Raw genomic sequence first — 57,173 nt, forward strand, 5'->3', positions numbered from 1 at the left:
CCCGGCGGCGCGGCCGCGCGCGGTGCTCGCGTCGGCGGCGGGTCCGGTGCCGCGCCGGGTCGCCGCCCTCCTGGACCGCCGCCCGGCCGCCGACGCGCTCCGCTCGCGCGGCGCCCGGCTGATAGCGGTCGCGCTCCTCGCCTGCCTCTGCGCGTCGGCGGTCTCGGCCGTGGAGGCCGCGGCCGATCTGCACGGCGGAATCGAGACGGCCCAGGGCGAGGGCTGACCGCCCGAGGGACTCTCCCCCCAAGCTCTTGATGAGCAGGGGGGACCCCAACGGCCCAGCAACGCTGAGGCCAAGCGCCGTCCGTCCCCGAGAGTGGAACCCGTACGTCCGTCACGGCGTACGCGTCGCGTAGACGTACGTACGGGCACTGCGGGAGGCAGCCATGACTTGCATCAACCGACGGGACCTCGGACTCCTGGTCCTGCGGGTGGGCACCGGCGCGGTCCTCGCGGCGCACGGCACACAGAAGCTCTTCGGCTGGTTCGGCGGCTCCGGGCTCGAAGCCACCGCCGCCGGCATGGAGCACATGGGCTTCAAGCCGGGCAAGCAGAGCGCGCTGGCCGCCGGGCTCGGCGAGGCGGGCGGCGGCGCGCTCCTCGCCCTCGGCCTCGCCACCCCGGTGGCCGGTGCGGCCGCGGCGGGCGCGATGGCGGGCGCGGTCTCCGTGCACGCCCCCGCAGGGTTCTTCAACCAGGGCGGCGGCTTCGAGTACCCGGCGTTCCTGGGCTTCACGGCCGCCGCGATCGGCGTCGCCGGGGCGGGCCGCTACTCCCTCGACCACGCCACCTGCCATGTCCTGGACCGGCCGTGGACCGTAGCCCTGGCGTTCCTCGGCAGCGCGGCGGCCGCGGCCGCCGTGGTCGGCCGTCGGACACAGGGCTAGGACGGCGGGGACGACGAGGCCGAGCCGCCGGAGCCGGAGCCGTTCGACTGAGCCGGACGCCGCTGCCTCAAGGAGGCCCGGGGGCATCCAACCGCGGCGGCTGTTGAGATGTGCGACGCAGGCCACAGGCCATGGCGGCGGACCGAAGTCGTACCCTGTCAGACGACGGCGCGTACCCCGACCGGGGGCGCGACCCTTTTGTCTGGCTGGGAGTGACGCCGTGCTGCGCACCATGTTCAAGTCCAAGATCCACCGTGCCACCGTGACGCAGGCGGACCTCCATTACGTGGGGTCCGTGACGGTCGACGCCGAGCTGATGGAAGCCGCCGATCTACTGCCCGGCGAGCTCGTCCACATCGTCGACATCGACAACGGCGCGCGCCTGGAGACGTACGTCATCGAGGGCGAGCGCGGCTCCGGTGTGATCGGCATCAACGGCGCCGCGGCGCACCTCGTCCACCCCGGCGACCTCGTGATCCTCATCAGCTACGCGCAGGTCGACGACGCCGAGGCGCGCACCCTGCGCCCGAGCATCGTGCACGTGGACGCGGACAACCGGATCGTCGAGCTCGGCGAGGACGCCTCGGCGCCGGTACCGGGCACCGACCAGCGCCGCAGCCCGCACGCCGTACCCGCCGCCCCCGCACCGCTTCCCGCCACCGTCCCGCAGCACTGACCCGGGAGACCCCCATGGCCGACGCGCCCGCCCCCGACATCCGAGACGACCGCCCCCAGGGCGGTGAACTCACGCTGCTGCACACCGCGATGGTGCACGTACCGGTCTTCGACGGGCTGCGGGACGAGGACCATCCGGGCCTCGAACTGCGGCACTTGGTCTACCCCGAACTGCTCGGCCGGGCCCAGGGAGCCGGCCCGTCCGGCGCGGCCGAGGCCACGAAGACGGTCCTCGGCGAGGCGGTGGCCGAGGGTGCGACCGCCGTGCTCTGCACCTGCTCGACGATCGGCGCGATCGCGGAGGCGGCCGGGGCCGAACTCGGCGTCCCCGTCCTGCGCGTGGACCGCCCGATGGCGGTCGCGGCGGTCGCGTACGGCCCCCGCGTCGTCGTCATCGCCGCCCTGGAGTCCACGGTGGCCTCCACCACGACCCTGCTCCACGAGGAGGCGGCCAGGGCGGGCCGCGAGGTCTCCCCGCGTATCGTCCTGCTGGACCGCGCCTGGAAACTCTTCGAGTCGGGCGACCCGGTGGGCTACCACTGGGCGGTCGCCGAGGCCATCGAGGCGGTGGAGGACGTGGACGCCATCGTCCTGGCCCAGGCGTCGATGACCCCCGCGACGGAGCTGGTCCCGTCGAAGATCCCGGTCCTGACCAGCCCGCGTATGGGGCTGGCGGCGGCGGCACGGCTGGTGTGACGGGACTCCCGGGGGCTTGCGCCCCCGGGAAGGCGCCTCACCCCGTCGAGACCTCCGACCGGTCCCCGCCCCACAGCGTGTGGAACGAGCCCTCGCGGTCCACACGCCGATAGGTGTGCGCCCCGAAGAAGTCGCGCTGACCCTGCGTCAGCGCGGCCGGAAGCCGCGGGGCGCGCAGTGCGTCGTAGTACGCCAGCGCCGCCGAGAAGCCCGGCACCGGCACCCCGTGCCGCGCCGCCGCCACGACGACCGCGCGCCAGTCGTCCTGCGCCGCCCCGATCTCCTCGCCGAACCGCTTGTCGGCCAGCAGGCTCACCAGCTCGGGCTGGGCGTCGTACGCCGCCCGGATGCGGTCCAGGAACGCCGCCCGGATGATGCACCCGGCGCGCCAGATCGAGGCGACCGCGCCCAGGTCGACACCCCAGTCGTACTGCTCGCTGCCCGCCCGGATCTGGTGGAAGCCCTGCGTGTACGACACGATCTTGGAGGCGTACAGCGCCTGTTCCACCTGCGCCGCGAACGCCTGCGCCTCCGCCTCGCCCAGCGACGGCGCCGACGGCCCGGCCAGCGAGCGCGACACCTCGCGCAGGTCCTCGTGGCCGGAAAGCGACCGCGCGAACACCGCCTCGGCGATCCCGGAGACCGGCACCCCGAGGTCGAGCGCGATCTGCACGGTCCACCGCCCCGTGCCCTTCTGCTCCGCCCGGTCCTCCACCACGTCGACGAACGGCTTGCCGCTCGCCGCGTCCACATGCGCGAGCACCTCCGCCGTGATCTCGATCAGATACGAGTCGAGGCGCCCGGTGTTCCAGCCCCGGAACGTTTCGGCGATCTTCGCGGGGGAGTACCCGGCGACCGTGCGCAGCAGGTGGTACGCCTCCGCGATCAGCTGCATGTCGGCGTACTCGATGCCGTTGTGCACCATCTTCACGAAGTGGCCCGCCCCGTCCGGACCGACGTGCGTGACACACGGCGTCCCGTCCGGCGCCTTCGCCGCGATCTTCTCCAGGAGCGGCCCCAGCGACTCGTACGACTCGGTCGAGCCGCCCGGCATGATGCTCGGGCCGTGCAGCGCGCCCTCCTCACCACCGGACACGCCCGCGCCCACGAAGTGGATCCCGCGCTCGCGCAGCTCGCGCTCGCGCCGGCGGGTGTCCTCGAAGTGCGCGTTGCCGCCGTCGATGATGACGTCGCCCTCGTCGAGCAGCGGCGCGAACTCCGCGATCACCGCGTCCGTCGGCTCACCCGCCTTGACCATGATCACCAGTCGGCGCGGCCGTTCAAGCGCGGCCACGAACTCCTCGGCGGATTCGGCCGGTACGAAGGTGCCCTCGTCGCCGAACTCCTCTACCAGCGCCCGGGTCTTGGCCGCCGTACGGTTGTGCACCGCGACCGTGAGGCCGTTGCGTGCGAAGTTACGGGCGAGGTTGCGCCCCATGACGGCGAGTCCGGTGACGCCGATCTGGGCTGTTCCACTCATGGCACTGCTCCTCGGTACTCGGGTGCGCTGCTCGATCAACACTACGGAAGAGTCCAAGTCGCGCGACCCGGGCGGCATTCCCGTCGGACGGGCCGCACAGGCCGGTAGCAGGGGCGCGCGTGGGACCCCGCCCGCACTCCCGTACGCACTCTTGTCACAGCGCGTTCGCAGCCCGTACTTTGGCGGCTCCTGAAGCGTTCGAGGGGGAACCCATGTCCGTACGCGGGCGGCACCGCCGTTATCAGCCGAGCCGTATCAACCGGGCCTCGCTGACAGTGACGGCGGGCGGGGCGGGCATGGCCCTGCCACTGATCGGCGCGGGCACCGCGCACGCCGCCTCGCTGGACGTCTGGGACAAGGTCGCGGCCTGCGAGTCCACCGACAACTGGACGATCAACACCGGCAACGGCTATTACGGCGGGCTGCAGTTCAGCCAGTCGACATGGGTGGCGTACGGCGGACGGCAGTACGCCCCGCGCGCCGATCTCGCGGCCAGGAGCGAGCAGATAGCCGTGGCCCAGAAGGTGCTCAAGGACCAGGGGCCCGGTGCCTGGCCGGTCTGTTCGGGGGAGGCCGGTCTCACCCGGGCCTCCGCCGCGTCCGCGCACCCGGCGGTGGCCCACGTCCAGGCCCACCACCCGCAGACGACGAAGAAGGCTCCCGCTCCGCACATCACCCCGCACACCGCCGCGCAGGCGAGCCCGACCAAGGTGCCCGGCAAGCGCGACTCCTACACCGTCGTCGCGGGCGACTCCCTCTCCCGTATCGCGCACACCGAGCACGTCAAGGGCGGCTGGCACCAGCTGTACACCGACAACCGCGAGGTCATCGGCGGCGATCCCAATCTGATACTGCCCGGCCAGCGGCTCGCGTTACCGGGTGCGGCGACCCCGCCGAAGACCCATCCGCAGCCACCGCACAAGCCGTCGCCAGCGAAGCAGCAACCGAAGTCGCCGCCGAAGCAGCAGCCCGCCCCGCACAAGGAGACGGTCTCGCACAGGACCGCCACCTTCACCGCACCCGTCGACGCCGACCCCAGCACCCCGTACCACAAGGCCGGCGCCTCCTGGGCGAGCGGCTATCACACGGGTGTCGACTTCCCCGTCCCGACCGGGACCGCGGTGCACGCGGTCGCCGTCGGCAAGGTGGTCGAGGCGGGCTGGGGCGGCAGTTACGGCTATCAGGTGGTCATCCGGCACACCGACGGCCGGTACAGCCAGTACGCGCATCTCTCGGCCGTGAACGTACGGGCCGGGCAGCAGATCAACACCGGTCAGCGGATCGGGCGTTCGGGCTCCACCGGCAACGCCACGGGGCCGCATCTGCACTTCGAGATCCGCACCGGACCCGCGTACGGCTCGGACATCGATCCGCTGGCCTACCTCAGGGCGGGCGGCGTCAGCCTCTGATCGCCGGTGTTCTTGCCGTCGCCGCTCTCGGTGCTCTGGCAGGGCGCCGGGATGCCCGGCAGGGTCTTTCGCTCGGTCGTGGTCGTCTGCCGCTCGGTCCGTGAGCGGCGTGCGGGTGTGCTCAACCGCTCGGTGGTGAGCAGGATCAGACCGCCCGCCGCCACGACGCCGCTGGCGAGGGCTATGGCGAGGCCTGCGGTGCCGTACCGGAACTCCTCGCCGAACAGGGTGAGTCCGACGGTCGCCGCGACCACCGGGTTGACCACCGTGACGGTCGCCAGCGGCGCGGCGAGCCCGGCCCCTCGGTAGGAGGCCTGGGAGATCAGCAGACCGGCCGCCGCGAGCACGGCTATGGCCAGCAGGCTCGGCACCTCGCTGAGCTTCAGCCCGTCGTTCCAGTCCTCGGCCACCACTTTGGTGAAGACGGACGCCATGCCGAACGAGACACCGGCCGCCGAGGCCAGGAGCACACTGCGCAGCACCGGCTTGTGCACCGCCCGCGAGCCGAGGAAGAGCGCCCCCATACCGGCGAAGGTCGCGGCCGCGAGGATCAGGCGCTGGCCGCCGTTCACCGAGTCGGCGTCCGCGTCGGTGGTCAGCGCGAGCAGCCCCGCGAGACCGGCGGTCGCCATGATCGCGCCGCGCCAGGCCGCTGCCCCCGCCCTGCGCCGTACGAACACGGCGGCCATCGGGAGCGCGAACACTATGGTCAGCGCGCCCAGCGGCTGGACGAGGGTGAGCGGTCCGCAGGCGAGCGCCACTACGTGCAGCAGCGCGCCCAGGCCGTTGAGTGCCACGGAGCCCCACCAGGCGCCCTGGCGGAGATATGTGCTGTCGGGGGTGGCCGCGGCCACGCGCTCCTGCACGATCGCCGCGGCCGCGTAGGCGACGGCGGAGATCAGGGACAGCAGCACGGACAGGGCTAGGGCACTCATGCATCCACGATCTCTCGTGAATCGCCTCACGTCGTCGTCCTTGAGCACGCATTGACACGTACTGCCATAGGAGTACGCGTCTACTCCAGAAGTCGCCCATACATCGGGCATTTAGGACAACTGCTGGTCGGCGGGGGTGTGATGAGATCTTCTCGGCCACTCCGACGACGTGGGGTGTCGCATAGTAGTCGCACGGATGTTCGGTCGAAAATCTGGAAGAATTGCCGGGATCCCGGCGCGGACACGACACGTTCCACGGTCGTGTGCGGCGGCGGACGTCAAAAGGGGACGAGTGGTGGATCTGACGGCGGTGGCGTCGGTGGGCGGGTTCTTCGTGCTGCGCACCGGATCACCCGGCGGCGGGCACCTCCCGCTTTCGCGTTTGTACGCGGGGGAGAGCGCCCCACTGACGGCCCGGATCGACACCGTCGAGGCCCGCCTGAACGCCCCCGAGCGCCGCACCGCCGCCTCCATCGCCCACCTCGGCCTCGTCGCCCGGCTCTGGTCGATCGCGCTCGGGCCCGCCGTGCTCCACGGCGAGGTGCCCGATCTCACACCGGACGCGCTCTCCTGGGACGGCGGGCAAAGTGCGCCCGACGACCTGCTGCTCGACGGCGTGCACGCGCTGCCCGGCACGGCCGAGCGGATCCGCGAGAGCGTCCAGTGCGGCCACCTGGTGCCGCTCGCCGACGCCTTCCGCCGCGACACCCCGCTCTCGTACGGACTGCTGTGGGGCAACGCGGGATCCGCGCTCGCCGGAGCCGTGCGCGAACTCCACGGCTGGGCGCGGCGGAACGGCCGCCCCGACGCGGCATGCCGTGCCCTGGAGCTCGGCGCCGAGCTCTTCGCCCACCCCGACCTCGCGGGCACCGGCACCCTGATGCCCGGCCCCGCCTTCCGTCGCCGCAGCTGCTGCCTCTACTACCGCGTCCCGGGCGGCGGCCTCTGCGGCGATTGCGTCTTCGACCGCCCGCCGGGCCACGGCTGACCAGGGCCGCGAAGGCTCTTGATCATGGGCGCGGTTTGGTGTGCGGCGCCCCCGCTCCGTACGATTCCCCTTTTGGGAACTTCCGCGCGGGCGCGACCGCACACATGACCGAGGAACGGCGACGGCGATGACGGTGACAGAGGACATCCAGGACCAGGAGTACGGTCCCGGCATCGGCCGGGAGCCCGGCGAGTCCGACGTGGAGTTCGGCCCCGGCATCGACCCGGAGCGGCTCGCCGTCTGCCTGAGCGTGCTCGACGAGCTCGACACCATCGAGGTCGACCACCCCGACGCGATCGCCGTGCGCCGCGCCACCGCCGCGATCTACCGGACCGTGAAGCAGCGCCGTCGCCAGGAGCGCCGCGCCGCCAAGACCGCGCACGACCGGGCCGTCACCCATGCCACCGCCACCGGCTCCGCCGAGCGCATCGACGACGAGACCGAGGGCATCCTGCCGTCCTCCGCGACCCCGACCGGAGAGATCGCGGGGATACTCCAGCGCCCGCGCTCCTGCTACATCTGCAAGACGCGGTACGTGGAAGTCGACTACTTCTACCACCAGCTCTGCCAGAAGTGCGCCGCCGAGAACCGGTTCCGCCGCGACGCCCGCACCGACCTCAGCGGCAAGCGCGCGCTGCTCACCGGCGGCCGGGCGAAGATCGGCATGTACATCGCGCTGCGGCTGCTGCGCGACGGCGCCCACACCACCATCACCACCCGCTTCCCCAAGGACGCCATCCGCCGCTTCAAGGCGATGGAGGACTCGGCAGAGTGGATGCACCGCCTCGAAGTCGTCGGCATCGACCTGCGCGACCCGGCGCAGGCGGTCGCCCTGGCCGAGCAGACCGCGGAGCAGGGCCCGCTGGACATCCTGATCAACAACGCCACGCAGACCGTGCGCCGGCTGCCCTCCGCGTACGCCGCCCTGGTCGACGGCGAGAGTGCCCCGCTGCCCGCCGGTGAGCTCCCCGCCCACCACGTCATCGGTGCCTTCAACTCCGGGTCGGTCAGTGATCTTGGCGGGCCGGCCGCGCTGCCGCTGGGCACCTCCGGCCTCGACGCCCAGCGGGTCGCCGACCTCGCCCTGGTCGCGGGCAACGCCAGCATCGCCAAGCACCGCGACGGCAGCGCCCTGGACGCGGGCGGCCTGCTGCCGGACGTCGTCGACAGCAACACCTGGGTGCAGTCGATCGACCAGATCTCCCCGGTCGAGCTCCTCGAGACCCAGCTCTGCAACTACACCGCGCCGTTCATCCTGATCAGCCGGCTCCGCCCGGTGATGGCCGAGGCCGCCCGCAAGGCGCCCAACGGCCGTGCGTACGTGGTGAACGTCTCCGCGATGGAGGGTGTCTTCAGCCGCGGCTACAAGGGCGCCGGACACCCCAACACCAACGCCGCGAAGGCCGCCATGAACATGGTGACCCGCACCAGCGGCCAGGAGATGTTCGACACCGACAAGATCCTGATGACCTCGGTCGACACCGGCTGGATCACCGACGAGCGCCCGCACCACGACAAGCTGCGGCTCGCCGAGGAGGGCTTCCACGCCCCGCTCGACCTGGTCGACGGCGCGGCCCGGGTCTACGACCCGATCGTGCGCGGCGAGGCGGGCGAGGACCTGCACAGCGTCTTCATGAAGGACTACGCGCCCGGTAAGTGGTAGGCCCGGCAGGCGGTTCGGCCTCGTCGTAGCGGCCCGGTGCAGCGCTCAGTGCGCGTGCCGGGCCGCCACCAGTTCCAGGACCGGCCGCCAGTCGTCCAGTACACCCACGTCCAGGCCGACGACCTTACCGGCGTCGTCGGCCTGCCGCAGGCTGAGCGCCGCCTCGGCGTCGGGGTCGAGCGCGAACGCGTCCGCCTCCGCGGGCGACATCACCCCGCCCTGCGCCCGCAGGGTCAGCGCGCTCTGCGGCGACAGCGTCCGGTCGGGCTCGACGGTCGCGAGATAGCGCTTGGCCGGGACATGCAGCTGGACCAGCCGGGCCACCCGCGCCCCGAGTAGCGGGCGCACCGCGTCCGCCGCGCGGTCGGCGTGGCCCGCGTCGTCACCCGGACGGAGCAGATGCCCCAGATCGTGTACGAGCCCGGCGAGCTGGAGCTCCTTGTCACTCGGATGGGCGCGGCGCAGCAGATGCGCGGTCTGCAGCGCGTGGTCGTGCAGGTCGACCGGATCGCCGCTGCGATCGGGCGTGTCCCAGGCGTCCCGGCAGGCGTACAGCAGGTCCATCAGTTCCGCGACGGACCGAGGCCGGCTCGGCTGGTCCATGTGAACTCCTCCCGGGTGGCGGACGTCGCGGGACAGCAGATCATGGCCGGATGAACACCGTGTTGAACATGCGGCGAAGGAAAGTTGACGCAAAGGAAGTGGCCCCATCGAGCGGGACCCCGCTCATTTGGTTACTCTGACCCCGACGGAAGCCATCAAAGGATCGACCAGTCCTCGATGCCCGTTCCGGGACCGGCCCGCAAACTGGGCCGAGCTTCCGACAGAGTGCCGGCGCCACCGCGTCAGAACTGCCCCTGCCCCCTGCCCTTTTCGGGCGGTCGGCGCCCGGGAAGAGACCGGAGTCGCCGGCACGCCCAGGGTTACGCGACACAGAGGAGTGCGCGGTGACACCAGAGATGACTGAACGCGAACAGCGGACGCCGGAACGCGGCGGCGACCGGACCGGCCGGCCCGAAAAGCTCCGCAACCTTGAGGTCTGGGCCCGCTCGGCCCCGATCCGGCTGGCCGGCTACGAGGACGACCTCGCCGAGCCGCACATCCTGCCGGGCATCGACTGAGTGAACCGGGTGAGCTGAGCGCACCGTTCCCTGCCCCGATGTGCCCCCTGCTCCGGCAGGGGGCACCTCCATGTCCGCTGGCTTCCATACCGCGCGATGCGTACGAAAGGCCGCCGTCCGCTTGCGGACCCGCCCGAACTCCGGCAGACAATATAGGGATAACTCGGGGCGAACAGGTGGGAGATCTACGTGCGCTCGACCCCACGCCGGTTCAGCCTGGCCGCGACCGTCATGTCCATCGCCGTCCTCGTCGCCGCGTGCGGCTCGGGCAGCAGCGGGAACAGCGCCTCCGACCAGAAGGAGCTGTTCCTCCAGCCGGTCGCCGCGGCCGGCCCCGACCCCTTCACGGAGTCGACGGCCAAGTCCGCCAAGCCGCTGACCCCTTCGCAGCCACCGCCGAGCGCCCCCAGCCCGTCGGCGCCCGTGCAGGCGATCCACTCCGTCCCCGGCTCCACACCCGGCCTGTACGGCGGTACGCAGTCGGTGGCCAGCTGCGACGTGGAGCAGCAGATCCGGTTCCTGGACGCAGACAAGGCGAAGGCGCGGGCGTTCTCCGAGACCGCCGGGATCAACCAGAACGACCTGCCCTCGTTCCTGCGCGGTCTCACCCCGGTGGTGCTGCGGGCCGACACCCGGGTCACCAACCACGGCTTCAAGGACGGCCATGCCACCGCCTTCCAGTCCGTCCTCCAGGCCGGTACCGCGGTCATGGTCGACGACCACGGCATCCCACGGGTGCGGTGCGCCTGCGGCAACCCGCTGAACCCGCCGGTCGCGACCCAGGGGGCCGCGTCCCGGGGCCAGTCCTGGCCGGGCTACCAGCCGCAGCGGACCGTGGTCATCAACCGCACCACCACGGTGATCAACAGCCTGATCATCGTGAACATCATCAACAACACCTGGATCGAGCGCAGGAGGGGCGACAACGGCGCGCGCGACCGCGACCGGCCCGACATCCAGATCGACCCGACCGCGCCGGTCGTCCCGGAGTCGCCGAGCCCGGTGACCCCGGTGAGCCCGGAGCAGTCCAGCCCCGGCACCTCGCCGAGCGAGTCCTCGGCGTCCCCGAACTCGCCGAGCGCGTCCACCGGCACCAACTGCCCGCCCGGGACCCCGACCACCACCGTGACGCAGTCGCCCCCCGGGGTCGCCCCTGGTGGCACCCCGCCGAACGCGGCGGCGACGCCCGGCGGCACCACGCCCAACGTGGCAGCGACCCCCAACGCGGCGACGACACCCTCGGGCTGCCCCACGGCCACCGTCACGGTCAGTCCCAAGCTGACGACGCAGCCGCCCTCGCCGCGTACGCCCAGCACGCTGCCGCCGACACAGCCGCTCGTGCCGACCCCGTCCACCGAGCTGCCCACGCTGCCCTCGGAGCCGCCGCCGGTCTTCCCCCAGGAGCCTTCTTCGGGCTCCGGCAGCACGGAGATGCCGACCGGCACCTCCGACTTCGACACCGAGCCACCACTGGACGCCCGACAGCTGACCTGACCGGATGCCCCCGATCGGCCCAAAGATCGGAATGACGATGGACGACTGGCCCGCCGACCCAGGTCTCAGCCTCGCCCTCAACCACATGGGCGCCTTCGACTGGGACCTGGTGAGCGGCCAGCTGCACATGGACCCGTCGGCGCTCGCCGTGTTCGACATGCGGCCCGAGGAGTACGACGGCCGCCCCGAGACGCTGGGCAGCCGGGTGACCCCGAGCGAGGCCACCCGGCTCGACGCGATGGTCTCGCTGGCCCTCAAGAGCGGCAGCCGCCACTACGGCGCCTACTTCCGCGTACGGCTGCGCGACGGCAGCGCGCGCTGGACGCACACCCAGGGCTGTGTGCAGCGCGACGACGACGGCCGTCCGCAGCGCATCATCGGCGTCGTCCGCGACGCCACCCAGGAGCTCGCCGACTCCAGTGCCCGCCCCGACCGCGACGACGAGGACCGCCGCCGGACCGGTGTGGTCGACAGCACCACGGCCGCCCTCGCCCACGCCCGTACCGTCCAGGACGTCATCGACGTGCTCAACGGCTCGCACGGCCTGGAACACCTCGGCGCCACCAGCCTGGTGATGGGCCTGCTGGAGTCGGGCCGCATCCATCTGGTCGCCGAGGGCCCCGCCGACAGTTTCGTGCCGGGGACGCGCTGGACCCGCGTCGACGAGCAGTACCCGATGAGCGAGGTCGTGCGCACCCTCGCGCCCCGCTTCATCCAGACCCCGGACGACTTCGCCCGCTCCTACCCCCGGCTGTGGCCGCACATCAGCGGCCTCGGCATCACCGCGGCCGCCTATCTGCCGCTGATCGCCCAGGCCCGGCCCATCGGCGCGCTCGGCTTGCTCTACAGCGACAAGACCGGCTTCACGGCGGACGAGCGCAACCTCCTTGTGGCCCTTGGCAGTTCCATCGCGCAGAGCCTGCAACGGGCCGTGCTCTACGAGCAGGAGCACGACCTCGCCGAGGGCCTGCAACAGGCGATGCTGCCGCGCCGCATCCCCGATGTGCCCGGCGCGCGCATCGCGGTGCGCTATCGCTCGGCGCGGCTGGGCCGGGACATCGGCGGCGACTGGTACGACGTCATCCCGCTGCCCGGCGGCCGCGTCGGCGCGGTCATCGGCGACGTCCAGGGCCATGACACGCACGCCGCCGCCGTGATGGGACAGCTGCGCATCGTGCTGCGCGCGTACGCCGCCGAGGGGCACACCCCGGCCACCGTGATGGCCCGCGCCTCGGTGTTCCTGCACGAGCTGGACACCGACCGCTTCGCGACCTGTACGTACGCCGAGGCCGACCTGTCGACCGGAGTCGTCCAGCTCGTACGGGCCGGACATGTCGACCCACTCCTGCGCCACCCCGACGGCAGCTGCCGCAGGCTCCCGGTGGAGGGCGGCCTCCCGCTGGGCCTCTCCGCCGAGTTCGGGCGCCTTGAGTACCCGGTCTCCACCATCGAGCTGGACCCCGGCCAGACCCTGCTGCTGTTCACGGACGGCCTGGTGGAGCAGCCCGGCGCCGACCTCGACGACGGGATGCAGTTGCTCGCCTCGCTGGTCCGCACCGGTCCCGCCGACCTCCAGGAGCTCGCCGACCGGATGTGCGACGTGGTCGACGACCGCGCGGGCGACGACGACGTGGCGCTGCTGCTCCTGCGCCGGCGCGCCCTGGAGGCCCCGCAGGCCGGCGGCCGCCTCCAGCAGCACGTGGCGCAGAACGACCCGGAGGCGCTGCGCTCGTCGCGCCATATGATCCGGGCGGCGGTACGGGCGTGGGGCGCCCGGGAGCGCGCCGACGAGATCGAGCTGGCCGCCGACGAGCTGATCACCAACGCGCTGATGCACACCGACGGCGGCGCGATCGTCACCGTACGGGTCCTTGCCGGGCCCCAACGGCGGCTGCGGGTCGAGGTCGAGGACCGCTCCAGCGCCCTGCCGCGCCGCCGTGACGCGGGCGACTCCGGGGTCTCGGGGCGCGGCCTGATGCTGGTGGACCGGCTCGCGGATGTGTGGGGTGTGGAGTCGCGGGGGAGCGGCAAGTGCGTGTGGTGCGAGTTCATCGTGCCGGAGCGCGCCGCGAGTTGACGGCTACCTGATGGTAACCATACGTAATCCGACAGTACTTGACCGTAACCGAACGTTCGCGCTTGACTGCTGAACTCGTACGGTCGGCAGCGTCGCCGCCCTCCCGTTCGCGACTGATACGAGGCCCCTTTGAGCAGCGAGCTTCTGGCCCCTCTCGACCTGGCGTTCTGGCATCTCGAATCGGCCGAGCACCCCATGCATCTGGGCGCGCTCGCCGTGTTCGAGTCCCGCCCGGGCTGTGACGGCGAGCGGATCCTCGCCCTGCTGGCCGAGCGGGCCGCCGCGATCCGGCGGCTGCGGATGCGGGTGCGTGGCGTCTGGCTCCCGGTCGGCGGGGCCGCCTGGGTCACGCACAAGGAGTTCGACGTGCATCGGCATGTACGCAGGGTCGAGCTGCCCGCGGGCGACTTCGCCGCCGAGGCCGCCCGGGCCGCCGGGGAGCTGATGGAGCGGCCCCTCGAACGCGGCCTGCCGCCCTGGCGGATGTACGTCCTGACCGGCCCGGACGACGGGCGCCCGGGCGCGCCCTTCGCGGTCCTGGTCAAGCTGCACCACGCGCTCGCCGACGGCATGCGGGCCGTCGCCATCGTGGCGGGCATCCTCGACCAGCTGGCGGCAGCACCCAAGCGGCGGGGCCGTCCCGCGCCCGCGAGGTCCTGGCTGCCGGGGCCGCGCGCGGTCGCCGGGTTCGCCCGCGACCGGGTCGGCGAGGCCACCCGGGCCGTCGGCATAGGCGCCAGCGTGGTGCGGGCCAGCCGGATCGAGTTCGGCAGCTCCGCGCTCGCCGCCGACTCCAGCGGCACCCGGCGTCTGGCCACCGCCGTGCTCGACGGGGACGAGGTGCAGCGGGTGCGCCGGGCCGTCGGCGGCACCGCCAACGACGTTTTGCTCGCGGTGGTGGCGGGCGGGCTGCGGCGCTGGCTGCTCGAACGCGGCTCCCCGCTGCCCGGCGCCGAACCCCGCGCCCTGGTCCCGGTCTCGCGCCGACGCCCCGGTGCCGCGCCCGGCTCCGGCAACAAGCTCTCCGCGTACCTCCTCGGCCTCCCGGTCGCCGAGCCCGATCCCGCCACGCGGCTCGCCGTCGTCCGTACCGCGATGGAGCGGAACAAGGCCGCCGGGCCCGGGCGCGGCGCCGGGGCGGTCGCCGTGCTCGCCGACCGACTGCCGCCGCTGGCCCACCGGTTCGGCGCGCCGCTCGCCGGGGGCGCGGCCCGCCTCCTCTTCGATCTGCTGGTCACCAGCGTGCCGCTGCCCCGCACCCGGCTCTCGCTCGGCGGCTGCGAGCTGCGCGAGATCTATCCGATGGCCCCGCTGGCCCGCGGGCAGTCGCTGGCAGTCGCCCTGTCGACGTACGGGGGCCGGGTCCATGTGGGCCTGGTGGCGGACGGGAAGGCGCTGCCCGACCTCGACCGGCTGGCCGAGGCGCTGCACGAGGAGCTGGCGGCGCTGGTGGAGGAGGTCGCCGGGGTGTCGCAGGTCGCGCGCTGACCGGGAACCCCAGCCCTGCCCCGGCTAATCTGGGGTGTATGCCGGAATTGCCCGAAGTGGAAGCGCTGCGTGACTTCCTCGCCGTCCACCTCGTCGGCGAACGGATCGAGCGCGCGCGGCCCGTCGCGATCAGCGTCCTCAAGACGTACGACCCACCGGTCGACGCACTCGACGGGCGGACGGTGACCGGCGTCGGGCGGCACGGCAAGTTCCTCGACATCGACGCCGACGGGCTCCACATGGCCGTCCACCTGGCCCGCGCGGGCTGGCTGCGCTGGCACGACACGCTGCCCGCCGACCCGCCGCGCCCCGGCAAAGGGCCGCTCGCGCTGCGGGTCGCGCTGGCGGGCGGGGCCGGGTTCGACCTGACCGAGGCGGGCACCCGCAAGAGCCTCGCGGTGTATCTGGTCCACGACCCGCAGGAGGTGCCCGGCATCGCCCGGCTCGGCCCCGACCCGCTCGCCCCCGGCTTCGGCCGCGACGACCTCGCCGGGCTCCTCGCGGGGGAGCGCCGCCAGCTCAAGGGCGCGCTGCGCGACCAGTCGCTGATCGCCGGGATCGGCAACGCCTACAGCGACGAGATCCTGCACGCCGCCAAGATGTCGCCGTTCAAGCCCGTCGCGCATCTCACGGACGACGAGATCACCACGCTGTACGAGGCGCTGCGCACCACCCTCGCCGACGCGGTGGAGCGCTCGCACGGGCTCGCCGCCGGGCGACTCAAGGCGGAGAAGAAGAGCGGACTGCGGGTGCACGGGCGCACCGGCGAGCCCTGCCCGGTCTGCGGCGACACCGTCCGCGAGGTCTCGTTCGCCGACTCCTCGCTCCAGTACTGCGCCACCTGTCAGACCGACGGCAAGATCCTCGCCGACCGCCGGATGTCCAAGCTCCTCAAGTAGCTTTGCGCATACGGGAGTTCGGGCGCTATCCCGACCGGCTGAGCGTCGCCAGGCGTGTGCCGTCGCTCGTCCGTACCTCGAAGCGCGTGATGTCGCCCGGCGCCAGCGCCGCCGCGCCCCGCATCCGTACGGTCGCCGCGTCCCGTACCGCCCAGGTCGCCACCGTGTCCTCCTCGCCGCCGCGCCCCACCGCCACCAGCTTGCACACCACCGGGCCCCGCACCCCGCCCACATCGAGCCCGACGTCGGTGCCGAAGCCCGCCGGGGCCGTCGCGAGCGTCGTCGTGACACCGGGTGCCGACGCGGTCGTCGCCCAGTGCGGCGAGGCCGGATCGGACAGGAGGCTCATCGTCGCGAAGGGCGCGCCCGCCACCAGCGCCGCCGCGGCCACCAGGAGACCGGCCCGCGTCCGGCGCTGCCTGCGACGCCGCACCTCCACCGCGCCGAGCGCCGAGTGCAGCAGCGCGGGCGAGGGCGTGGCGACCGGGTCGATCCCGGGCGGCGTCCAGCGCACGTACGCGGCGAGCAGCGCCTCCACGCTTCCCAGCTCCTCCAGCAGCCGTGCGCAGCGCGCGCACTGCGCCAGGTGCTCCTCGAAGCGGAAGGTGTCGGCGATACCGAGTACACCGAGCGCGTACGCCCCGACGTCCCGGTGGAGTTCCAGCGGCCTCATGCCGTCTGGTACGCAGACGGGGCCCCAATCACTCAAGTCACACGGGACGGGACGCAGAGGCGCGGGCGCACCTACAATCCGACCGCATGCTGCGCGTACTGGCGGTCGACGACGAGGCCCCCGCCCTCGAAGAGCTTCTGTACCTGCTGCGCGCGGATCCGAGGATCCGCAGCGCCGAGGGCGCCACCGGGGCCACCGACGCGCTGCGGCTGATCGGTGCGGCCCTGGAATCCGGGCCGCACGACGAGCAGGGCGTCGACGTCGTCTTCCTCGACATCCACATGGCGGGGCTCACCGGACTCGACATCGCCCGGCTGCTCGCCGGGTTCGCCCGGCCGCCGCTGATCGTCTTCGTCACGGCCCACGAGGGCTTCGCCGTCCAGGCGTTCGACCTGAAGGCCGTCGACTACGTCCTCAAGCCCGTCCGCAGGGAACGCCTGGCCGAGGCGGTGCGGCGGGTCGCCGAACTGTCGGGCGAGCGCACGCCCGCGGAGCAGTCGGTCGTCCCCGTCGAGCTCGGCGGCGTCACCCGCTTCCTGGCCGTCGCCGACATCGCGTACGCCGAGGCGCAGGGCGACTACGCGCGGCTGCACACCGCGACGGGCAGCCATCTGGTGCGCGTGCCGCTCTCCACCCTTGAGGACCGCTGGCGCTCGCACGGATTCGTGCGCATCCACCGCAGCCATCTGGTGGCGCTGGCCCGGATCGACGAACTGCGTCTGGACGCGGGCAGCATGACCGTCCGCATCGGCGGGGCCGAGCTCCCCGTCAGCCGCCGCCATGCGCGTACCCTCCGCGACCAGCTGTTGCGTCGCAGCGAGCGCTGATGCCCGTCAGATCTGACGAGTCATCAGAAAAGGTGGATCGCCAAGTGTCCCAGCGGAAGCCCGAGTTCCCAGGCCGGGGTCCATACCCGCGGCTCGTCCTCGGCCTCCGCGAGCGGATCGACTCCGCCCGGCACCACCGCGTCCAGGTCCGCGGCGAGCAGCTCGGTCTCCTCCAGCCAGCGCCACGCGTCCAGCGCCAGCGCCAGATCGGGGCCCGACTCGGTCGCCGCGCGCTCTCGAAGACGCTCGCGGACCCAGCTGTGCCACGGCCGGCCGGCCGCGGTCAGCGAACTCCACTCGTCGAGCCGCGCCACCACGCGTGCGCCGCCGACCGCGCCGTCCGACAGGAAGATCGTCAACGCGAGCGCGTTGCGTCCGGCCCTGAATTCGAGCGTCGTCGGCGGCATGAGATCGCCGGTGCGCAGTAATTCGTCGGCGATGTACTCCGCGTACATCCATGCCATCGGTACCAGCAGTTCGCCACCGCTGGTCCCGTTCGTACCCTCCGGACGCATTCCGTCTCGCCTCTTTCATCGACTGTCCAGGCGCTCCAGGGAGCTCCAGGGAGCTCCAGGGAGCATTGAACCGGGGGCGCGTGCCCGCCGTGGCCAGAAGGGCAGGATCCGTCACCCCACACGAGGTGCCCATGCATGTGCGGCAGCTGCTCGGCGCGTACGTCCTCGGCGCCCTGACCCCGGACGAGGACCGCCGGGTCGCCGGGCATCTGCGCAGCTGCGCGGGCTGTCGCGCGGCCTACCTGGAGGTCGCGGAGACACCCTCGATGCTGGCCCTGCTCCTTGAGGAGGACCTGGCCGAGGATCCGCCGGACGAGTAGCCCGGCAGGACCCGCGCCAGGGCCCGAAGAGCATAGTACGAACGGGACTTGACGGTTCCGGCGGGCACCCCCAGCACCTCGGCGGCCTCGGCGACGCTGAGCCCCCGGAAGTAGATCTGCGCGAGCACCGCCCGGTGCTCGGGGCTGAGCGTGCGCACCGCGTCCCGGACGTCCAGCGCCGCCGCCGACCGCTCGGCGTGGTCGTCCTGCGCCTGCTCCGGCGCGTCCAGGACCGTGTCGGGCACCTCGACCGGCCGCGCCTGCCGGACCCGGCGGGCGTCTATCGCCAGGCGCCGGGCGACGGTGAACAGCCACGGCCGCATCGAGGCGTACGGGCCGTCGAACGCCTCCGGGTGCTGCCAGGCCCGCACCAGCGTCTCCTGGAGCAGATCCTCGGCGCGCTGGCGGTCGCCGTAGGTGAGGCCGAGCAGGAAGTGCATCAGGGCGGGTCCGTGGTCGCGCTGGAGCGCCGCCAGGTCGGGCTCGCGCGCGTACCGCCGCACCTCGGCCGCGCAGGTGCCGGCCGCTTCCGAGAAACCCCTGCTCACCGTGTTCGCCCCTTCCCGAGAAGTCCGCGGGCCGCAGCCCGTATCCGAGCGCAATCGGGCGGCCGGCGACAGCGGTCGGACCACGACGTGCGACGAACGGTCGAATGGCGCGGCGAATGGTGCGGCGAACGGTGAGGAAAAGGGAACAAATCTGCATGATATGGATATCTGACAATCCATCAGATATTTCCCGCAGGCATTCAGACCCATGGAGTCCGCGCCATGACGCAGAGAACAACACGGCGGACGGCGGCCCTCGCGGCCCTCGTCCTCGCCGTGACCGCCGGGTGCGCCGGGGAGCACCGGGCCGTCACGCGCCTGCCGCACCACCAGGACTCCGAGCGGCCCGACACGCCGACGCCGGCCGGCGGCGCCGCGTCCGCCGCGCCGCGTCCGTTCACGCTGGTCGCCACCGGTGACGTACTGCCGCACACCTCGACCATGCAGCGCGCCGCCGCCGACGCGGGCGGCGACGGATACGACTTCCGGCCGATGCTCGCCGGGGTCAAGCCGATCGTCTCGCGCGCGGACCTGGCGATCTGTCACATGGAGACGGTGTACGGGCCGGACGGCGGGCCCTTCACCGGGTACCCGGCGTTCACCTCGCCGCCGCAGATCGCCGCCGCGCTCAAGGACACCGGGTACGACTCCTGCTCGACCGCGTCCAACCACAGCCTCGACGACGGGGCCGAGGGGATCGCGCGGACCCTGCGCGCCTTCGACAAGGCCGGGCTCAAGCACACCGGTTCGGGCCGCACGGCCAGGGAGTCCGCGACCCCCGCCCTGCTGGAGGCGGGCGGCGCCAAGGTCGCCCAGCTGGCGTACACGTTCGACACCAACGGCTATCCGATGCCCGAGGGCCAGCCGTGGGCCGTCCACGTCATCGACGAGCAGAAGATCATCGCGGATGCGCGGGCGGCGCGGAAGGCGGGCGCGGACATCGTGGTCGTCAGCGTCCACTGGGGCACCGAGTGGCAGACCGAGCCCGACGAGCAGCAGCTGCGGCTCGGCCGCGCGCTCACCGCGTCCAAGACCGGCGACCGGCCGGACATCGACCTGATCCTGGGCACGCACGCGCACATCCCGCAGGCGTACGAGAAGGTCAACGGCACCTGGATCATCTACGGGGAGGGCGACCAGATCGCCGGGGAGATGTTCAACAACAACGACGAGCGCGACGCGCGCGGGAACATGAGCTCGATCGGCCGCTTCACCTTCGCGCCGCCGGTGCGGCCGGGGGCGCGGTGGGAGGTCAGCAAGGCGGAGTTCATCCCGCAGTGGATCGACGTCGACCGGGGCCGCGTGGTCGACCTGCCGGAGGCCCTGAAGTCCGCGCCGGACCGGGCCGACTACAAGGACGCCGAGGCGGAGATCCGCGAGGCGGTGCTGAGCCGCGGAGCGGCGAAGAACGGCCTGACGATGGCGGACCGGTAGACGGCAGCTGCTACGAGGGCCGGGGGCTTACGGCACCACCGTCACCGGCCAGCGCCCCGCCTTGACCAGGCGTACCGCCACCGAGCCGATGATGCGGTGGCCCGCCGACTCCGACGCGCCGACCACCACTGCGTCCGCCTTGAGTTCGTCGGCGGCCTTCACCAGACCGCTGTACGCCTCGCCCCGGAACGTGTGGAACTCCCAGCGCACGGTCCAGATGTCCCGCACCCGTTCCGCCGCCGCGCGGATCTCCGCCACCAGGCCCTCGGCGATCTCCCCGGTCGTGTCCGCGATCGGCGCGCCCATCGCGGCACCCGCCGTGACCAGCGGCTGGACATAGACCACCGCGAGCAGCGCGTTCTGGCGCCGGGCCAGCCCACTGGCGTACGCCGCCGCCCGCAGCGAGGAGTCGGAGCCGTCGACTCCGACGACGATGACCTTGGGACCGTCCGTACCGCGTTCGAAGGGTGCTGTCACCCGAACGAGGCTAGCGTCACGAGGGGCCGTGTCCGACAGGCGGCCCGGCGCGCCGCTCCCTAGAGTGCAAGGCATGAGTGTCACCGAGGGGACGCCCATACCCGCACGGGCCCGTCCGCCCGCCCGGTCCCGGTTTCTGAACCGGGTGCCGGAGGCGTTCGCCATGTTCTTCGCCGGGCTCGGGCTGTTCTGCGGGATCATCGCGCTGTTCCCGACCCTGCGGCACCTGCTGCGGCCGGTCTCCTGGTTCCTCGACAAGGTGACCGTCCCGGTCAGCGCCAACCTCGCGTACGCCGTCTTCCTGCTGCTGCTCGCCGCCGCCGTCGGGGCCCGTAAGAAGATCGCGTGGCGGCTGGTCGTGGGCTATCTGGGCCTGCTCCTCGCCGCCGACCTGCTGCTGCTCGTGGTCGCCCAGTGGACCTGGGCCGCCAACGGGTTCGTCTGCGGGGTGGCCCTGCTCGTGCTGATCATGGCACGCGGCGAGTTCTACGCGGAGACCCGGCGCGGCGCCGTCCACCGGTCCCTGCTGGTCCTGGTGCTCGGGCTCGCCGCCGGCGTCCTGGCCGGCTGGGCGCTGGTGGAGATCTTCCCCGGTACGCTCCCGCGCGGCCAGCGGCTGCTGTGGGCCACCAACCGGGTGCTCGGCGGCCTCGCCTCCAACGGCCAGTTCGACGGCCGCCCACCGCGCCCGCTGTACTTCTTCCTCGGCCTGTTCGGCGCGATCGCCCTGCTCAGCGCGGCCACCACGCTCTTCCGCTCACAGCGCATGGAGGCCGCGCTGCACGGCGACGAGGAGCCCCGCATCCGCGCGCTGCTCGGCGCCTACGGCCGCGAGGACTCGCTCGGCTACTTCGCCACCCGCCGCGACAAGGCGGTCGTGTTCTCGCCCAGCGGCAAGGCGGCCGTCACCTACCGGGTGGAGGCCGGGGTCGCCCTGGCCAGCGGCGACCCGGTCGGCGACCCGGAGGCGTGGGGGCCCGCGATCGCGGCATGGCTGGACGTGGCCAAGCAGTACGCCTGGGCGCCCGCCGTGATGGGCGCCTCCGAGGAGGGCGCCACCGTCTACGCCCGGCACGGTCTGAGCGCCATGCAGCTGGGCGACGAGGCGATCCTGTACGTCGCCAGGTTCGACCTGGACGGGCGCGAGATGCGGGTCACCCGCCAGGCCGTCCACCGCGTCGCCAGAACCGGCGCCACCACCCGGATCCGCCGCCACTCCGCGCTCACCGACGACGAGATGCAGCAGATCGTCGACCGGGCCGACGCCTGGCGCGACACCGAGACCGAGCGCGGTTTCTCCATGGCCCTGGACCGGCTGGGCGACCCCGCCGACGGCGAGTGCCTGCTGGTGGAGGCGTTCGACGCCGAGGGCAAGCTCATCGCGCTGCTCTCGTTCGTGCCCTGGGGTCCGGACGGCATCTCGCTCGACCTGATGCGGCGCGACCGCAGCGCGCCCAACGGCGTCATGGAGTTCATGGTGGCCGAGCTCTGCGCGCAGGCGCCGAAGCTGGGCGTACGGCGGATCTCGCTGAACTTCGCCGTGTTCCGCTCGGCCTTCGAGGAGGGCGCGCGGATCGGCGCGGGCCCGGTGCTGCGGCTGTGGCGCCGGCTGCTGCTGTTCTTCTCCAAGTGGTGGCAGCTGGAGGCGCTGTACCGCTCGAACGTGAAGTACCAGCCCCAGTGGTTCCCGCGCTTCCTCTGCTACGGGGACGCGGGCTCGCTCGCCCGGGTCGGCCTGGCCTCCGGCATCGCCGAGGGCTTCGTCTCCGTACCCAGTCTGCGCAAGCTCTGGGGCAAGGGGCACCCCAGCGGTGTCACCAGCCCCGGCTCCACCGAAGGGCTGCCGCCGATCGAGGCGCTGGGCCTGCGCAGCGGCCCGGGCGGCGAGGCGGGGGAGCGGCAGCTGCCCGAGCAGGTGCGGGTGCGCCACCGCAAGCTGGACCGGCTGCGCGCCGACGGCACCGAGCCCTACCCGGTGGTCATCCCGGCCCGCACCCACACCCTGGAGCAACTGCGCGGCGCCGTGCCGGGGACGGGCGCGACCGTGGCCGGGCGGGTGCTGGCCGTACGCGACTTCGGCGGGGTCGTCTTCGCCGTCCTGCGCGACTGGTCCGGCGACCTCCAGCTGGCGCTCACCCGGGACGGCACCGGCGCGGCCGTGCTCGACCGCTTCACCCGCGACGTCGACCTCGGCGACCACATCACCGCGACCGGCACCACCGGCACCACGAACCGGGGCGAGCTCTCCCTCTTCGTCACCGACTGGCAGATGACCGGGAAGTGTCTGCGGCCGCTGCCCGACAAGCGGCGCGGCCTGGCCGACCCGGAGGCCCGGGTGCGCAAGCGCTATCTCGACCTGGTGGCCCGCCCCGAGGCCCGCGAGGTCGTACGGGCCCGCTCCACCGCCGTCCAGGCGCTGCGCCAGGGCCTGCTCGACCGGGGCTATCTGGAGGTCGAGACACCGATGCTCCAGCAGATCCACGGCGGCGCCAACGCCCGCCCGTTCACCACCCACATCAACGCCTACGACCTGGACCTCTATCTGCGGATCGCGCCCGAGCTGTATCTGAAGCGGCTGTGCGTCGGCGGCGTCGAGAAGGTCTTCGAGATGGGCCGCACCTTCCGCAACGAGGGCGTCTCGTACAAGCACAACCCCGAGTTCACGATGCTGGAGGCGTATCAGGCCTTCGCCGACTACGACGTGATGCTGGACCTGACGCGCGAGCTGATCCAGGGCGCGGCGACCGCCGCGTTCGGCGCCGAAGTGGCCCGCAAGGCGGGCCCCGACGGGCAGCTCGTCGAGCACGACATCTCCGGTCCCTGGCCCGTCAAGACGCTGTACGGGGCCCTCTCCGAGGCGCTGGGCGAGGAGGTCGACGCGGACACCGACGAACAGGTGCTGCGGCGGCTGTGCGACCGGGCCAACGTGCCGCACACGCCCGAGAACAGCCGAGGCGACGTGGTCCTGGAGATGTACGAGCGCCTTGTCGAGGAGAAGACCCAGCTGCCCACCTTCTACAAGGACTTCCCGACCGAGGTCTCCCCGCTCACCCGTCAGCACCGCGCCGACCCCCGGCTCGCCGAGCGCTGGGACCTGGTGGCGTTCGGTACCGAACTGGGCACCGCCTACTCGGAGTTGACCGATCCCGTGGAGCAGCGGAGGCGGCTCACCGCGCAGTCGCTGCTCGCCGCCGGAGGCGACCCGGAGGCGATGGAGCTGGACGAGGAGTTCCTGGACGCGCTGGAGTACGCGATGCCGCCGACCGGCGGGCTCGGCATCGGGGTGGACCGCACCGTCATGTTCCTCACGGGTCTGACGATCCGTGAGACACTGCCGTTCCCGCTGGTCCGCCGCCACTGAGACGGTGCGGGTCGACGGTACGGCCCAACGGGTGTTTTCGGGCCGTCCCGGCGGTGTGCTTCAGGCGTACGGGCCGTGCACCGTGCGAGCCATGGCTCATGAAAAAGGATGAGATGCTCCCCGGGCGTCGCACGCTGTTGCGCGTCGGCGCCTGCCTGGGAGCCGCCGCCGCCCTGCGGATGCTGACCGCCGAGGACACCGAGGCTCCGGTGCGGCGGGCCGCCGCCGGACCCGCCCCGGGGCCGCAGGCCGCGCCGCCCCGGCTGAGGTCCACCGCGTACCGGCTGGCGCCGATGACCGCCGACGCGCCGCCGCAGTACCACACCGTGCTGCCGCCGGTGCGCCGCAAGCCCTTCCTGAGCATGCCCCAGCTCGGCCCCCGCACCATGGTGCTGACCTTCGACGACGGCCCCGATCCGCGCTACACCCCGGAGATCCTGCGCACCCTGCGCGAGCACGACGTCCGCGCGATGTTCTTCGTCTGCGGCGAGATGGCCACCGACAACCGCGATCTGCTGCGCGAGATGTACGACGACGGCCATGTCGTCGGCAACCACTCCTGGACCCATCCGCTGCTGATCAAGATGTCGTACGACGCGGTGCACGACGAGATGGCCCGTACCAGCGAGGTGATCGACGACGTCCTCGGCGAGCGTCCGCAGTGGTTCCGTGCTCCGTACGGGGCCTGGAACCGCGACTCGTTCCGCATCGGCGCCGAGCTCGGCATGGAGCCGATGGGCTGGACTGTGGACACGCTCGACTGGACCACACCCGGCACGCCCACCATCGTCCGCCGCGTCCTGGACGGCGCCGCGCCCGGTGTCGTGGTGCTCTCGCACGACGCGGGCGGCGACCGCTCGCAGAGCGTGGCCGCGCTGCGCACGTATCTGCCCCAACTGCTGTCTGCGGGCTACCAGTTGAGGGTTCCGCCGAAACGCCGCTGAGTCGTGCGTCAGGTCAGCCGGTGGCCGCTGTGGGGGCGGCCACTCACCGGCTGCCTGCTCAGCGGCTGGCCACCATGCGGGCGAAGACGACGACATTGCCGTCGTAGCCCCGGGCGCGGGTGAAGCCGCCGCCGCAGGTGATCACCCGCAGCTCCGGGTGCCCGGTGTCGCCGTACACCCGGGCACCCGGGAAGTTGTTCTTGTCGTAGACCTCGACGCCGTACACCTCGAACACGGCGATGTGCCCGTCGGCGCGGGTCACCTCGACGTGGTTGCCCTTCTTCAGCGAGCCGAGGCCGTAGAAGACGGCCGGGCCCCGGGTGTTGTCGACATGCCCGACCATCACGGCGGTGCCGCGCTGCCCGGGAGCGACCCCGTTCTGGTACCAGCCCGCCAGATTGGGGTCGTCCGGGGGCGGTGCCTGGACCCAGCCGTCCTGGTCGAGCCCGACCTCGATGACCGGGGCGTCGATCCTGATCGCGCCGATCGTGATCCGGGAGGCCGTCGAGAACGCCAGCGGCTCGACCGGGACGAGCGGTGTCGTGGGGACGAAGACCTCCGGACGGCCCGTCAGCGCGGCCGCCGCCGCGGGCTGCGGCGGGCCGATCGTGACGTCGGCGCCGTTGCGCATCAGCGCCAGGCCGGTGAGCATCACCAGGGCCAGGGCCCCCCATGGCGACCGCCTCCGATGCTCCGAGCCGCCCTCTTCCTGCCCCATCTCGCTCCCTCCAAAGCCCTCCGTGCCACCTGTAGGCACGGTAGGGGCGACATCGCACTCCGGCGATCGGAGAGGTGCGAACGGGTGGTGGGGGGTGGAGTGCCGGTCCGGGGTGGACGACCGGGGGTAACCCATCCGTGTCACGACCAGGGTGATGGTCATATAAAACTTCTGACGGTCTGTGACCTGCGGGTCCGTCAGATCGGCGGGCCGCTGCCCGGCGTGTCGGCTCACCAGGGTGGACCAGCGCCGACATGCGAGGTCGCAGACCTGCGGTGAGGGTTCGTCATGGGAGGCGTACTCGTCGAATTTCCCGGAGCACGGCTTTGGGGCGCCCTCCCTCGGAGGTTCAACCATGCGTGCTTCACGCGCTCTTCCGGTGGCCGTGGCCGCCTTCGCGGCGGTGGGGCTCTCGGCCCCGCTGGCCGCCGCCAACTTCGGCCCGAGCAATGTCTCGGTCAGCCCGAACGCGGTGCACCAGGGCGGCATCCTGACGATCACCGCCAACGGCTGCGGCCACGGCGGCATCGTGACGTCGAACGCCTTTCACCCGACGTCCCTGTCGGGCGGGGACACCGGTTTCGCGACCGCGAGAGTCTTCGACCACGTCTCGCCCGGCTCGTACAACCTGTCGGTCCGGTGCAACGACAACCCCAGGACCGAGACGCGCAGCTTCACGGTGCTCCCCGGCCGCGGCGCGATGGGCGGGCTCGGGGGCTCGGTCGGCCCGACCCAGACCGAGATGGCGGTCGGTGGGTCCCTGGTGGCCGCCGCCGCCATCGGTGGCGCCGTGTTCGTGGTACGCCGCCGCCGCACGGCCAGCGGCCGGCTCTGACCGCCCGACCTCCCGGACAGAGCCGAACCGCCCGTCGCCCCTAGTCCTGGCCAGGACTAGGGGCGACGGGCGTGTTTTACAGCGGGGCTGACGGCCGTTTCTTACGAAGTGGAGCGCCGTGGGACCCCTAAGGGGCGCGGGGAACTGCGCGAGCAACCACGCACGGTCCGCAGAAAAACGACCGCCCCCCCCCGCAGCGCCTAGTGCCACCGGCTGTTGCTGCGCCGCCGCAGGTAGAACGCAAGCCCGCCACCGGCGACGGCGACGAGCGCGAGCCCAGTAGCGATCTCACCCATGTTCACGCCTTCGGCGCTACCACCGAGACCACCCCGAACACCCCGCCCCGGGACGCTGGTCGTACTGATGGTCGGCGGCCGAGTGGTGGGCCGGACGGGCGGCCGAACGGTGGGCCGAAGAGGCTGCGGCTGCGGGCCACCAGCGATGGTGAGATCGGTGGTCCCCCGCTCACTGCCGCACATGAACGTCACGGTGTAGGTGGCACCGCGCTTCGCGTTGGAGTCGATCTGGGCGGTCGTGGAACTCTCGCGGGGGATGGTGACCGTGTCGAATACGCCGGAGGAGGCGGTGGCGGTGTTGGGGCACCCCGTGACGTTCAGGGTGACCTGACCGCCGGCGGCGACCGTGGAGGGGGTCACGCTGAACCCGAACGACGTGATGTTGCTGCCGTGCGCGCCGTCGGCGGCCATGGCCCCGGGGGTGGCGAGGGAGAGAGCGGCGGCGGCGAGCAGGGTGGCGGATCCGATGCGTATCGCGCCCATGGACTAATCCTCCGGGTCCCCGAGGCGCACTGCGGAACCGTTTTCCACATGAGGCGGGAAATGCGTCTCGTGCCCGACACGCTAGGAGCGGGTGGTTCCGGTCGCGATCGGTGTCCGGCGAATGGGGCATTCCCTTCCCCCACCCGGCGGACCTGCCGGGGTGTCACCCGCCTGTTCCGTCACTTCGTCAGCTCGGGGAACAGGGCGTGGAAGGGCGCGGAGGTGGCCGAGATGCCCCGGCCGAACGGCGCGTCGAAATCCCAGATCAGGAAGAGCAGGAACGCGATCAGCACGCTGAAGAGCCCGGCGAGGAGCAGTTCGCGCGCGGTGCGGCGGATCTGGAGCGTGAAGATCAGCCCGACGGTCACCACGGCCCCGACGATCAGCCCGAACCACACCACCCCCGGCATGGTCGCGCCCGCCCCCTGTCCGCGTGCGGTGCGGGCGTCGTCGACGGCCGCCACCTGGTCGACGAGCGGCTGGTACGCCTGGCTCTCGTGGTCGTTGGCGGGCACGTAGCTGGTGACGTCCTTGCGCAGCTGCGAGAGCAGGGCGGTCCCCTTGTCGCTCAGATCGCCGTGGACCTCCATGTGGTGCCACTCGCTGTCCATCACGAAGGTGACGTACGAGTCCACGTCGGCGCGGATGCGGTCGCGGACCGGGCCCGGATAGACTTGGACGCGCTCGCTGACCTCGTGCAGCGCCTGCGCCTCCTGCCGGACGGTCTCCTGGGCCGCGCTGCGGGCCTCCCAGACGCCCGCGATGGCGAGGCCCAGGACGATCGCGTACACCACGCCGATCATCATCGTCATGTACTCCATGACGTCCGGTGTCTCGGAGGGGTCGTCGTCCTCGCGGATACGACGGTGGTTGACGACGACGATGGTCAGTACGACGGCGCATGCGGCGGCCATCGCGATGACGAGGACGATCCAGTCCTTCAAGGCAGCACCTTCCACGAGTCGGAGCGGGAGATCACGTAGGGCGAGGGCGCGCGATCAGCGGGAAGAAGAACGGGGGCGGAGCACGGCGACGGCCAGTACCGCGGGCGCCGCGATCAGCAGGACGAGCGTGACCGGCGAGAGCAGCGCGCTGGGCTTCTTGCGCGGCGGCATGCGGTACGCGTGCACCAGCATCGGCTTGGGATGCGACGCCGGGGGAGTGGCCGAGGGCGTCGGGGTCACCGGAAGCGTCGGCAGCGGCGGGACCACGGGTGCCGGGGCGGGCGGATGTACGGGCGGGACCTGCGGCGGAGGCATCTGCCCGGGCGGCACGGGCTTCGGCGGCACCGGCCCCGGCTGAGGAGGAACCGGCTTCGGCGGGACCGGGGGCACAGGGACCGGCGGCACCGGGGCTGGGGGCGCGGGCGCGGGAGGCGGCGGGACCGGGGCCGGGGGTGCGGGAGGCGGGGGTGCTGGGGCAGGGGGTGCCGGAGGCGGCGGCGCTGGGGCCGGCGGTGCGGGGGGCGGCGGTGCCGGGGCTGGAGGTGCGGGCGCGGGCGGCTTGCGGGCGCGGGCGGCGGTGGCACCGGCACCGGCGGCTTCGGTGCGGGCGCGGGCGGCTGCGGTGTGCAGGGGCCGTCCCCCGCGGTCGCCACCGCCGTAGTCGACCCGTCGTCCGTGACCGCCCACGCGCAGGCGTCAGCGTGCGCGTGCGGTGCGGGACCGGCGAACAGCAGGACGAGGGCGGCCGCCGCGACGAGCCGCCGGGTCGGCCGGGCGCCGGGCGGCTGTTGGGCCAAATGGGTTCCGTGCACGTCGAGGATCATCGGGCCCGGCGGGCTCCGGCACTACGGGTCCAGCACTGATTCGCCTGATGGGAGGAGCTTCGGCCGCTTTGCGTTTGGGACGGTCGAGAGCCGTTTCGGCGAGGTCGGGAAAATTCTTTCGCAGGGGGTTGAACGCTGCGGGGGCTGCCACGCGTACCTAGGGCCATGAACGGCGCACCCTGGCGCCACAAGAGACAGACAATCAACGGGAGTTGACATGGCAACCTGGCGCAACGCCTCGCTCGCGGTGACCGCGGCGGCAGTACTGGCACTGACGGCGACGGCCTGCGGTCAGGACAAGGGAAGCGCCGCGCCCAAGGGCCAGCCGGTCGGCAACGCGGCCCAGGCCAACAGCGACACCGGGTACGGATACGGCGACAGCGGCTACGGCTCGGCCGACAAGACAGCGGCCAAGTCGGCCGGCCAGCTGGCGGTGTGGGACAGCAAGAGTCTGGGCAAAGTGGTGACCGACAGCGCCGGATTCACGCTCTACCGCTTCGACAAGGACACCGCCAGTCCGCCGAAGTCGAATTGCGACGGCGACTGCGCGAACCTGTGGCCCGCCGTGCCCGCGGGCAGTGTCACGGCGGCCCCGGGGACTGATTCCGGCCTCATCGGCCAGGTGACCCGGACCGACGGCACCAAGCAGCTCACGATCGCCGGCTGGCCGATGTACCGCTACACCAAGGACACCAAGCCCGGGGACGCCAACGGGCAGGGCGTGGGCGGCACCTGGTACGCCTCGGCCCCCGACGGCAAGAAGGCGAAGCCCGCCGCCGACGGCTCCGGTTCCGGCTCCGGGGCCGCCGAGCCCGCGAGCCTGCCCGGGCTCTCGGTCCGTAACGACCCCAAGCTCGGGAAGATCATCGTCGACTCGCGCGGCATGACCGTCTACCGCCTCAAAAAGGACTCCGCCTGGCCCATGAAGTCGGCCTGCACCGGCGACTGCCTGAAGAAGTGGCCGGTGGTCGCGCCGGTCGAGAAGAGCAACACCGAGGGCATCATCCAGAAGGGCTTCGTCACCTTCAACCGGCCCGACGGGCTGAAGCAGCAGTCGATCAACTGCTGGCCGGTCTACACCTTCGCCGGTGACACCAAGCCCGGTGACACCAACGGCCAGGGCGTGAACGGTACTTGGTTCGCGGTCACGCCCGACGCGAAGCTGGTGGGAGCCACCAAGTAAAGCACTGAGCGGACCGCCGAGTTGGACACCGGGTAAACCGCCCGTTAACCCTCCGAGAACTCTCCCTCCCAAAGCCGTCGGCCCGTCACCGTGTCCCCCGCGCGGTGGCGGGTTCGACGTGCGTCGCGGCATGTGTGACCGATGGAGTGTGTGACCAATAACGGATCGCCATTTTCCGTTTTGACTCGCCCTCCTGGCTGGCGATCAGTAGCCTCGGCTCGAACACTGACCATGCACATGGCCATCACATCCCCCGCGGCGAGTTGTTGGAGTCATTGATGGAGCGTCCCGCCTGGGCCCCGACGGGCATCGACATCTCGGTACCGAGTGTGTCCCGCATCTACGACTACTACCTGGGCGGCTCGCACAACTTCGAGGTCGACCGGGAAGCCGCGCGCAAGGCCATGGAGTTCATCCCCGGACTGCCCAAGGTCATGCAGGCGAACCGGGCGTTCATGCGGCGGGCGGTGCGCTTCGCGCTCGACGAGGGCATCACGCAGTTCCTCGACATCGGCTCCGGCATCCCCACCTTCGGCAACGTGCACGAGGTCGCCCAGAAGGCGGACCCCGAGGCGCGGGTGGTCTACGTCGACCACGACCCGGTCGCCGTCGCGCACAGCCGCGCCGTACTGGAGGGCAACGAGCGGACCGGCATCGTCGCCGCCGATCTGCGCAAGCCCCAGGAGATCCTCGCCAGCCCCGAGGTGCGCCGGCTGCTCGACCTCGATCAGCCGGTCGCCCTGCTGCTCGTGGCGGTGCTGCACTTCCTTGAGGACGAGGACGACCCGTACGCCGCGGTCGCCGAGCTGCGCGACGCGCTCGCCCCCGGCAGCCTGCTCGTGCTCACCCATGCCGCGTACGAGGGCATCCCGCTCAGCGAGGAGCGCGCGGGCGGCGCGGTGGGCGTCTACCGCAACATCCGCAACCCGCTGGTCATGCGGACCGGCAAGGAGATAGCCGGGTTCTTCGACGGGTTCGAGCTGATCGCCCCGGGCGTGGTCCAGATGCCGATGTGGCGGCCCGAGAACTCGCCGGAGCAGGAAGACCCCTATGCCTTCTCGGGGCTCGCCGGCGTGGGACGCAAGGCGTGAGCACCCCGGCCAAGGCGCAGGGGCAGCCCCTCGATCCCGATGGTCCTGAGTCCAGGCTCAGACGGTTCGCCACGATCTGGAGCCGGGCCATCTTCCCGGTGACCGCGACCTCGCTGACCCGTCCCGAGTTCGAGCAGCACCTGGTCCCGCTGGCCCGTCGCCTCATCGAGGCCCTGCACCGCCGCCACTTCGACCCGGCGCCCGCGCACGAGGTCGGCGCCTCACTCGTCCGCGCGCACTGCACCGACCCGGACGCGCTCAGCCGTACGCTCGGCGTCGTCGACTCGTATCTGGTCCTGTACTGCGGTACGGACCAGGGCCTGCGGGCCGAGGAGGCGCGGGCCCGGTGCGCCCGCCTCCAGCACGCGCTGGCCGCCGGGTTCGCCCAGGCGCTGCGCGAGCGCACCCTGAGCGAGCAGGAGGCCATCGCCCGCTCGGCGCTCTCCGCGCGCAGCGCCGCCGAGGTGGCCCTGCACGCCAGCGAGGCCCGGTTCCGCGCGGTCTTCGAAGGCGCCGCCGTCGGCATCGGCATCGCCGACCTCGAAGGCAACGTCCTGGAGGTCAACGAGACCCTCACCCGGATGTTCGGCGGCATCGAGGGCCGCATCCGCAGCCGCAACGTCAGCGAGTGGGTGCACCCCGAGGACGCGCCGCAGGTCTGGCGGCTCTACGAGGAGCTGGTGCGCGGCGACCGCGACCACTACCGGGTGGAGAAGCCGTACTACCGGGGCGACGGCACCGTGCTGTGGACCAATCTGACGGTGTCGCTGCTGCGCGACGCCGAGGGGCGTCCGCAGTACCAGCTGGCGCTCCTGGAGGACACCACCGAGCGGCGGCTGCTCAATCTGCGGCTGCGTTACGAGGCCACCCATGACGCGCTGACCGGGCTGCCCAACCGCACGTTGTTCTTCGAGCGCCTGGAGAAGGCGCTGGCGCCGGGCGAGGGCAGGCGGTTCGGGCTCTGCTACCTGGACCTCGACGGCTTCAAGGCGGTCAACGACAGCCTCGGCCACTCGGCGGGCGACCGGCTCCTGGTGGAGGTCGCCGACCGGCTGCAGAGCTGTGCGACCGGGCCCGGCGAGATGGTGGCCCGGCTCGGCGGCGACGAGTTCGTGGCCCTGACCACCGGCACCGACACCCTGCGCGAGGTCGACGAACTGGCCTCGCGCATCCTCGGTGTGCTCTCCGCGCCGATCCGGCTCGACGGCCGTGAACTGACCGTGCGCGGCTCCCTCGGCGTGGTCGAGGGCCCGGCGGGCGAGCGCGGCGCGGCCGAGGTGCTGCGCAGCGCCGACATCACCATGTACCGGGCCAAGGCCGCGGGCGGCAACCGCTTCGAGCGGGCCGACCCGGAGGCCGACGCGCGCGCGATCACCCGGCACGGGCTGACCAACGCGCTGCCGGCGGCGCTTGAGCGCGGCGAGTTCTTCATCGAGTACCAGCCGCTGGTGCACCTCGGCGACGGCAGTGTGCACGGGGCGGAGGCGCTGGTGCGCTGGTCGCATCCGCAGCACGGGGTCCTGGGGCCGGACCGGTTCATTCCGCTCGCCGAGCACACCGGTCTGATCGTGCCGCTCGGCCGCTGGGTGATGGCCGAGTCCGTACGCCAGGCGCGGTTCTGGCAGGAGCGCCACCCCGGTTCACGGGCGGGCGGCCCGCTGCGCATCAATGTGAACCTGTCGCCGACCCAGCTCCACCACCCCGGCCTGGTCGCCGACACGGTGGAGGTCCTGGAGCGCTCCGGCCTCGAACCGGGCGCGCTGTGCCTGGAGGTCACCGAGTCCGCGCTCATCGGCGCCGACGACGACCTGTTGAAGCCGCTGCGCCAACTCGCCGACATGGGCGTGGACATCGCGCTCGACGACTTCGGCACGGGCTACTCCAACCTCGCCAATCTGCGCAGGCTGCCGGTGAGCGTGCTCAAGCTGGACCGCTCGTTCACCCAGTCCATGCAGCAGCACCCGGCCGACCCGGTCGACATCAAGATCGTCGAGGGCATCGTCTCGCTCGCCCACAGCCTCCAACTGGCCGTCACCGTCGAGGGAGTGGAGACCGGGGCACAGGCGGAGCAGCTGCGCGCGCTGGGCTGCGACACCGCCCAGGGCTGGTACTACGCCCGCCCTGGCGCCCCCGACCGCATCCATTCGCTCGCCCTGGTGGACGCGGTCTGAGACTGCCGTGTCGCCGAGCTCAGGTCTGGCCCTTCCCGATGCCGAGCAGGACCCGCTGCAACTCCCGTGCGGCGCGCGGCGGGTCCACATCGCTGCGGTGGGCGAGCGCGATCGTGCGGCGAAGCCCGGGGCGGGCCAGCGGGGTCACCCGCAGCTCTCGGCCCGCCCGGGCGGCCACCATGCTCGGCACCACCGCGATGCCTAGCCCGGCGCGTACGAAGCCGAGCACCGCGTCCATCTCGCCGCCCTCGACGGTGAACGACGGCTCGAAGCCCTCGGCGCGGCAGGCGGCGACCGTCAGCTCCCGCAGGTCGTAGCCGTGCCGGAACATCACGAGCGGCGCGTCGCGCAGATCGCGGATGCGCACGGACTCGCCCGGCCCCGGCGGCGGTTCGGTGGCGGCCGAGACCACCACCAGGTCCTCGTGGAGGAGCTCGACGCTGGTCAGCGCGGGCGATCCGGGCGGCAGCGGCAGCACCACGAGCGCCAAGTCCAGGGCGCCGCGCGCCAGTTCCCGTACGAGATCGTGGGAGCCGCCCTCCTCGATGAGGAGTTGGATGCCGGGATGGCGGCCGTGGAAGGTGCGCAGCACCTCGGGAAGGAGCCCGGTGCACAGGCTCGGGGTGGCGCCGAGGCGCACTCGGCCGCGCCGCAGCTGGGCCAGTTCCTGCACCTCGATACGGGCGGTGTCGGCGTCGGCGAGGATGCGGCGGGCGAGCGGGAGCAGGGCCTCGCCCGCGTCGGTGAGCGCGATGTTGCCCCGGGCGCGGCTGAACAGCTCGGCGCCGAGCTCCTTCTCCAGCGCCCTGATCTGCTGGGAGAGCGAGGGCTGGGAGACGTGCACCTGCTCGGCGGCGCGGGTGAAGTGGCGCGTCTCGGCGACGGCCACGAAGTACAGGAGCTGCTGGAACTGCATTGACCCACGATAGTCTATGGCTATCGATTTGAGCAGATCCATGTCTTGGACCTCTTGGGACCTCCGGCCCTAGCGTCTATGGCATGGCTCTGGCAACGCGGACGGACCGAAAACCGTCCTTGACGCGCACCGTGTGGGACTCGACCGTCGGCAAGAAGACGGTCATGGCCGTCAGCGGGCTGATCATGCTGTCCTACCTGGCCGTCCACATGTTCGGCAACCTCAAGATCTTCTTCGGCGCCGGCGACTTCAACGGGTACGCGCACTGGCTGCGCACCATCGGGGAGCCGTTCCTGCACCACGAGTGGGCGCTCTGGATCATCAGGGTGGTGCTGGTCGCCGCGGTCGTCGCGCACGCGGTGTCCGCGTACCAGCTGAGCCGTCGCGACATCAAAGCGCGCCCCAGCAAGTACGTGCACAAGCGGCCGCGTGCCACCTACGCCACCCGCACCATGCGCTGGGGCGGGATCATCCTCGGGCTGTTCGTCGTCTGGCACATCCTGGACCTGACCACCGGGACCGTGCACTCCGGCGGCTTCCAGTCCGGGCACCCGTACCAGAACGTGGTGGACACCTTCTCCACCTGGTACGGCGACGTCATCTACATCGTGGCGATGCTCGCGCTCGGCCTGCACATCCAGCACGGCTTCTGGAGCGCGGCCCAGACCCTCGGCGCGGGAAGCGTCGCCCGCGACCGGTTCCTCAAGACCTGCGCCAACGTCCTCGCGCTGGTGCTGACCCTCGGCTTCATCGCCGTACCCGTCGCTGTCATGACCGGAGTGGTGAGCTGAATGACCCCGTACACCGACTACGCGCTCGGCGACCCGATCGCCGACACCAAGGCGCCCGCCGGGCCCGTCGCCGAGCGCTGGGACACCCGCCGCTTCGAGGCGAAGCTGGTCAACCCGGCCAACCGCCGCAAGCACACCGTGATCGTCGTCGGCACCGGCCTCGCGGGCGGCTCGGCGGGGGCGACCCTGGCCGAACAGGGCTACCACGTCGTCCAGTTCTGCTTCCAGGACTCCCCGCGCCGCGCCCACTCCATCGCCGCGCAGGGCGGCATCAACGCGGCCAAGAACTACCGCAACGACGGCGACTCCATCCACCGCCTCTTCTACGACACCGTCAAGGGCGGCGACTTCCGGGCGCGGGAGTCCAACGTCCACCGCCTTGCCCAGATCTCGGTCGAGATCATCGACCAGTGCGTGGCGCAGGGCGTGCCGTTCGCCCGGGAGTACGGCGGACTCCTCGACACCCGCTCCTTCGGTGGCGTCCAGGTCTCCCGTACGTTCTACGCGCGCGGCCAGACCGGACAGCAGCTGCTGCTCGGCGCCTACCAGGCGCTGTCGCGTCAAATCGCCGCCGGGAACGTGGAGTTGCACGCCCGCACCGAGATGCTGGACCTGATCGTGGTGGACGGCCGGGCGCGCGGCATCGTCGCCCGCGACCTGGTCACCGGCCGCATCGACACGTATTTCGCGGACGCGGTGGTGCTCGCCAGCGGCGGCTACGGCAACGTCTTCTACCTCTCCACCAACGCGATGAACTCCAACGCGACCGCGATCTGGCGGGCCCACCGCAGGGGCGCCTACTTCGCCAACCCCTGCTTCACCCAGATCCACCCCACCTGCATCCCGCGCACGGGCGAGCACCAGTCCAAGCTCACCCTGATGAGCGAGTCGCTGCGCAACGACGGCCGCATCTGGGTGCCGAAGGCCAAGGGCGACACCCGCCCCGCCGCCGAGATCCCCGAGGACGAGCGCGACTACTACCTGGAGCGGATCTACCCGTCGTTCGGCAACCTCGTCCCGCGCGACATCGCCTCGCGCGCGGCCAAGAACGTCTGCGACGAGGGCCGTGGCGTCGGCCCCGGCGGCCAGGGCGTCTACCTCGACTTCGCGGACGCCATCGCACGGATGGGCCGCGACAAGGTCGAGGAGAAGTACGGCAACCTCTTCGACATGTACGAGCGGATCACGGCGGAGAACCCGTACGAGGTCCCGATGCGGATCTATCCGGCCGTGCACTACACGATGGGCGGGCTCTGGGTCGACTACGACCTCCAGACCACCATCCCGGGCCTGTTCGCGATCGGCGAGGCCAACTTCTCCGACCACGGCGCCAACCGGCTCGGCGCGTCCGCCCTGATGCAGGGACTGGCCGACGGCTACTTCGTCCTGCCGTCGACGATCGGCGACTATCTGGCCCGCAACCCCAACCAGACGCCGGTCGCCGCCGACCACCCGGCGGTCGCCGAGGCCGTCGCCGAGACCGAGGACCGGCTCAACCTGCTGCTCGCCGTCGACGGCGACCGCACCCCCGACTCCTTCCACCGCGAGATCGGTGAACTCATGTGGGAGTACTGCGGGATGGCCCGCACGGAGGAAGGGCTGCGCAAGGCGCTGGAGAGGATCCCGCAGATCCGCGAGGAGTTCTGGCGCCGCATCAAGGTGCCCGGCACCGGCGAGGAGTTCAACCAGTCGCTGGAGAAGGCCAACCGCATCGTCGACTATCTGGAGCTCGCCGAGCTGATGTGCCTCGACGCGCTGCACCGCGCCGAGTCCTGCGGCGGCCACTTCCGCGAGGAGTCCCAGACCCCGGACGGCGAGGCGGAGCGCCGCGACGAGGAGTTCTCGTACGCGGCAGCCTGGGAGTTCACCGCAAGCGGCTCACCTGTCCTGCACAAGGAAGACCTCGTCTTCGAGTACGTCCACCCCACCCAGCGGAGCTACGCATGAAGCTCACCCTGCGCGTCTGGCGGCAGCGGAACGCCGACGCCGACGGAGCGATGTCCACGTACGAAGTGGACGGCATCTCGACCGACATGTCGTTCCTCGAAATGCTCGACACGCTCAACGAGGAGCTCATCCTCAAGGGCGAGGACCCGGTCGCCTTCGACCACGACTGCCGCGAGGGCATCTGCGGCGCGTGCAGCCTGGTCATCAACGGCGACGCGCACGGCCCCGAGCACACCACCAGCTGCCAGCTGCACATGCGCTCGTTCCGGGACGGCGACACCATCGACGTCGAGCCGTGGCGCGCGGCCGCGTTCCCGGTGGTGAAGGACCTGGTGGTGGACCGCTCGGCGTTCGACCGGATCATCCAGGCGGGCGGCTACATCAGCGCCCCGACAGGTGCCGCGCCCGAGGCGCACGCGACCCCCGTGCCCAAGCCGGACGCCGACTTCGCCTTCGAGCACGCCGAGTGCATCGGCTGCGGCGCCTGCGTGGCGGCCTGCCCCAACGGCTCGGCCATGCTGTTCACCTCGGCCAAGATCAACCACCTCAACGTCCTGCCGCAGGGCGCGCCCGAGCGTGAGACGCGGGTGCTCGACATGGTGGGGCAGATGGACGCGGAGGGGTTCGGCGGTTGCACCCTGACCGGCGAGTGCGCCACCGCCTGCCCCAAGGGCATTCCGCTGCCGTCGATCGCGGCGATGAACAAGGAGTGGCTGCGGGCGACCCGTAAGGCCAGGAAGGTCGGCCGCTGAGCGGGCGGCCGACCCCACAAGGCCCGGTGGAGACCCGGTTCAGCTGGTCACGGTGATCTGCTGGGCCGGGTCGGTGGTGTCCGTGACGTTGTACGTGGCCGAGAAGGTGGCCGTCTGGTTGCCGGTCGGGCAGAGGAACCCGCCGGTCACCGTGGCGGCCACCGGGGCGTTGGTGATCGCGAGGGACGACGGCGAGTCGTTGGTCCAGGTGCCGGAGACCGTGGTGGGTCCGGTCGGCGAGGCGGTGATCGTGCAGCTGGCGAGGCCGCTGGTCTGCAGGACCACCCCGCCCTGGGGCATGGTGAGTCCGGCCGAGATCGGTGAGCCGTACTGGGCGCCGATGCTCCAGGGCCCGTTGGTGGAGTTGCTGGAGACGGTGACACCGACCCCGCCGATGCTCGTGGTGCAGTTGTCGAAGGTCGGCGGGTTGATGGTGGCGGAGACGGGCCCGGCGTCGTTGTGGTTGTCGGGGTCGGCCGGGACCTGGTTGTTCGCGTCGCCGGTGGGGACGGACGCGGAGACCGTACAGGTCATGGTGGTGGACCCGGCCGTGAAGACGGCCGTGCCGCTGAGCTCGGCGGAGAAGGAGTCGCCGGCGGGGGTGACGGTGGTGGAGCTCGCCGCGAGGGCACTGGCGGCGGTGGTGGCACCGAGCGTGAGAGCGGCTGCCGCGGCGAGGAGAGCCGCCGGGGTACGGAATCTTCGGACTGCCATGGGGGGCTCCTCGGTCGAAATCGCTTCGATGGTGTGGGGGTGCGAGGAGGAACGCTGGTGAACTTGAGAGTAAGTCCGGTTCTGGAGGCCGAACAGCTGATGACCCGCCAGTAATTGACGGGTCATCAGCTTGTTCTGTGAAGTGGGTGTGCTACTGATCGCAAGGGGGCGATCAGGCCACCGAGAAGTCGTCCCCGTAGACCGCGCTCTGTCCGTACCAGCCGTGCAGATAGACGGTGACCGTGCCCGAGGCGCCGGTGGTGAACGGGACCGTCAGTTTGGCCCACCCCGCCGAGCTGGTCCAGGTGGATGCCGAGGCCGAGCCGCGCACCCCGAGGTAGGCGTAGTCGCCCTGCACCCAACCGCTCAGGGTGTACGCGGTGTTGGGCTTCAGGGTGAGCGTCTGCGTGCACTCGCCGGTCTGCGAGGAGGTGGGCGCGGTCTTCACCGCGTACGAGCCGCCGTGCACCGGGGTGGAGACCACCGCGCCGCCGCTCTCGCAGGTCCAGGGCGCGAGCGACCCGCTCTCGAAGCCGCCATTGACCAGCGCGCCGGTGCCGCCGCCCCCGGAGACGGTCAGTGTGAAGGTGGTGGAGTGCGCGAGCGTGCCGGCCGAACCCGTGATCGTGAGCGGATACGTGCCGGGCGTCGCCGACGCCGAGGCACTGACGGTGAGTTGGGCCGAGCCGCCCGCCGTGACCGAGGACGGGCTGAGCGAGGCCGTCACACCGGCGGGGGCGCCCGTGGCGGTCAGGGCGACGGTCTTGGCGTTGCCGGAGGTGACCGCGGTGCTCACCGTGGCCGTGGTGGAGCCGCCGGGCGCGACGGACGCCGAGCCGGGCGCCACCGCCACCGAGAAGTCGTCGCTGACCGGCCCGCCGCCCCCGGTGAACGGCTCGAAGGTGTGGCTGAAGTACCAGGGGTCCTGGGCGATGCCGGAGCAGGTGTCGGAGCCGCCGGTGCCCGGGCAGTTGCCGTTGTCGCGCTGGAGCGCCCAGAAGGAGAGGGTGTTGATGCCCTTGGCGACGGCCCAGTTGTAGACGGCGGTGGCGTCGGCCGTGGTGAACGTCTCGGCGGCGCCGTAGTCGTCGATGCCCGGCATCTCGGTGACGCCGATCGTGCCCCACAGCTGGGCGGGCGTCTTCGACGGGTAGAGCGACGCCAGTTGGTTGTAGAGCCCGGTGGCGGCGCTCTGGGTGTCGTTGGCCATGTTGTGGCTCGCGCCGTCGTAGTAGTCGAACGTCATGATGTTGACGACATCGACCTTGGCGCCGTACGTGTTGGCGCTCTGGAGCACCGCGAGACCGCTGCTCGCCAGGCCGCTCGTGGTGGTGGGCAGGGTGTAGGAGATCTGCACGGAACGGCCGTTGGCGGCGGCCCAGTCCTGCACCTTCTTGATCGCCTGGTTGCGCCGGTCGATCCCGGCCTTGTTGGTCAGGGAGTTGTCCTCGATGTCCATATCGAGCCGGGAGAGGTCGTAGGTGGTGATGACCTTCTCGTACGCGGCCGCGATCGAGTCCACACTGGTGCAGCTGTCGGCGATCTCGGTGCCGCCGTTGTCGGCCGCGTAGCCGCCGAAGGACGGGATGACGTCGCCGCCCCGGGAGCGGATCGTGGTGATGTCCGCGCCGAAGACGGACGACGAGATGGGCTGGCTCGTCTGCCCGTTCCAGTACGGGGTGCACGAGCCCTTGGCGTCGCTCTGGACGAAGGCCATGGTCAGGTACTTGGCGCCGGACTTCTGCGCCAGGTCGGCCGGGCTGTCGGAGGAGTAGGCCTCGAAGTAGGGCGCGAAGACATGGGCGGGCAGCGGGGTCGCGGCCTGCGCGCCCGTGCCGGTGCCGAGCACGAGACCGGCGGAGGCGGCGACGGTGGCGAGGCTGGCGAGCAGAGCGCGGGCGGATCTCGGACGTCTCATCGGTGCTCCCGGACGGGGTGGGGAACGGAGCGGACGCCTCATGATTGGTCTGGACCAGGTGTCGGTCAAGGGTCCAGACCAATTCATTCCGTGCTGTTTGCCGATGGCTCCAATTCGCGCGTGCTCAGCGGCTGTTGAGGGCCCTGTCGAGATACGGCGCCGTGCGCCCCGCTCCCGACCCGGCCACCTCGCGCGGTGTCCCCGCCGCCACGATCCGCCCGCCCTCGTCCCCGCCGCCCGGCCCGAGGTCGACGACCCAGTCGGCGCCCGCGACCACCGTCATGTCGTGCTCGACCACGACCACCGAGTGGCCCGCGTCGACGAGGCCGTGCAACTGGCGCAGCAGGACCTCGACATCGGCCGGATGCAGCCCGGTCGTCGGCTCGTCGAGCAGATAGAGCGTGTGCTCGCGCCGCCCCCGCTGCAACTCCGATGCCAGCTTGATGCGCTGGGCCTCGCCGCCGGAGAGCTCGGTGGCGGGCTGGCCGAGCCGCAGATAGCCGAGGCCGACATCGAGGAGTGCGGTGAGACTGCGGGCGGCGGCAGGAGTGTCGGCGAAGAACTCCGCCGCCGCCTCCACCGTCAGATCCAGCACCTCGGCGATGGTGCGGCCCCGGTGGGTGACCTCCAGCGTCTCGGGGTTGTACCGGGCGCCGTGACAGTCCGGGCAAGGCGTGTATGTACTCGGCAGGAAGAGCAGCTCGACCGAGACGAACCCCTCGCCCTGACAGGTCTCGCAGCGTCCGCCCGCCACATTGAAGGAGAACCGGCCCGCCTTGTAACCGCGTGCCCGCGCCTGCTCGGTGTCGGTGAAGAGCTTGCGTACGACGTCGAAGAGTCCGGTGTACGTGGCGAGGTTGGACCGGGGCGTACGGCCGATCGGCTTCTGATCCACCGTCACCAGCCGTCCCACGCCTGGCAGTTCCTCCGTAACGGCGCCCACCAGGGTGGACTTCCCGGAGCCCGACACGCCGGTCACCGCAGTGAACACACCCAGCGGCAGCCGCGCTTCGAGGCCACGCAGATTGTGCCGGGTGACCGGGCCGACGGTGAGCCACCCGGACGGCTCGCGCACCTCGCGTACCGGCTCGGCCGAGCGGTCGAAGAGGAAGCGGCGGGTCTGCGAGTCGGCGACCTCGGCGAGGGCGTGGGGCGGACCGCTGTGCAGCACCTGGCCGCCGTGCACACCGGCCCGCGGGCCCACGTCCACCAGCCAGTCGGCGTGTCGCACCACATCGAGGTGGTGCTCGACGACGAACACCGAGTTCCCGGCGCCCTTCAGCCGGTCCAGGACCGTGAGCAGCGCCTCCGTGTCGGCCGGGTGCAGCCCCGCCGACGGCTCGTCCAGGACGTACACCACGCCGAAGAGCCCGGACCGCAGCTGGGTCGCGAGCCGCAGCCGCTGGAGCTCGCCAGCGGAGAGCGTGGGTGCGGTCCGGTCCAGGCTCAGATAGCCCAGACCCAGCTCGGTGACGGGTGCGATACGGCCGAGGAGATCGGCCGTGAGGACGTCCGCTGTGGGGCCACCGTCGGCTGAACCGAGCACATCTGCAAGGGAGTTGAGTGGAAGCGCCGCCAGCTCGGTGATCGTACGGCCCGCGAAGGTGACCGCCATGGCTTCCGCCCGCAGCCGCCCTCCACCGCACACCGGGCACTCGGCGCTGGTCAGGAACCGCTCGGCCTTGGTCCGCAGGGTCGCGCTCTTGCTCTGCGCGAACGTCTTCATCACATAGTGCCGCGCGCTCATATACGTGCCCTGGTACGGGCGTTGGATGCGGCCCGCCTCGCGCACCGGGTGCACGGTGACCACCGGCTGCTCGTCCGTGAACAGGATCCAGTCGCGGTCCTTCTGATCCAGCTCGCGCCAGGGCCGGTCGACGTCGTACCCCAGCGTGTCGAGCACATCGCGCAGGTTCTTGCCCTGCCAGGCGCCCGGCCACGCGGCGATCGCGCCGTCGCGGATGGACAGCGAGGGGTCCGGGACCAGCAGCTCCTCGGTGGTGCGGTGGATCCGGCCGAGGCCCTGGCACTCGGGGCACGCCCCGGCCGCCGTGTTCGGCGAGAAGGCGTCCGAGTCCAGCCGCGGCGCGCCCGGCGGGTAGGTGCCCGCGCGCGAGAACAGCATCCGCAGCGAGTTGGACAGCGTGGTGACCGTGCCGACCGAGGAGCGCGAGGTGGGCGAGGAGCGGCGCTGCTCAAGGGAGACGGCGGGCGGCAGCCCCGAGATCTCGGCGACCTTCGGCGCGCCCACCTGGTGGATCAGCCGACGCGCGTACGGCGCCACCGACTCGAAGTAGCGCCGCTGGGCCTCCGCGTAGATCGTCCCGAAGGCGAGCGAGGACTTGCCCGAGCCGGAGACACCGGTGAAGACGGCCAGCGCGTCCCGGGGGATGTCCACGTCGACCCCGCGCAGATTGTGCTCGCGCGCGCCCCGGACCCGTACGTAGGGGTCGTGGGCGCGGTCGGTGGGGTCTTCGGTGTCGGGTCGCGCGGGGCTTTGCATACCGGAATTCTAGGCGGATGCGCTGGTCAGGCCCGCGAGCCGGGCGAGCCGGCGGTACGAGTCGAGCATGGCCGCACGGTCGTACGTACTCGTGGTGACCAGGTACTCGTCGGCCGCGCTGCGTGCGAGCAGCTTTTCCAGGGCGTCGGCGACCTCGTCCTCGGTGCCGTGGATCTGGCCGCGCAAGGCCTCCTCGAAGAGCGTCCGCTCGCGGTCGGTCATCGTCACGGTGGCGATGTCCTCGGCGGGGGAGAGCGGCGGGAACGCGCCCCGGGTGCGCGAGTACGCCGTCGACCACGCCTCGGGCAGCAGGATGCGGTGGGCCTCCTCGGTGGTGGCCGCGACCGCGACCGTGCCGGAGAGCACCACATACGGTCGCTCGCTCCAGGCGGAGGGGCGGAACGCCTCGCGGTAGTCGTCGATGACCCGCAGCATCGCGTCCTCGCCGCGCACATTGGCGATGACCAGCGGCAGCCCGGCCTCGGCCGCGAGCAGGGCGCCCTGGCCGGTGGCGAGCACGAACGCCGGGACGCGCAAGCCCTCGGCGGGGCGCGCGTGTACCTGCGGGTGGGCCCTCTGCGTACCGTCGAAGTAGCCCAGGAGCTCCGTCAGCCGGCCCGGGAACGCGTCGGCGTCGTCCTTGTCGCGGCCCAGCGCCTTGCGGATGCCGTCCGTGAACCCGACCGAGCGGCCCAGGCCCATGTCGATCCGCCCGGGGAACAGCGACTCCAGCACGCCGAACTGCTCGGCCACGACGAGCGGTTGATGGTTGGGGAGCATGACCCCGCCCGTGCCGACCCGGATCGTCGAGGTCGCGGCGGCGACTGCGGCGGCCAGCACGGTCGGGGCGGAGCCCGCGACGCCGGGGACGCTGTGGTGCTCGGAGACCCAGAAGCGGTGGTAGCCGAGCCGTTCGGCCTCCTGGGCGAAGGCCACGGTGTCCCGCAGGGCCTCGGGGCCGTCGTGTCCCGCGCGGATACGGGAGCGGTCCAGGACGGAGAAGCGCGTGGTCGCGATCACTGAGCTCACACAAGGTTCAACGTCTGTGTGGCGCCAGGATTCCCTAGGGTGGACCACATGACGCAAAACAGCAGGCCACTGGCCGTGTTCGACCTGGACGGCACCCTCGCGGACAGCGGGCACCGCCAGCACTTCCTGGAGGGCCCCAAGCGCGACTGGGACGGCTTCTTCGCCGCCGCCCCCGCCGACCCGCCCCTTGAACAGGGCGTGGCGCTCTGCCTCGCGGCCGCAGAGGAATGCGAGGTCGTCTATCTCACCGGCAGGCCGGAGCGCTGCCGCGCGGACACCCGGACCTGGCTCGCCGAACAGGGGCTGCCCGAGGGCGCGATCCACATGCGCCCCAACGCCGACCGCAGGCCCGCCCGCACCACCAAACTGGAGACCCTGCGCGGCCTCGGCCGCACCCGTGAGGTCCGCATGCTGGTGGACGACGACGAGCTGGTCTGCGACGCCGCCGAACGGGCGGGCTTCCGGGTCGTACGGGCGCGCTGGGCCACCGCGTCCGAGGCGCTGAAGGACGCGCAGGAGCGGGAGGGGCGGACCTGAGCCTTGCTCGGCCCGAAGGCCGGGTCGTCAGACCGCCTGGTTGTCGTCCAGCCTGAAGCCGACCTTCAGACCCACCTGGTAGTGCTCGATCCGCCCGTTGGCGATCTGGCCGCGCACCTGCACGACCTCGAACCAGTCGAGGTTGTGCAGCGTCTGCGCCGCGCGGGCGACGCCGTTGCGGATGGCCTGGTCGACGCCCTCGGGGGAGGTGCCGACGATCTCGGTCACGCGGTACGTGTGGTTGGACATGGAGGTGCACTCCTCTTCGTCGCGTCCCTCCACCGTGCCCCACCTCGGCGCGCTTCGCGAGGCGTCGGGTGCGTACGGGATCGCTCGGCCGGCCGCCGCGTCGGTTCCGTGACGGGGCTTGACCGGACCATTGGTACAGACCAAAATCGGCCGCACCCGAACTAGCCGTCTGCGCTTCCCCCACGTCGGGTCATGACTGCCCGTGCCATGACGCAGAAGGTGACCGCCGTGAAGAACCGCTTCCTCCATGCCCCCGTCGTGCTCGTCACGGCCCTCGCGCTCGGCGGCTGCGGGGCGCTGCCGGGCACGGGCGGGGACGGCGCGACCACCGTCACCGTATGGATGATGAAGGACAGCGCCTCCGACGACTTCGTCCAGCGGTTCACCCGCGACTTCGAGAAGGCGCACCCCTCGGTCCGGCTGGACGTGAAGATCCAGGAGTGGACCGGCATCGGCCACAAGGTGGGCGCCGCGCTCACGTCGGGCGAGGCGCCCGACGTCATCGAGGTCGGCAACACCCAGGTCCCGCAGTACGCGGCGAGCGGCGGACTGCTCGACCTCACCCTTCAGTCCCTGCGCGACTGGGGCAGCAAGGACTGGCTGCCCGGCCTCGCCCAGCCGGGCAACGTCGACGGGGTGCAGTACGGCATCCCGTGGTACGCCGCGAACCGCGTGGTCATCTACAACAAGGACCTCTTCGGCGCGGCCGGAATCACCAAGCCGCCGACCACCCGCGCCGAGTGGCTGACGGACACCGCGAAGCTCAACTCCGGTGGTACGCAAGGTATTTACCTCGCCGGGCAGGACTGGTACACGCTCTCCGGGTTCGTGTGGGACGAGGGCGGCGAGCTCGCCCAGCAGAGCGCGGGCGACTGGACGGGCACCCTCGCCACGCCCGCCGCCCTGCGCGGCATGACGTTCTACAAGCAGCTCCAGGCGCTCGGGAACGGGCCGAAGAACGCCGACGAGGCGACGCCCCCGCAGGCCGAGGTCTTCGCCAAGGGCAAGGTCGCCCAGATCATCGCCGTCCCCGGCACCGCCAAGGCCATCCAGAAGGCCGCCCCCGCGCTCGCCGACAAGCTCGGCTACTTCCCCGTACCGGGCAAGGCCGCGGCCAAGCCGGGCGCGGTCTTCACCGGCGGCTCGGACCTCATCGTGCCCAAGCGCTCCGGGCACCGCACCGAGGCCGTGGAGGTGATCAAGGAGCTGGTGAGCGCGAAGTGGCAGCAGGATCTCGCCGCGACCATGAGCTATGTGCCGAACAAGCCCGCCCTCGCGGCCGCCGTCGAGGGCCAGGAGGGCACGGCCGCGATGGCCCGGGGCGCGGCCCAGGGCAGAGCCACGCCCAACTCGCCGCAGTGGGCCGCCGTCGAGGCCGACAACCCGATCAAGCCGTACATGACCGCCGTCCTCACGGGCAGCGACCCGAAGACGGCGGCCAGGACGGCCTCCTCGCGGATTACCGCGCTGCTGTACCCGTGACGGAGTCCTAGGGCCTGTCCGGTGGATCTTGCCTGGGACGCGTGGGTCTGGCACGCACATCTGCGGCGTTGTCGTCGGTTGCCGACGCTCCGCGTCGCCGCCCTCCTCCGCCTTGCAGCTGCACGCACCAGACCCCCGCTCACCAGCACCGAAAGGGCATCCGGGACCGCAGGCGGCCAGATCCACCGGACAGGCCCTAGCCTCCGAGGACCGCCAGCGACAGCGCGAACCGGCCGGCGGCGTCCGTCCACCAGCGCGTGGCCGTCAGCCCGGCGGCCGCGAGCTCGGCCCGTACCCCCTCGCGGCGGAACTTCGCCGAGATCTCGGTACGCATCTCCTCGCCCTCCTCGAAGCGTACGACGAGGTCCAACTCGGGGATCTTCACGGTGAGTTCGGTACGCGCCCGCAGCCGCATCTCGATCCACTCGTGTGCGGTGTCCCAGCGCGCCACATGGGTGAAGTCGTCGAGGTCGAAGTCGGCGCCGAGCTCGCGGTCGATGACGGCGAGCACGTTCTTGTTGAACTCGGCCGTCACCCCGCTGGCGTCGTCGTACGCGCGGACCAGGACCGACTCCTCCTTCACCAGGTCCGTGCCGAGCAGGAAGCTGTCGCCCGGCTCCATCATCGCGGCGACCGAGGACAGGAACTCCGCGCGCTCGGCGAGCAGCAGATTGCCGATCGTGCCGCCGAGGAAGACGACCAGACGCGGCCCGGGAGTGGACGGCAGGTCCAGCGCCCGCGTGAAGTCGGCGATCAGCGCGTGCACTTCGAGCTTCGGGCGCTCCTCGATGAGCGCCTTCGCCGCCCCTGTCAGCGCGCTCTCGCTGACGTCCACGGGGATGTACGTGAGCGGGTCCGGCAGCGCGTCGAGCAGCAGCCGGGTCTTCTCGGAGGAGCCCGAACCCAGCTCCACCAGGGTGCGGGCACCGGACGCGGCCGCGATCTCCACGGCCCGCTCGGCGAGGATCTCCCGCTCGGCGCGGGTCGGGTAGTACTCGTCGAGCCGGGTGATCTCCTCGAAGAGCTCGCTGCCCCGCGCGTCGTAGAACCACTTGGGCGGCAGGGTCTTGGGCGTACTGGTCAGCCCGTGCAGCACGTCGGCGCGCAGCGCCGCCCCGGTGGCGTCCTCGGGCAGGGTGCGGGTCAGCTGGAACGGGTGGAACTCGTGCACGAGGAAGGCTCCTTGAGGGGGGTCAGCAGAACATCGGAACGGGTCGCGGCCAGCAAGGTGCGGTCGGGGACCTCGTGCCAGTGCGGATCGTCGTCGTAGGGCTCGGAGGCGACCACCGTGCGGCGGCCCGGCTCGGGGAGGTACCACAGGGTGTCGCCCCAGGCCGTCGCCGTGATCGTCTCGCCGTCCGTGAGCAGCAGGTTCAGCCGGGAGCCGGGCGCGGCCGCGTCGACCTCGGCGACCGTGTCGGCGAGCGCCTGGCCCATCTCGTCACCCGCCCGCAGCCGGTGCAGCACCAGCGCCCACACCAGCGCGGAGTCGCAGCGGGCCTCCAGGCTCAGCAGCTCCTCGGCGGGCAGCGCGGCGGCCAGCGGGGCCACAGAGCGGGGCCAGCCCTTGACCGCGCCGTTGTGGCTGAAGAGCCAGGGGCCGGAGGCGAAGGGCGCTGCCGCCGCCTCGCCGTCCGCGCCCGGCTCGGTGGCGTCCCGTACCGCCGCGAGCAGCGCGCCGGTGCGCACCACCCGGGCCAGGTCCGTGAACGAGGGGTCGGCCCAGATGGGCCCGGAGCGGCGGTAGCGGCCCGGCACCGGGTCGCCCTCCGCGTACCAGCCGACGCCGAAACCGTCGGCGTTGACCGTCCCGTACCGCTGCCGGCGCGGCGCCCAGGACTGCCGGTACAGGCCGTGCGGCGGGCTCACCAGGAGCTCGCCGAGCGCCAACGGCGGTCCGGCGTAGGCGATATGACGGCACATCAGGCATCCCTCGCGGTCCGGAACCCGGCGAAGATCTGGCGGCGCACCGGAAGGTCCCAGTTGCGGAAGGTGCCCCGGCACGCCACCTGGTCCACCGCGAACGAACCGCCGCGCAGCACCTTGTGGTCGGGCCCGAAGAACACCTCCGAGTACTCGCGGTAGGGGAAGGCGACGAAGCCGGGGTACGGCATGAAGTCGCTCGACGTCCACTCCCACACATCGCCGATCAACTGCCGTACGCCCAGCGGCGACTCGCCCGCCGGATACGCCCCGGCGGGGGCCGGGCGCAGATGGCGTTGGCCGAGGTTGGCGTGCTCGGTGGTGGGGTCGGCGTCGCCCCATGGATAGCGCCGGGAGCGGCCGGTGGCGGGGTCGTGCCGGGCCGCCTTCTCCCACTCCTCCTCGGTGGGCAGCCGCCGCCCCGCCCAGCGGGCGTAGGCGTCCGCCTCGTACCAGCTGACATGGAGCACCGGCTCGTCCAGCGGTACGGGCTCGGTCACCCCGAACCGCTTGCGCAGCCACTGCCCGCCCTCGCGGCGCCAGAACAGCGGCGCGGTGAGTTCGTGCTGGCGCACCATGGCCCAGCCCTTGGGGGCCCACCAGCGCTCGTCGGTGTAGCCGCCGTCCTCGATGAAGCGCAGATACGCGCCGCACGTCACCGGGGTGGTGTCCAGGTGGAAGGCGGGCACGATGCGGTGGTGCGCGGGCCGCTCGTTGTCCAGCGCCCAGGGCTCGGCGGAGGTGCCCATGGTGAACGGGCCGCCGGGGACCAGGACTTCGGCGGGCAGACCGGTGACGGAGCCGTGCGGCGGCTCGGGTGCGGCGAGTGCGGCCGGGCCCTTGCGGAGCTGATGGGTGATCAGCATCGTCTCGTCGTGCTGCTGTTCATGCTGGGCGATCATCCCGAAGGCGAAACCCGCGTCGACCAGACGCGGACCGCCCTCCAGCGGGGTGGACTCCAGGACGTCGAGCGCCCGGCCGCGCACATCGGCGGCGTACCGGCGCGCCTCGGTGGGGGAGAGCAGTGGCAGCGAGGTCCGGGTGGCGCGCGGGTGCTCGAAGGCGTCGTACAGCGAGTCGATCTCCGGGCGTATCGCCTCGCGCCCGGCGACGGCCCGCAGCAGCCACTGCTCCTCCTGGTTGCCGATGTGCGCGAGGTCCCAGACCAGCGGGGACATCAGTGGCGAGTGCTGGGCGGTGAGGTCGTGGTCGTCGACGCAGGAGGTGAGTGTGGCGGTACGCGCCCGGGCGGCCGTGAGGGCCGTCAGGGCGCGCTTCCGGAGCGCTTCCGGATCGGTCAGGTCCGCTCCGGTCGGTTCGGGGGCGGTCATGAGTGGTCGTCCTTCCCAGGGGCGGGCGCGGCACCAGGGGCGAGCGCGGCGAAGTCGTCCGCGGGACTGAGGCCCCGTGCGACATAGCGGTCCATGAAGGCGGCGACGGCGTGGCGGACCTCGGCGGTGGCGCCGAGCCGGGGCAGCGCTTCGAGCGCGGCCGCGAAGCAGATCTGCGCGGCTTCCTGAAGTTCGGCGTCGGCGAGGCCCGCTCGGGCCGCGTCGGCCCAGAGCGGATTGCGCGGCGCGGGCAGCGAACCGGCCCGCTCCGCAAGGGACTTGACGGTGCGGTAGGCGGTCTCGGCGGCCGCCGGATCGTCGAAGAGCGCGGTCGTCACGGCGAGCGGCACGATCCAGCCGTCCTCGCCCGGCTGCGCGTCGATCATGCGCAGCTCCAGGTGCCCGCGCGGCCGGACCGGCGGAAACAGCGTGGTCATGTGGTAGTCGAGGTCCTCGCGGGTGGGTCTGCGCGGGACGCCCGTACGCAGCCACTCACGGAAGGTGAGCCCGTCCGGCGCGGTCCACGGGCCCTCGTCGGTGCGCAGGCACATCACCGGCGCGTCCAGCACCTGCGCGGCCCAGGCAGCGCGGGGCTCGGCGTCCAGCGGCGGCGCGAGCGCGCGCACGGGATCGATCTCCGTCCACACCTCCTGCCGGGAGGACCGCAGGCCGGTGGGTCTGCCTTCCCTGTAAGGGGAGTTGGCGAACGCGGCCACCAGGACCGCGCCGAGGAGATGCGCCAGCCGCCAGCGGCGCCCGTACCCGAGCGGCCCCGGCTCCTCGTGGCCGGCGTCCAGACACACCTGGACCGAGGCCGAGGAGCACATCATGGCGCGCCCGGCCGGTCCCGTCCGGTCGAAGTGGGCTTCCATGGTGTCGTACCGGCGATCGTGCAGAAACCTGCGCGGCGGCTGCCACGGCTCCTGGCCGAGTCCGGTGAGTGTGAGGTCCTTGGCGCGCAGCGCGCTCCGGACGGCCGTCAGATCGGCCGATACGGAGTCGACGCACTCCATGAGGTTCGCGGCGGGCAGCGAGCTGAGCTCCAGCTGGCCGCCGGGTTCGACGGTGAGTGCCGACCGCAGGGGCAGTGCCCTCAACGAGTCGTAGGCGTCGGCGAGTCGGTGGTGCGGGACGGGGGTCCGGGGGTCGTGCAGATCGTGGACGAGCCACTCCACTTCCACCCCTACGTAACGGGGCGGGCCCGTCTTGAAACAGATACATCGAAGCAGATCGTCCGCTTCCGTTTCGGTGAATTGCCTTGTCAGCATGGTCGCTTCCCCAACTCCGGGGCTCTTTCGGTGCACTGTCCCACCTAAGCCACTGCCGTCGTCTCGCACAAGAGTGCCCATCCGGACGGAAAGTATGTTGCGGGAGTGTTGTCCCGGCGTCAACGATGCTAGATATGAGTGCACTACTGCGCGACCTCGCGCGCCACACCCGAGACCGACAACACCAGCGTATGCGCGGTGAGCGGCTGCGGCAGCCTGGAGGGTCGAACGGGTGATCGATTCATGATTACTGGTCGGTAGGGCGGGCGAGTGGAAACCCCCGCCCGGGAACGGGGTTCCGGGCGAGGGTGTCGGTTCGGCGTCGCGCGGAACGCGTCAGCTCCAGTTGGCCCACGCCTTGATGGTGTGCGGCTTGCCGCTCAGCTTGATGCGCAGGTAGTACGCGTTCCCCGGGGTGACGACCCTCGAAGCCGACACGACCTGGCCGGTGCAGTAGCGCCAGTCGGACTCGTTCTCGACGTGCTTGTCCTTGGTGCGGACGAGTTCAGCCCGGGACCGTGGCCGTGGGGGTGTTCCAGCCGGAGATGCGCAGGTGGGGCGCGGAACCGTGCAGGTCGGCCGTGCGGTAGGTGGCGGTGAGGGTGGTCGACTCGCCGGGCCAGAGCGTGACCTGGTTGTCGGTCCACCGCACGGGGAGGACCGGGTTTCCCTTCGCGTCGACGACATGGACATCGGTGAGCAACGCCGGCGTGCGGCCCGAGCCGGTGTTCCGCAGTGTGACCGTGGTCGTGGAGCAGCCGTCGTCGGTGGTAGTGGCCGCCGTCGAGCTGACCTGCGCCTGCGCCATCGAGCCGAGGCCCTTGAGGTCGGCGTAGGCCGTGGTCGGGGTGTGGAACCAGTCGGTGTGCGCGTAGTCGAGGACGTCCGCCTTGGTGGAGAGCCAGTACACATTGCGGCTGACCTCGTGGCCCGCGCCGTCGGTGAGCAGCAGCCGGGCCAGATACGTGGTGGACAGCCCGCTCACCGTCGCCGGGACGGTGAGCGCGGTCGCCCTCGCCCCGTCGCCGCCCACGCTCACACCCGTCACCGTCCCGTCGTACTTCTGGGTCCCGTCGGTGTTGAAGAGCGTGACCCGGGCGGTGAGCCCAGACGCGGGAGCGTGCCGGGCGTTCACCACGGCGACTGAGCGGTTGTCGTAGGAGTACTGGATGTGCAGCGGCTCGTTCGCCTTCTTGGCGCCGAAGTAGGCACCGCCCTGGTCGAGGTAACGGTCCATCAACTGCCAGTGCAGCGAGGTCCACCCACTGTTGAACATCCAGTAGACGACCCCGGTCGCGGGTTTGGTGGCGTCCTTGGCGTTGCGGCCGTACGCCTCGTACTGCGCGCGCACGTTCTCGTACTGGGCGAGCTGCGCCTTGCGTACGTAGTCGTCGAGGCCCGTGGGGGTGCCGTAGCGGCCGGTCAGGGCGTCGTCGTACAGCTTGAGGGTGGCGAAGGTGGACGAGGGGGAGCGGTGGTACTGCTTGGCCGACGGGTTCTTCCAGAGCGTGTCCAGCTCGGCCGGTGACATCATGCGGCGCAGGGTGTCGAGGGTGGGGATGTCCGGGCCCGCGCTGGTCTCGGAGTTGAAGCCGGTGGCCCCGCCCTCCTGTTTGTTGTACCAGTAGTTCGGCGGCACCCAGTCGTACGGGCCTGTCATCTTCATGCCTGAACTGCCGCTGATCGGTGACGAGTTGTCGGATGCGGCGGCCACGATCGGCGTCGCCCAGTCGGCCGCGGTGAGCGCGTCCACGTACGTTTTCTCGATCGTCTTGTCGGGGGCGAAGTCGCTGCCGATCAGGAACGAGACGACACTCGGGTGGTCGCGCAGCCGCGCCGCCTCGGCGGCCATCGACGCCTTCGCGATCGGATAGTCGGCGGGAGTCCACTTGTCGCCCGGCTCACTGCCGTTGACCTGGCCCTCCCACTTGTCGCAGCACTCCCACCCCGGCAGCGTGAGAACGCCGTAGCGGTCGGCGAGGTCGAAGAACTCGTCCGGCTCGATGTGTCCTTCCAGGCGGATGGCGTTGAGCCCCAGATCGAGCGCGTACCGCAGCCGGTCCGCCACATACGTCCGGTCCCACCGCAGATACTCGTCCGGCGACCAGCCGCCACCCTTGATGAGCAGCGGACGGCCGTTGATCGCGTACTGGCGGGCCCCGTCGGCGTTGAGCGGTGCCTTCACGTCCCGGATGCCGAACGACTCGTGCGCGGTGTCGGACGCGGTGCCGGAGACGGACGCGGTGAGGTCGAGGTCGTACAGCGCCTGGTCGCCCATACCGGCGGGCCACCACACGCGCGGCGCGGTGAGATGGAGTTGGGGGTATGAAGTGGGAGCGAAGGAGACGGTCTTCGTCTCGTGCGCGGCCAGTGTCACGTCCTGACTGAACGAGACCGGGCCGATCGTGCCGGAGACCGTGGTGGTCACGGTGCTCGCCGAGTCGTTGCGGGCCTGCGCCTTCACCGTCAGATCGGCGGTCGCGAGCGAGGGCACGGCGAGGGAGGTGACGACATGCGCGTCCCGCAGCGCGACCGGACCGCCGCGCCGCACCAGCACATCGCGGACGATGCCCATGTTCTGGTCCGGCGGCGGTTGCAGCCAGTCGATCCACCCCATGGTGAGGTTCTTGTTCGGCTCGTTGGGCTGGATGCGGAAGGCGACGGTGTTGGCGCCCTGTCGCACCAGATCGGTGACGTCGAGCTCATGGCGGGTGTACGCACCGGTCACCGCGCTCTTGTCCGCCGCCTGGCGGCCGTTGACGTATACGTCGGCGGCGGAGACGACCCCGCTGAAGTCGAGATACGTACGGGAGGAGGTGTCCGCGACGGTGAAGTCCGAGCGGTACCACCACGGGACGGTGAAATCCGCCGCCGGGATGTTCTTCTGGTTGGTGGAGTAGAACGGGTCCGCGTACTTGCCGTCGGCGAGCAGCGCCGCGAGGACGGTGGAGCGCGGCCCGGCCGGGTACCAACCCGTCGTGGGGTAGCCGGGGCTCGACACGGCGGCCGGGGAGTCGGTGACCTTGGCGGTGGACTGGATGGCGTAGCCGGAGAGCGGGGTCGTGGAAGGGGCAACTGCCGTATGGGGTGCGGAAGTTGCCGACGAGACCCCGGAGGCGAGGGCGAGGGTGAGGCTCAGGGCGGCGAGGAGGTGAAGGGGGCGGTGACGGTGACGGTAGAGCACGGTGGTCTCCCGACAGCTCAAAGTATCAAGTTAGGAAGCCTTACTAACTCGCTTCCGAAGCTAGAGATATGAGCGATCCATGTCAACGAGGCGTGGGGCGTGCCGAGTCGGCGCACCTCATGCACGTCAACGGCTCAGCGGCCCCCGGAGGAGCGGCTGCGCCGCTCGAAGGTCACATCCCGCGCCGTCCCGAGCGCCGTCGCCACCGCGCCCATCAGCACCGCGTCCTCGCCGAGCGAACTCGGCGCCACCTTCGGGCGCAGCGGGGTCAGGGTGCGCAGCGTCTCCCGTACAGTCCGCAGCAGCAGATCCGCGCTGTGGCCTACGCCGCCGCCGAGCACGACCAGATCCGGGTCGAGCACGGCCGCGACCGCCGCGACCGTGTGCGCCAGGCGCTCGCCCTCCAGCTCGACCGCCTTGACCGCGGCCGGGTCTCCGGACCGCGCGGCCTCGAAGACGTCCTTCGCGGTCAGCGGGCCCGCCATCCCGTGCGAGCGCGCGGCGGCCACCACGGCGTCCCCGGAGACCGCGTCCTCAAGCGTGTCGGCACCGCGCCGGCCGGGCCAGGGCAGGAAGCCGATCTCACCGGCGCCGCCGTGCGCGCCCGTGAAGAGGCGGCCCTCGCTGACCACGCCCATGCCGAGCCCGGTGCCGATCATCACGTACACGAAAAGGCGGCTGCCCGCCCCGACGCCGAAGGTGTACTCACCGAGGGCCGCGAGATTGGCGTCGTTGTGGACCGCCAGCGGCATCCCGAGTCCGTCGCGCATCCGGTCGAACAGGCCCGGGCGTCCCCATCCGGGCAGATGCTGCGCGTACCGCACCCGCCGCTTCTCCGCGTCGTACACACCGGGCGTGCCGACGACGGCCTGGGCGACCTTGTCCGCGTCGACGTGGGAACCGGCGACCAGCTGATGCGCGGTGGCGACGACGAGGTCGGCCATGGTGCCCGAGGTGCGGGCCTGGTTGCGGACCTCGGAGCGGGCCACCACCGTGCCGTCCAGATCGGCGAGCGCGACCCGCAGCCAGGCGCGGCCGATGTCGATGCCGAGCGCGTACCCGGCGGTCGGATCGGGGGCGTAGAGCACGGCCGAGCGGCCGCGCTCGGGGATGTGCGTACCCGCCTCACGGACCAGTCCGGTGGCCTCAAGGGCGGCGAGCGCGCTGGAGACGGTGGGCTTGGACAGGCCGGTCTCGCGGGCGAGTTGGGCGCGCGAGGCCGGGCCGCCGGAGCGCAGCCGGTCCAGGAGCAGACGTTCGTTGCCGCTGCGCTGGCGCTGTGGGTTCCAGGGCCGCTCACCCTCGTCGCTGCTGGTCATCGCACCATTGTCACGCATCGCTCCAGACCGCTTCCTGACAACCTCTTGACGCTCAAAGTAAAGGTACTTAACTTGAGCACGCCCCGCGCCGACCAGGGAGGCCCCTCGTGTCCGGATCCCCGCCCCCGACCGGCGGTTTCGTCCGCCGTATCGGACTCTTCCAGGCCACCGCCATCAACATGAGCCAGATGTGCGGCATCGGCCCGTTCGTCACCATCCCGCTGATGGTCGCCGCCTTCGGTGGACCGCAGGCCGTCATCGGATTCGTCGCCGGAGCGGTCCTCGCCCTCGCCGACGGTCTCATCTGGGCCGAACTCGGCGCCTCGCTGCCCGGTTCCGGCGGCAGTTACGTCTATCTGCGCCAGGCCTTCCAGTACCGCAGCGGACGCCTGATGCCGTTCCTGTTCGTCTGGACGGCGATGCTCTTCATCCCGCTGATCATGTCCACGGGCGTGGTCGGCTTCGTGCAGTACCTCGGCTACCTCGCCCCGCACATGAGCGACACCACCGGCGACCTCGTCGGGCTCGGCATGATCGTGCTGGTCGTGCTGCTGCTGTGGCGCGGCATCGAGAACATCGCGCGGCTCACCGCCGTCATGTGGGCCGTGATGATCGCCTCGGTGGCCATGGTGATCGTCGCCGCCGCGACCGACTTCAGCCCCCACCGCGCCTTCACCTACCCGGCACACGCCTTCGAGCTCACCGGCAGCCACTTCTGGCTCGGCTTCGCCGCGGGCCTCACCATCGGCATCTACGACTACCTCGGCTACAACACCACCGCGTACATGGGCGCGGAGATCAAGAACCCCGGCCGCAACCTGCCGCGCTCCATCATCTACTCCATCGTCGGCATCATGGCGATCTATCTGCTCCTCCAGATCGGCACCCTCGGCGTCATCGACTGGAAGCGGATGACCGACCCCGGCGACATCGCCTCGACCTCGGTCGCCTCCGCCGTACTGGAGGAGACCTGGGGCAAGGGCGCCGCCGACGTCGTCACGGTCCTCATCCTCGTCACCGCCTTCGCCTCGGTCTTCACCGGACTGCTCGGCGGCTCGCGCGTGCCCTACGACGCGGCCCGCGAGCGCGTCTTCTTCCGCCCGTACGCGAAACTCCACGCCAAGCACCGCTTCCCGATGCTGGGCCTCGCCACCATGGGCGTCATCACGGCAATCGGCTTCCTCATCGGCCGCCACACTGATCTCGCCACCCTCATCCAACTGCTCACCACGGTGATGGTGTTGGTCCAGGCGCTCGCGCAGATCGCCGCCGTGACGGTCCTGCGAAGGCGGCAACCCACCCTGCGCCGCCCGTACAAGATGTGGCTCTACCCGCTGCCGAGCCTGGTCGCCCTCGTCGGCTGGCTGGTGATCTACGGGTACGCCGACAAGAACTCGCCCGGCCGCCATCCCATCGAGTGGTCGCTGGCCTGGCTCGCGCTGGGATGCGTCGCGTTCGTGGTGTGGGCGCGCTTCGAGAAGGTGTGGCCGTTCGGTCCGCGCGAGGTGCGTGAGGAGTACGTGGAGAACCCGGTCGCGGACGAGGTGAGCGCCTGACGGTGTACGTACGCGAGTCGGCCCCCGCCATGTGACTGACAGGGGCCAACTGTCTGATGTGCAGGGTCAGTTGCCACCCTCCTCGGTGATCGGTATCGACTTCGAGAGCGGGGTGGTCACGGCCGGGGCCTGACCGTTGGCGCCCTGACCGGTGGAGCCGTTCTGGTTCATCGACGAGAGGAGCTGGCGCGCCAGGCCGAGGCCCGTGCCGCCCATCGTCAGCGCCTTGGCGAACATCTCGGACATGCCTTCGGCGCCGTTCAGGAGCACCATGTGCTCCACGTTGCCGAACGCG

The 57,173-nt window shown here is 71.6% G+C and carries 50 protein-coding genes and 1 pseudogene (1 of these 51 running past the window's edge); 27 read left to right on the forward strand and 24 right to left on the reverse strand.

Annotation, left to right across the window (positions count from 1 at the left end; translation table 11 throughout):
• From BG418_RS05695 to BG418_RS05710, 4 genes and pseudogenes are all read left to right on the forward strand, one after another.
• A pseudogene (locus BG418_RS05695) lies at nt 1-226 on the forward strand (M56 family peptidase); the annotation flags it as partial.
• 163 nt (nt 227-389) lie between these two features.
• Nucleotides 390-890, forward strand: coding sequence for a DoxX family protein (locus tag BG418_RS05700; protein ID WP_188272597.1), 501 nt, complete (start codon nt 390-392; stop codon nt 888-890).
• Nucleotides 891-1,110: 220 nt separating this feature from the next.
• A complete protein-coding gene (gene panD / locus BG418_RS05705) occupies nt 1,111-1,566 on the forward strand; it encodes an aspartate 1-decarboxylase (RefSeq protein WP_188272598.1) in 456 nt (151 codons plus the stop codon).
• A gap of 14 nt (nt 1,567-1,580) precedes the next feature.
• Nucleotides 1,581-2,261 carry an aspartate/glutamate racemase family protein gene (locus BG418_RS05710; protein WP_188272599.1) on the forward strand — a complete coding sequence of 227 codons (681 nt, stop codon included), beginning with the start codon at nt 1,581-1,583 and terminating at the stop codon, nt 2,259-2,261.
• A 37-nt stretch (nt 2,262-2,298) separates the two neighbouring features.
• Here BG418_RS05710 and gndA read toward each other — a convergent pair whose 3' ends face one another.
• On the reverse strand, nt 2,299-3,741 hold the full coding sequence (gene gndA, locus BG418_RS05715; protein ID WP_188272600.1) for an NADP-dependent phosphogluconate dehydrogenase: 1,443 nt from the start codon (nt 3,739-3,741) through the stop codon (nt 2,299-2,301).
• 212 nt (nt 3,742-3,953) lie between these two features.
• Between gndA and BG418_RS05720 the strand changes: the two genes are divergently transcribed.
• Nucleotides 3,954-5,150 (forward strand): transglycosylase family protein, encoded by a 1,197-nt coding sequence (locus BG418_RS05720; RefSeq protein ID WP_188272601.1) that lies wholly within the window; start codon nt 3,954-3,956, stop codon nt 5,148-5,150.
• Here the strand turns inward: BG418_RS05720 and BG418_RS05725 are convergent.
• Nucleotides 5,120-6,085, reverse strand: a complete 966-nt coding sequence (locus tag BG418_RS05725) for a DMT family transporter (protein ID WP_188272602.1) — start codon at nt 6,083-6,085, stop codon at nt 5,120-5,122. The two genes, BG418_RS05720 and BG418_RS05725, sit on opposite strands and share 31 nt — an antisense overlap.
• Nucleotides 6,086-6,380: 295 nt before the next feature.
• On the opposite strand from BG418_RS05725, the gene BG418_RS05730 reads away from it, so the two are divergent.
• A complete protein-coding gene (locus BG418_RS05730) occupies nt 6,381-7,073 on the forward strand; it encodes a (2Fe-2S)-binding protein (protein ID WP_188272603.1) in 693 nt (230 codons plus the stop codon).
• 127 nt (nt 7,074-7,200) lie between these two features.
• Nucleotides 7,201-8,736, forward strand: a complete 1,536-nt coding sequence (locus BG418_RS05735) for an SDR family NAD(P)-dependent oxidoreductase (RefSeq protein WP_188272604.1) — start codon at nt 7,201-7,203, stop codon at nt 8,734-8,736.
• A gap of 45 nt (nt 8,737-8,781) precedes the next feature.
• Here the strand turns inward: BG418_RS05735 and BG418_RS05740 are convergent, their stop codons facing one another.
• Complete coding sequence (locus BG418_RS05740; protein WP_188272605.1) at nt 8,782-9,339, reverse strand: inositol oxygenase family protein; 558 nt, start codon at nt 9,337-9,339, stop codon at nt 8,782-8,784.
• Nucleotides 9,340-9,695: 356 nt separating this feature from the next.
• Here BG418_RS05740 and BG418_RS05745 point away from each other — a divergent pair, with 356 nt between their 5' ends.
• From BG418_RS05745 to BG418_RS05765, 5 genes are all read left to right on the forward strand, one after another.
• Entirely contained in the window at nt 9,696-9,857 is a 162-nt protein-coding gene (locus BG418_RS05745; protein WP_188272606.1) for a hypothetical protein, read from the forward strand.
• 189 nt (nt 9,858-10,046) lie between these two features.
• A complete protein-coding gene (locus tag BG418_RS05750) occupies nt 10,047-11,351 on the forward strand; it encodes a DUF6777 domain-containing protein (protein ID WP_188272607.1) in 1,305 nt (434 codons plus the stop codon).
• 37 nt (nt 11,352-11,388) lie between these two features.
• Nucleotides 11,389-13,428 carry a SpoIIE family protein phosphatase gene (locus BG418_RS05755; RefSeq protein ID WP_223184429.1) on the forward strand — a complete coding sequence of 680 codons (2,040 nt, stop codon included), beginning with the start codon at nt 11,389-11,391 and terminating at the stop codon, nt 13,426-13,428.
• Between the two features lie 129 nt (nt 13,429-13,557).
• The gene (locus BG418_RS05760; RefSeq protein ID WP_188272609.1) at nt 13,558-14,916 is read left to right on the forward strand and encodes a wax ester/triacylglycerol synthase family O-acyltransferase; all 1,359 of its coding nucleotides are present in this window, start codon (nt 13,558-13,560) and stop codon (nt 14,914-14,916) included.
• A gap of 38 nt (nt 14,917-14,954) precedes the next feature.
• Nucleotides 14,955-15,815: an Fpg/Nei family DNA glycosylase gene (locus tag BG418_RS05765; RefSeq protein ID WP_188272610.1), complete on the forward strand. Its 861-nt coding sequence runs from the start codon at nt 14,955-14,957 to the stop codon at nt 15,813-15,815.
• 25 nt (nt 15,816-15,840) lie between these two features.
• Here BG418_RS05765 and BG418_RS05770 read toward each other — a convergent pair whose 3' ends face one another.
• Nucleotides 15,841-16,488, reverse strand: a complete 648-nt coding sequence (locus BG418_RS05770; protein WP_188272611.1) for an anti-sigma factor — start codon at nt 16,486-16,488, stop codon at nt 15,841-15,843.
• A gap of 86 nt (nt 16,489-16,574) precedes the next feature.
• Between BG418_RS05770 and BG418_RS05775 the strand changes: the two genes are divergently transcribed.
• Nucleotides 16,575-17,315 carry a LytTR family DNA-binding domain-containing protein gene (locus BG418_RS05775; RefSeq protein WP_188272612.1) on the forward strand — a complete coding sequence of 247 codons (741 nt, stop codon included), beginning with the start codon at nt 16,575-16,577 and terminating at the stop codon, nt 17,313-17,315.
• Between the two features lie 23 nt (nt 17,316-17,338).
• Here BG418_RS05775 and BG418_RS05780 read toward each other — a convergent pair whose 3' ends face one another.
• Nucleotides 17,339-17,830 carry a hypothetical protein gene (locus tag BG418_RS05780; RefSeq protein ID WP_188272613.1) on the reverse strand — a complete coding sequence of 164 codons (492 nt, stop codon included), beginning with the start codon at nt 17,828-17,830 and terminating at the stop codon, nt 17,339-17,341.
• Nucleotides 17,831-17,961: 131 nt separating this feature from the next.
• Between BG418_RS05780 and BG418_RS05785 the strand changes: the two genes are divergently transcribed.
• Complete coding sequence (locus tag BG418_RS05785) at nt 17,962-18,150, forward strand: zf-HC2 domain-containing protein (protein WP_188272614.1); 189 nt, start codon at nt 17,962-17,964, stop codon at nt 18,148-18,150.
• On the opposite strand, the gene BG418_RS05790 is transcribed toward BG418_RS05785, so the two are convergent.
• Entirely contained in the window at nt 18,069-18,653 is a 585-nt protein-coding gene (locus BG418_RS05790; RefSeq protein WP_317453538.1) for a sigma-70 family RNA polymerase sigma factor, read from the reverse strand. The genes BG418_RS05785 and BG418_RS05790 overlap by 82 nt on opposite strands.
• 267 nt (nt 18,654-18,920) lie before the next feature.
• Between BG418_RS05790 and BG418_RS05795 the strand changes: the two genes are divergently transcribed.
• Nucleotides 18,921-20,132: a CapA family protein gene (locus BG418_RS05795; protein WP_188272615.1), complete on the forward strand. Its 1,212-nt coding sequence runs from the start codon at nt 18,921-18,923 to the stop codon at nt 20,130-20,132.
• A 27-nt stretch (nt 20,133-20,159) separates the two neighbouring features.
• Here the strand turns inward: BG418_RS05795 and BG418_RS05800 are convergent, their stop codons facing one another.
• Nucleotides 20,160-20,609: a universal stress protein gene (locus BG418_RS05800; RefSeq protein WP_398997699.1), complete on the reverse strand. Its 450-nt coding sequence runs from the start codon at nt 20,607-20,609 to the stop codon at nt 20,160-20,162.
• A 73-nt stretch (nt 20,610-20,682) separates the two neighbouring features.
• Between BG418_RS05800 and lysX the strand changes: the two genes are divergently transcribed.
• Both lysX and BG418_RS05810 read left to right on the forward strand, forming a co-directional pair.
• Nucleotides 20,683-23,970 (forward strand): bifunctional lysylphosphatidylglycerol synthetase/lysine--tRNA ligase LysX, encoded by a 3,288-nt coding sequence (gene lysX, locus BG418_RS05805; protein ID WP_188272617.1) that lies wholly within the window; start codon nt 20,683-20,685, stop codon nt 23,968-23,970.
• Between the two features lie 98 nt (nt 23,971-24,068).
• Nucleotides 24,069-24,914, forward strand: a complete 846-nt coding sequence (locus BG418_RS05810) for a polysaccharide deacetylase family protein (protein ID WP_188272618.1) — start codon at nt 24,069-24,071, stop codon at nt 24,912-24,914.
• Nucleotides 24,915-24,972: 58 nt separating this feature from the next.
• Here BG418_RS05810 and BG418_RS05815 read toward each other — a convergent pair whose 3' ends face one another.
• On the reverse strand, nt 24,973-25,632 hold the full coding sequence (locus BG418_RS05815) for a class F sortase (RefSeq protein WP_188272619.1): 660 nt from the start codon (nt 25,630-25,632) through the stop codon (nt 24,973-24,975).
• A 355-nt stretch (nt 25,633-25,987) separates the two neighbouring features.
• On the opposite strand from BG418_RS05815, the gene BG418_RS05820 reads away from it, so the two are divergent.
• The gene (locus BG418_RS05820; RefSeq protein ID WP_188272620.1) at nt 25,988-26,467 is read left to right on the forward strand and encodes a hypothetical protein; all 480 of its coding nucleotides are present in this window, start codon (nt 25,988-25,990) and stop codon (nt 26,465-26,467) included.
• 200 nt (nt 26,468-26,667) lie between these two features.
• Here BG418_RS05820 and BG418_RS05825 read toward each other — a convergent pair whose 3' ends face one another.
• The 3 genes from BG418_RS05825 to BG418_RS05835 form a co-directional block, all read right to left on the reverse strand.
• Entirely contained in the window at nt 26,668-27,246 is a 579-nt protein-coding gene (locus BG418_RS05825) for a hypothetical protein (protein WP_188272621.1), read from the reverse strand.
• Between the two features lie 179 nt (nt 27,247-27,425).
• Nucleotides 27,426-28,190, reverse strand: coding sequence for a DUF4239 domain-containing protein (locus BG418_RS05830; RefSeq protein ID WP_188272622.1), 765 nt, complete (start codon nt 28,188-28,190; stop codon nt 27,426-27,428).
• 54 nt (nt 28,191-28,244) lie between these two features.
• The gene (locus BG418_RS05835; protein WP_188272623.1) at nt 28,245-28,430 is read right to left on the reverse strand and encodes a hypothetical protein; all 186 of its coding nucleotides are present in this window, start codon (nt 28,428-28,430) and stop codon (nt 28,245-28,247) included.
• 801 nt (nt 28,431-29,231) lie between these two features.
• On the opposite strand from BG418_RS05835, the gene BG418_RS05840 reads away from it, so the two are divergent.
• The 3 genes from BG418_RS05840 to BG418_RS05850 all read left to right on the forward strand — a co-directional run bounded on the left by BG418_RS05840 (nt 29,232) and on the right by BG418_RS05850 (nt 33,459).
• Nucleotides 29,232-30,197: an SCO0930 family lipoprotein gene (locus BG418_RS05840; protein ID WP_188272624.1), complete on the forward strand. Its 966-nt coding sequence runs from the start codon at nt 29,232-29,234 to the stop codon at nt 30,195-30,197.
• A gap of 278 nt (nt 30,198-30,475) precedes the next feature.
• Nucleotides 30,476-31,288, forward strand: coding sequence for an SAM-dependent methyltransferase (locus BG418_RS05845; RefSeq protein ID WP_188272625.1), 813 nt, complete (start codon nt 30,476-30,478; stop codon nt 31,286-31,288).
• On the forward strand, nt 31,285-33,459 hold the full coding sequence (locus BG418_RS05850; protein ID WP_188272626.1) for a bifunctional diguanylate cyclase/phosphodiesterase: 2,175 nt from the start codon (nt 31,285-31,287) through the stop codon (nt 33,457-33,459). The genes BG418_RS05845 and BG418_RS05850 overlap by 4 nt, the downstream gene beginning before the upstream one ends.
• A 19-nt stretch (nt 33,460-33,478) precedes the next feature.
• Here the strand turns inward: BG418_RS05850 and BG418_RS05855 are convergent, their stop codons facing one another.
• Nucleotides 33,479-34,375, reverse strand: coding sequence for a LysR family transcriptional regulator (locus BG418_RS05855; RefSeq protein ID WP_188272627.1), 897 nt, complete (start codon nt 34,373-34,375; stop codon nt 33,479-33,481).
• A gap of 83 nt (nt 34,376-34,458) precedes the next feature.
• Here BG418_RS05855 and BG418_RS05860 point away from each other — a divergent pair, with 83 nt between their 5' ends.
• Genes BG418_RS05860 through BG418_RS05870 form a run of 3 tightly spaced genes read left to right on the forward strand, consistent with a single transcriptional unit; the run spans nt 34,459 to nt 37,865 of the window.
• On the forward strand, nt 34,459-35,166 hold the full coding sequence (locus tag BG418_RS05860) for a succinate dehydrogenase (protein ID WP_188272628.1): 708 nt from the start codon (nt 34,459-34,461) through the stop codon (nt 35,164-35,166).
• Nucleotides 35,167-37,113 carry a fumarate reductase/succinate dehydrogenase flavoprotein subunit gene (locus BG418_RS05865; RefSeq protein ID WP_188272629.1) on the forward strand — a complete coding sequence of 649 codons (1,947 nt, stop codon included), beginning with the start codon at nt 35,167-35,169 and terminating at the stop codon, nt 37,111-37,113.
• Entirely contained in the window at nt 37,110-37,865 is a 756-nt protein-coding gene (locus tag BG418_RS05870) for a succinate dehydrogenase/fumarate reductase iron-sulfur subunit (protein ID WP_188272630.1), read from the forward strand. Before BG418_RS05865 ends, BG418_RS05870 begins: the two co-directional genes overlap by 4 nt.
• Nucleotides 37,866-37,904: 39 nt before the next feature.
• Here the strand turns inward: BG418_RS05870 and BG418_RS05875 are convergent, their stop codons facing one another.
• The 4 genes from BG418_RS05875 to BG418_RS05890 form a co-directional block, all read right to left on the reverse strand.
• Nucleotides 37,905-38,579, reverse strand: a complete 675-nt coding sequence (locus BG418_RS05875) for a hypothetical protein (protein ID WP_188272631.1) — start codon at nt 38,577-38,579, stop codon at nt 37,905-37,907.
• A gap of 172 nt (nt 38,580-38,751) precedes the next feature.
• On the reverse strand, nt 38,752-40,497 hold the full coding sequence (locus tag BG418_RS05880) for a carbohydrate binding domain-containing protein (RefSeq protein WP_188272632.1): 1,746 nt from the start codon (nt 40,495-40,497) through the stop codon (nt 38,752-38,754).
• Between the two features lie 124 nt (nt 40,498-40,621).
• Nucleotides 40,622-43,000: an excinuclease ABC subunit UvrA gene (locus BG418_RS05885; RefSeq protein WP_188272633.1), complete on the reverse strand. Its 2,379-nt coding sequence runs from the start codon at nt 42,998-43,000 to the stop codon at nt 40,622-40,624.
• Nucleotides 43,001-43,009: 9 nt separating this feature from the next.
• Nucleotides 43,010-44,029, reverse strand: coding sequence for an LLM class flavin-dependent oxidoreductase (locus tag BG418_RS05890; RefSeq protein ID WP_188272634.1), 1,020 nt, complete (start codon nt 44,027-44,029; stop codon nt 43,010-43,012).
• Between the two features lie 48 nt (nt 44,030-44,077).
• Between BG418_RS05890 and BG418_RS05895 the strand changes: the two genes are divergently transcribed.
• Nucleotides 44,078-44,566, forward strand: a complete 489-nt coding sequence (locus BG418_RS05895) for a hypothetical protein (RefSeq protein ID WP_188272635.1) — start codon at nt 44,078-44,080, stop codon at nt 44,564-44,566.
• 27 nt (nt 44,567-44,593) lie between these two features.
• Here the strand turns inward: BG418_RS05895 and BG418_RS05900 are convergent, their stop codons facing one another.
• Complete coding sequence (locus BG418_RS05900; RefSeq protein WP_188272636.1) at nt 44,594-44,815, reverse strand: dodecin; 222 nt, start codon at nt 44,813-44,815, stop codon at nt 44,594-44,596.
• 228 nt (nt 44,816-45,043) lie between these two features.
• On the opposite strand from BG418_RS05900, the gene BG418_RS05905 reads away from it, so the two are divergent.
• Nucleotides 45,044-46,297: an extracellular solute-binding protein gene (locus BG418_RS05905; protein ID WP_188272797.1), complete on the forward strand. Its 1,254-nt coding sequence runs from the start codon at nt 45,044-45,046 to the stop codon at nt 46,295-46,297.
• A 196-nt stretch (nt 46,298-46,493) separates the two neighbouring features.
• Here BG418_RS05905 and egtD read toward each other — a convergent pair whose 3' ends face one another.
• From egtD to BG418_RS05935, 6 genes are all read right to left on the reverse strand, one after another.
• Nucleotides 46,494-47,468, reverse strand: coding sequence for an L-histidine N(alpha)-methyltransferase (gene egtD, locus BG418_RS05910; protein ID WP_188272637.1), 975 nt, complete (start codon nt 47,466-47,468; stop codon nt 46,494-46,496).
• Entirely contained in the window at nt 47,441-48,220 is a 780-nt protein-coding gene (egtC, locus tag BG418_RS05915) for an ergothioneine biosynthesis protein EgtC (protein WP_188272638.1), read from the reverse strand. Before egtC ends, egtD begins: the two co-directional genes overlap by 28 nt.
• Entirely contained in the window at nt 48,220-49,551 is a 1,332-nt protein-coding gene (gene egtB, locus BG418_RS05920; RefSeq protein WP_188272639.1) for an ergothioneine biosynthesis protein EgtB, read from the reverse strand. The genes egtC and egtB overlap by 1 nt, the downstream gene beginning before the upstream one ends.
• A complete protein-coding gene (gene egtA / locus BG418_RS05925) occupies nt 49,548-50,819 on the reverse strand; it encodes an ergothioneine biosynthesis glutamate--cysteine ligase EgtA (protein WP_188272640.1) in 1,272 nt (423 codons plus the stop codon). Before egtA ends, egtB begins: the two co-directional genes overlap by 4 nt.
• A gap of 505 nt (nt 50,820-51,324) precedes the next feature.
• On the reverse strand, nt 51,325-54,003 hold the full coding sequence (locus BG418_RS05930) for a glycosyl hydrolase 2 galactose-binding domain-containing protein (protein WP_188272641.1): 2,679 nt from the start codon (nt 54,001-54,003) through the stop codon (nt 51,325-51,327).
• 134 nt (nt 54,004-54,137) lie between these two features.
• Entirely contained in the window at nt 54,138-55,322 is a 1,185-nt protein-coding gene (locus tag BG418_RS05935) for an ROK family transcriptional regulator (protein ID WP_188272642.1), read from the reverse strand.
• Nucleotides 55,323-55,429: 107 nt separating this feature from the next.
• Between BG418_RS05935 and BG418_RS05940 the strand changes: the two genes are divergently transcribed.
• The gene (locus BG418_RS05940; protein ID WP_188272643.1) at nt 55,430-56,878 is read left to right on the forward strand and encodes an APC family permease; all 1,449 of its coding nucleotides are present in this window, start codon (nt 55,430-55,432) and stop codon (nt 56,876-56,878) included.
• 66 nt (nt 56,879-56,944) lie between these two features.
• Here the strand turns inward: BG418_RS05940 and BG418_RS05945 are convergent, their stop codons facing one another.
• Nucleotides 56,945-57,173, reverse strand: the final stretch of a protein-coding gene (locus BG418_RS05945) for a flotillin family protein (RefSeq protein ID WP_188272644.1). Its footprint extends 1,265 nt past the window's final position; only the last 229 of its 1,494 coding nucleotides appear in the window; the start codon falls outside the window, past its right edge; it ends in the stop codon at nt 56,945-56,947.

The organism is Streptomyces sp. CBMA152 (assembly GCF_014596475.1).
GTDB lineage: Bacteria > Actinomycetota > Actinomycetes > Streptomycetales > Streptomycetaceae > Streptomyces.

Excerpts from the sequence above, each read along its gene's own strand:
- BG418_RS05765 (WP_188272610.1), top strand. The coding sequence starts at position 14,955 with ATGCCGGAATTGCCCGAAGTGGAAGCGCTGCGTGACTTCCTCGCCGTC.
- BG418_RS05880 (WP_188272632.1), bottom strand. The coding sequence starts at position 40,497 with ATGAGACGTCCGAGATCCGCCCGCGCTCTGCTCGCCAGCCTCGCCACC.
- BG418_RS05700 (WP_188272597.1), top strand. The coding sequence starts at position 390 with ATGACTTGCATCAACCGACGGGACCTCGGACTCCTGGTCCTGCGGGTG.
- BG418_RS05875 (WP_188272631.1), bottom strand. The coding sequence starts at position 38,579 with ATGGCAGTCCGAAGATTCCGTACCCCGGCGGCTCTCCTCGCCGCGGCA.
- BG418_RS05770 (WP_188272611.1), bottom strand. The coding sequence starts at position 16,488 with ATGAGGCCGCTGGAACTCCACCGGGACGTCGGGGCGTACGCGCTCGGT.
- egtB (WP_188272639.1), bottom strand. The coding sequence starts at position 49,551 with ATGACCGCCCCCGAACCGACCGGAGCGGACCTGACCGATCCGGAAGCG.
- BG418_RS05900 (WP_188272636.1), bottom strand. The coding sequence starts at position 44,815 with ATGTCCAACCACACGTACCGCGTGACCGAGATCGTCGGCACCTCCCCC.
- BG418_RS05780 (WP_188272613.1), bottom strand. The coding sequence starts at position 17,830 with ATGCGTCCGGAGGGTACGAACGGGACCAGCGGTGGCGAACTGCTGGTA.
- BG418_RS05865 (WP_188272629.1), top strand. The coding sequence starts at position 35,167 with ATGACCCCGTACACCGACTACGCGCTCGGCGACCCGATCGCCGACACC.
- BG418_RS05855 (WP_188272627.1), bottom strand. The coding sequence starts at position 34,375 with ATGCAGTTCCAGCAGCTCCTGTACTTCGTGGCCGTCGCCGAGACGCGC.
- BG418_RS05885 (WP_188272633.1), bottom strand. The coding sequence starts at position 43,000 with ATGCAAAGCCCCGCGCGACCCGACACCGAAGACCCCACCGACCGCGCC.
- egtC (WP_188272638.1), bottom strand. The coding sequence starts at position 48,220 with ATGTGCCGTCATATCGCCTACGCCGGACCGCCGTTGGCGCTCGGCGAG.
- BG418_RS05825 (WP_188272621.1), bottom strand. The coding sequence starts at position 27,246 with ATGGGCGCGATACGCATCGGATCCGCCACCCTGCTCGCCGCCGCCGCT.
- BG418_RS05840 (WP_188272624.1), top strand. The coding sequence starts at position 29,232 with ATGGCAACCTGGCGCAACGCCTCGCTCGCGGTGACCGCGGCGGCAGTA.
- gndA (WP_188272600.1), bottom strand. The coding sequence starts at position 3,741 with ATGAGTGGAACAGCCCAGATCGGCGTCACCGGACTCGCCGTCATGGGG.
- BG418_RS05895 (WP_188272635.1), top strand. The coding sequence starts at position 44,078 with ATGACGCAAAACAGCAGGCCACTGGCCGTGTTCGACCTGGACGGCACC.
- BG418_RS05775 (WP_188272612.1), top strand. The coding sequence starts at position 16,575 with ATGCTGCGCGTACTGGCGGTCGACGACGAGGCCCCCGCCCTCGAAGAG.
- BG418_RS05745 (WP_188272606.1), top strand. The coding sequence starts at position 9,696 with ATGACTGAACGCGAACAGCGGACGCCGGAACGCGGCGGCGACCGGACC.
- BG418_RS05735 (WP_188272604.1), top strand. The coding sequence starts at position 7,201 with ATGACGGTGACAGAGGACATCCAGGACCAGGAGTACGGTCCCGGCATC.
- BG418_RS05725 (WP_188272602.1), bottom strand. The coding sequence starts at position 6,085 with ATGAGTGCCCTAGCCCTGTCCGTGCTGCTGTCCCTGATCTCCGCCGTC.
- BG418_RS05820 (WP_188272620.1), top strand. The coding sequence starts at position 25,988 with ATGCGTGCTTCACGCGCTCTTCCGGTGGCCGTGGCCGCCTTCGCGGCG.
- BG418_RS05795 (WP_188272615.1), top strand. The coding sequence starts at position 18,921 with ATGACGCAGAGAACAACACGGCGGACGGCGGCCCTCGCGGCCCTCGTC.
- lysX (WP_188272617.1), top strand. The coding sequence starts at position 20,683 with ATGAGTGTCACCGAGGGGACGCCCATACCCGCACGGGCCCGTCCGCCC.
- BG418_RS05935 (WP_188272642.1), bottom strand. The coding sequence starts at position 55,322 with ATGACCAGCAGCGACGAGGGTGAGCGGCCCTGGAACCCACAGCGCCAG.
- BG418_RS05740 (WP_188272605.1), bottom strand. The coding sequence starts at position 9,339 with ATGGACCAGCCGAGCCGGCCTCGGTCCGTCGCGGAACTGATGGACCTG.
- BG418_RS05720 (WP_188272601.1), top strand. The coding sequence starts at position 3,954 with ATGTCCGTACGCGGGCGGCACCGCCGTTATCAGCCGAGCCGTATCAAC.
- egtA (WP_188272640.1), bottom strand. The coding sequence starts at position 50,819 with ATGCTGACAAGGCAATTCACCGAAACGGAAGCGGACGATCTGCTTCGA.
- BG418_RS05815 (WP_188272619.1), bottom strand. The coding sequence starts at position 25,632 with ATGGGGCAGGAAGAGGGCGGCTCGGAGCATCGGAGGCGGTCGCCATGG.
- BG418_RS05860 (WP_188272628.1), top strand. The coding sequence starts at position 34,459 with ATGGCTCTGGCAACGCGGACGGACCGAAAACCGTCCTTGACGCGCACC.
- BG418_RS05870 (WP_188272630.1), top strand. The coding sequence starts at position 37,110 with ATGAAGCTCACCCTGCGCGTCTGGCGGCAGCGGAACGCCGACGCCGAC.
- BG418_RS05810 (WP_188272618.1), top strand. The coding sequence starts at position 24,069 with ATGAAAAAGGATGAGATGCTCCCCGGGCGTCGCACGCTGTTGCGCGTC.
- BG418_RS05710 (WP_188272599.1), top strand. The coding sequence starts at position 1,581 with ATGGCCGACGCGCCCGCCCCCGACATCCGAGACGACCGCCCCCAGGGC.
- BG418_RS05845 (WP_188272625.1), top strand. The coding sequence starts at position 30,476 with ATGGAGCGTCCCGCCTGGGCCCCGACGGGCATCGACATCTCGGTACCG.
- BG418_RS05755 (WP_223184429.1), top strand. The coding sequence starts at position 11,389 with ATGGACGACTGGCCCGCCGACCCAGGTCTCAGCCTCGCCCTCAACCAC.
- BG418_RS05785 (WP_188272614.1), top strand. The coding sequence starts at position 17,962 with ATGCATGTGCGGCAGCTGCTCGGCGCGTACGTCCTCGGCGCCCTGACC.